Consider the following 57,671-nt stretch of genomic DNA (forward strand, 5'->3'; position numbering starts at 1 on the left):
AATTGCGGTTCAAGGTGTGGGCAATGTGGCGTACCATCTCTGCGGACACCTTCATGCAGAGGGGGCCAAGCTGATTGTAACGGATATCAGCAAGGAAGCTGTCCGCCGTGCTGTAGATGCTTACGGTGCCAAAGCCGTCGATCCTGGTGAAATTATTGGAGTAGATTGTGATATTTATGCGCCGTGTGCGCTTGGTGCAACCATTAATGATGATACTTTACCGATGATCAAGGCTAGAGTGGTGGCTGGCGCAGCCAACAATCAGCTTAAAGAGGCAAGGCACGGGGAAGCTCTCCATAATCGTGGAATTGTATATGCACCAGACTATGTAATTAATGCCGGCGGAGTGATCAATATTGCCGATGAGCTGCAGGGTTATAATAAGGACCGGGCCTATAAGCAGGTCGGCAAAATCTATGACAGCATCACACGTGTACTGGAAATCTCACGCACCAGCGGAATTCCGACTTCCGCAGCCGCAGATCATCTGGCACTGGAGCGGATTGAACTGCTTAAGAATAGCCGAAGCACTTTCCTGCGTGAAGGCCATCATACCCTGAGCAGAAGCCGGGTGCGGGGATAAACCGGTTATAGATAAACTGTACTTAAGGTTTTTCCATTTGGGCGAGGTTGTAACTACGGTGAATGTTTGGGCTTCCGGCCGCTGTTGTCTCCCGATTTCTATAGTTGTGCAAAAAGAAACCGCTACAGCCCAAGGTGTTCCTCCTTGGATTGTAGCGGTTTTCGCTGTCTTGAAAGTCTTGAAACAGGGTAGCTTCTTAGAGTGCCTCTTTTTGCATTCGGCATGGCTTTTCACCGTGAAGAGGAAGACGACGCTTGATGGAAAAGGGCTTGCTGCAGGTTATTGTACCTTCTCCGGTTCAGGATAAGTAATACCAAGGGTGTCTACGGTGACTTTCTTCATTACCGGCGGTTGGAGCGGACGGTCTACGTCGTCGCGTTCCAGATTAACGATCGCCTCAGCAACGTCCAGCCCTTCAGTTACTTTACCGAAAGCGGCGTACAGTCCATCCAGCGAAGGATAGTCGGCAACCATAATGAAGAACTGGGAGCCGGCGGTGTCATTGCCGTCAGGTCTTCTCGCCATCGATAATACACCAGGGGTGTGGAGCAGGTTGTTGGTGAATCCGTTCGCAGTGAATTCACCGGCGATGCTGTAGCCGGGGCCACCTGAACCCACACCATCCGGGTCACCGCCTTGAATCATCATATCCGGAATCACACGGTGGAAGATTACTCCGTCATAGAATCCCTTTTGGATAAGTGAGATGAAATTATTGACCGTATTCGGGGCTACTTCAGGATATAGCTCGGCTTTAATAATGCCCCCGTTGTCCATTTCGATGGTTACAACCGGATGGCTTGCTGTCGCCGAAGGCAGTCCTTCACCAGATGAAGCGGCGTTATCCTGAGGAGCGGGGCTGGCTACGGCATTCCCTGTGTTACCCGCGGTATTGTTGTTCTCTTGCGGCTTATTCCCGCAGCCTGCCGCGATAACTAGCAGCAAACACATCATCATAAAAAGTGTAATACGGATATTTCGTGTAAATTTCACAGGTTCGTTCTCTCCTTTACATTCCTTAATCTCAGATTCCTGATTATCATAACCCGGGATTGGCACATTCTGCAAAGAGGTTTAGAATGATAGTTGCTTCCAGGTGAACAAGCAGAAAGGTCGTGGGGATATGAACTTCTCATGGAAGCGGAACCTGATCATTTTATGGATAGGCGTGTTCTTTTGCAGTATGGCATATTCGATCTCGATTCCGTTCCTGTCTATCTTTCTCAGCGATGAGCTGGGAATTGTCGACCATTTGGAAATATGGTCAGGCATAGCTTTCGGGGTTACCTTTTTGGCGAGTGCGCTGATTTCTCCTTTTTGGGGTTCGCTTGCCGATAAATATGGGCGTAAACCGATGCTGATCCGTTCAGGCTTCAGTCTGGCGGCGCTATATTTAATTAATTATTTTGTCCATGATCCCTATGTATTCCTGATTGTGCGCATCCTTCAGGGATTGCTGGCAGGGTTTGTGCCGGCTGCTATAGCCATGGTGGCGACCAACACGCCGGAGGACAAAACGGGTTATGCTCTAAGTATTATGTCCACGTCAGGTGCGACAGGCAGTATTATTGGTCCATTGATTGGCGGAGTCGTCAGCTATTACTCCAGCAACCGGGTCGCCTTTCTGTTCTCCTCGGCAATTGTGCTCATATCGGCACTGATCGCAACATTTTTTGCCAAAGAACAGAATTTTGACCGCTCTGCACCCAGATCACATGTTAGGGATGATATCCGGGAGGCAAGGGGGAACCGGGCGTTTATCACACTGTTGACCTTAGCCGGAATCAGCACCTTTTCCGTAATGATTCTGGAGCCGCTGCTTCCGATTTATCTGCTTCATATGGGAATTGATAAGAGCCATGCTTCATTAAGATCAGGGATCGTATTCTCCGCGGTTGGTATTGCTACAGTGCTGATGGCGCCCCAGTGGGGCAGGATTGGCAGCCGCAAGGGCTTTGGATGGATTTTGTTCATCGGCCTTGTCGGAGGAGGTATTGGTAATATTCTGCAGTTTTTTGTGACCGGATATGTGCAGTTTGCACTGCTGCGGTTTGCCTATGGCTTGTTTTATGCAGGGGTGCTGCCATCGGTGAATGCCATGATTGTTCAAGTGACCGAGCGGGGCTTTCGGGGGAGGGCCTTCGGCCTGAATCAGTCAGCTTCACAGCTTGCGACAATGGCAGGTCCGATCATTGGAGGGCTTCTGGGCGGATTCATCCCAATCCGTGCGGTGTTTGTCATCAATGGCATGCTGCTTCTGGCTGCGGCTGCACTTGTCAAGCTGAGCAGGCTCGAGGCGAAGGTTTCTGCTGTTAGGGCAGCGGATTAATTCAGTTCATAGTCACAAGAAAAAGGTTATTCCGCTGAATATCAATGGGATAACCTTTTTGGGCTTGCAGATAAACCATTTATGAATAGACGATGCCCATTTTAACGGGAGCCATTCAATAAATCGGTGCCATGCATGATTTCTAGCGGCGGTGAAGCGGGATCAACAGGCGTGTCCGCCTCAATATCATCGGCATCCGGAATATCCTCCAAGGGTTGATCCTCTGCATCGGCATCGGTTTCTTCATCCGCATAATTAATGCTGCTGTCCGTCAGTCCGGCTAAACTAGCAAAATCCGCGGCATCAGAATCAAGTAGCTCATCCCGTTCGGGAGCTGTCCTGCCCAGTATATCTTCTCTGTACTCACGCTCACTTCGCTCTTCGTAGCTTGCTGAATGATCTGTAAATTCCCGCTCATCCCACCCGGCGCTGGCAGTGCTGAGGCCGATATCGGCTGCAAGATGTTTGTCATGTGCCAATACGGGATCCGTGCCATCATAGGGGGTGCCGTCAAAATCAACGGGAGCAGACCCTATCGGTTCATGGCTCACCAGCGCAGATTCGATCGGAGTCTGAGTAGAGACATCGGAGCCATCGCTTATACTCTGGGATGTGATCGTGCCAACGGGGCGCAAATCGTCTAGGGGAATATCTTGCAGCTCAGAGACACCACCCATTTTATGATAACGCTCATACGCAAAATCTGCTTCCGTCTTGTTAAATGAATTACTCATCGTTCTGCACTCTCCTTTGGGGTACTGAGTTATTGTTCAGATGAACCGCCTGCTTCTCCTTCAGGAATCTCATGATTGATTGCATCCCGCTGATTCTCGTTCTCTCTATACTTCTCCTTTACCCTTTTGGACCACGGCGAATCTGCCGGAGTTAGAAAGATATACTCCTTAATATCTACCGGGAAGAAATAAATTAATCACAGAGGAGGAAAATCCGACCTATTTCGCCTCCTTTTGCAAAAGTAAGGGAGGTATATCACGAATTTTGTCGAAACTAAGAATCATACGAACTATTAAATTCTAACTAACGACTCATTGGGGTGTCAGTATGAGGTTGTCATTATATAAGTCAGCAGGAGGCTTGATCATCCCTTTGCTGCTTACTGTAATCGTTTCTTTAGGTGTAACCATGAAATGGGGAGGAGTCGAAACCTCTGTTCTTCCGAACTGGGAGATGACATGGAGCAGTGTCGCAGTTCCTGATATTACCGGTGAATTGAACATTAAAGCCGACTGGCACCGGGTTGCCGGATATGCACATAAGCTTATGGTACCGGAAGGGAGATCGGCTATGTGGGTGCGTCTGTCTTTACCGGAGCATGGTGACCATTACGCGGTGTTGATTGAACAAATATTCGGTCAAGAGTTTAAAGCGTTCCAAGACAATGTCTTAATATACAGTGCACAAGGGACCGATTCAATTCAAGGTAATAAAATCCTGATCCCTCTGATGAAGAGCGGCGCGCATTCAGAGCTTTATATATGGAGCCGTAGTGGCAGCAGGCCGGCCGGTATTGAAGGCAGCATCACAGCAGGTGATTATGACAGCCTTCTTTCGGAATATGTCAGACAGGATTTCATGGATGTCATTCTCGGAGCTTCTTTGATCTTCATGTCTGCTGTGCTTGCGTTATGTGCTGTTATCATGAAAAACAAACTATTCACAACCGGATCTTATCTCGTGCTCATTATTTTGTCCTCCGGTGTGCTGATGTTGACCTCATCTTCGTTCCTTCCGCTTGTTCTGGACGTATCCGGCAGATGGATGGAGAATTTATTTGATGTGGCCCTATTTACGATGCTGCTGTCGTTCACTTTATTTTTTGAAGATATGATCGGCCGGAAAAAAAGCAGCATAGTGTCCAATGTACGAAGAGTTCTGCTGGGATATACTGCTGTGTGCTTCTGCATAGGGGTGCTTAATTTATGCTTGAGCTACCGGCTGGATGGCCTGTACGAATGGATGACCATGGATGCTGCTGAGGTTCTGGTAGTCCTTCTGTTCCTGTTTTTGCTAATTATGGCGCTTCGGCAAGCTGTGCAAGGAAGTGTTAAAGCCTATATTTTTGCTTCCGGCCTGACCGTGTTTAATACCTTATCGCTTTTAGAATTCATTTTATTTCATGGGACGAGATGGAGAAACGAACTGCACTGGTGGAAGTGGGGAATCGTTGTTCTTATCCTTACACTCATCATCATCATGGCCAGGGATTTCGTTAAGAACCATAAGAAGGTCGTGCGATACTCCCAAGAGCTTGAGAAATTTAACAATGATGTACAGCGCTCGGAGAGAATGGGGATTATCAGTGAACTTGCAGCTTCCGTGGCTCACGAAGTTCGAAATCCGCTACAGGTGACCCGGGGATTCCTGCAGATTCTTGGTGAACGTTCCGCTCCAAAGGAGAAGGAGTACTTAAGTATTGCTGTGACGGAGCTCGACCGGGCGTCGACGATTATTACTGACTTTCTCACATTTGCTAAGCCGGAGATGGAGAAGGTGGAACTTGTGAATGTTTCCGATGAACTGCGGCATGTAGCGGGAGTTCTGGTTCCACTGGCTAATCTGCAGAATGCGGAGATTATTCTAAGTCTACAGGACGGGCTTCAAGCACAGGGCAATTCCTCAAAGCTGAAACAAGCTTTTATTAATATTATTAAGAACAGCATTGAATCCTTGAGGGAGAATGGTCTGATCACCATTACACTGTGGAAATCCGGCAGTAATATGCTAATAAGCATTGCGGATAATGGCGAAGGGATGAAGAGCAGTGAATTGGCCCGGTTAGGGGAACCGTATTATTCCAACAAAACCAAGGGGACCGGCCTCGGTCTTATGGTCACCTTCCGGATCATTGAGGCTATGGGCGGAGTCATTCAATTCTACAGCCAGCCGGATGAGGGAACAGAAGTGGTTATCAAGCTGCCTCTTGCAGGTACAGATTCTTTGGGAATATTTATTTAAATTTGTTTCTTGAAGGTAAGGGCAGGCTATAAATCGAAATAATAGAGAATCAGGATGTTGTTCTTAAAATTTCATTTGAGGTGCTGGGATGACTTTAAAGGGTAGAAGTCTTCATATAACGGTTGTGCTATTTCTCCTTCTCATGGCGTGCGGCTCACTTTTTGCTTCGGCGGAATCCGTATTCCCGCACGGCGAGATTAGCCAATGGCAGATGAAGTGGGGTGAGGAAGGCGAATTTGCAGGCAATGAGGTTCCCGCTTATATCCAAAATCAAACCGGGTGGATAGACGTGGATTCAGAATCTGCTCAGGGAACACCAACGCTTCCTATAGGTATTTCTTCGGCTTGGACCCGAATGGTGCTGCCAGAGATGAAATGGTCTTCTCCAGCGATATACATTGATACCTTGTATGCCCTGCATGTTAAGGTTTTTGTAGAGGAAAGGCTTGTTTTTGAAGGTAACCGCGGCTACATCAAAGATAATTACTCACTGTTTGTACCTTTAAGCATAGAGGATGCGGGTAAACCTGTATACATATGGACGGAAACGCTCAGGGATAGAATAGGTATAAAGAATACGGTGCTTATAGGGGAGAATCATTCACTGATCCGGGAGTATATCCAAAACGGTTTAGTGGATATCATCCTTGGGAGTGTCTTTATTTTCGTTGCGCTCACTATTTTTATTTGTGCCTTTTTCCTCAGCAGAGAGCATTTTACGATTTCGACTGGACTTGCTGTAATCATTGCTTCAACCGGTATCTTGTCGATAACCTACTCGCCTTTCATCTACACCTTCTATAGTAGTTTGGGATCGGCCAGTATTGTATTTCTTGATTTGGCACTGCTGTCTTTATTGCCTTCCCTCACCTTTTTGTTCGAAAAAATATTCGGCCCGGGTAAATTTCTGATTATTCTGCGCTTCCGCAGGTTTCAGGTGGCTTATTCGGCATTCTGCATGATCTGTCTGGTAATTAATTTACTCTCCGGTAACCGGTATGTGGAGTTCTATTATTTTGTATCCACCAAAATCGTGGGTTATCTCATGATTCTGCAGTTCATTCTTCTCATTGCCTGTGTCATTATATTTTCGGCCCGGCGTAATAAAGATGCAATTATCTTTGCTATTGGTTTTGGAGCAGCAGCACTTACGGGTGTTTCGGAGTTAATCTGGTATTATATCCAGGACGGTAATTATGACCTTAGCTACTGGAAGTGGTCACTTGTTATCTTTATCATGTCTCTGATTGTTATTCTGGGCCGAAGACTGGCGCAGGATCATCAGCAGGTGGTTGAGTACTCCAAGGAGCTGGAATTGTTCAATAATGAATTGCAGCGTTCCGAGAAAATGGAGATCATCAGCGAGCTGGCAGCCTCCGTAGCTCATGAAGTTCGCAACCCCCTTCAAGTCACCCGGGGATTCCTGCAGCTGTTAAGCGAGAAATCAAGCGGAGAAGAGAAAGAGTATATGATTATGGCTCTGAGTGAACTGGACCGGGCCTCGAATATTATCACGGATTTCCTGACCTTTGCCAAACCTGAATTTGAACAAATATCTACACTGAATATTCTGGATGAATTCACACATATTGAAAGTATCCTTCGTCCGCTCTGCCATATGAATGGCGGCAAAATGATCCTCGATGTAGCAGATGACCTATGGGTTAGAGGCAATTCCTCGAAATTCAAGCAGGCTTTCATTAATATTATCAAGAACAGCATTGAAGCAGTGACCGAGGACGGCATAATTCACATTACCGGATATAAAAAAGAGGAAAAGGTCTATATCCATATCAACGACAATGGAGAGGGAATGGATCCTGAAGTACTCATCCGGCTGGGAGAGCCGTACTTCTCCAATAAGAGCAAAGGAACGGGGCTTGGCTTAATGGTTACTTTTCGCATTATTGAAGTGATGGAGGGAGAGATCAAATTCCGCAGCAAAAAAGGAGCGGGAACTGAATCCATTACCATCCTGCCATTGGCGGAGGTTCCGGACAATTCCCACTCCTTATAAATTTAGGGGTCTTACCAAGAACCTTGGGGGGCGGCGTCTATCTTCAGTACACCTGATGCTGGGCTGGGAGGTATAACCAGGTAGAACTCGTGGCTGCCTTCTTCTACCGCTTTCAATGTTACATTGTCGGGAATGATTACGCCTAATGCTTCCTTGAGGGCTGCTTTCGGATCTGTCAATAGTCTTTGCTTGAAGCTCGGATCCTCCCAGGCTTTTTGAATCACTTGATTTCTAAGAATCGCTTCTGACACAATAATCACCCTTTCCCAAAGTGGTTAAATATTACCATTTGAATATAGCATAGGATTTTTTTGAATTCTATGATTATTTATCTGATTCTGTCATATGTTTGGAGAGCCAATAGGAGAGTCCGCCATTCTGCAGCAGCTGTTTGTCGTATTCGATGGTTTCTGAGATATGTTTCAGATTTGCGACAAGATCATTATGGAAAGCCAGAAGATGAGGGATAGGCAGATCAAGAGCTGGAAGCCGATCCTTGTTGTCCTGGGCGATCCTTAGGTATTGCTTCATACCTCCCGCATTAAATATAAAATGCCTCACTTCTTCCGTTGTTATCCGCACTTTACGATCTGATAATTGGCTTTCTGCAAGAGCCAGCAGACCGTTATAGCTCCCCTGTTCTAAATCTTCCTGCCAATCTTCATAATCATCTAGCATCTGCAACGTTAGCAGAACATGCTCAAGGAGGTTCTCTAGCAATGGCACTAACGAAATTTGGCTGGACAGCAGCAGCGCAGCTGTGCTGGAGAGCTTCAGAGGACTAGCTTTGCGGGCAAGCATATGCTGCTCACTCAGGAAATAATCATGGCTGCTTTCATTGCTGACACTTTCCGCCCATTCAGTTATATACCGGTTAAAATAGGTCCAAAAAGGTGAATCGGCCGGGAAGTAGCCGTGATAAACATTAAGGAACTCAAGGTATAACAGGTTGGCCAGCGGTAATCTGGAGGCAGCGGAGCCTCCGGGATTATCCATGATGTCGTCCTGAATGAAGAAATACAGCATAATAAAGATGTTCCCTTTGGCCATTTGCCGGCATTCTTCGGCAGGGAGTCTGCAGCTTTCCCGCAGCCAGTAAGGCAATAAGTAGCAGATGTAATTTTTGTGACTGGTGGTTTGAAATACATCGAATTGCTGCAGATAGACTGCTCCTTGGGTGCGCAGCGGTTCCGGAAATTGTGAAATTGTGAGCTTACATTCATCGAAGACCTGGCGAAGCTCTGCCTCATAATCATGAAACCAATCCATGACGTCATCTCCAACATGATTTATAGAACGAATTGTTGACCTGAGTATAGCCCGTCACTTCTATATTGACAATGATATCTTACGGAGGGAATACTGATGGAATGGTACACTTTTGGCCAGATGCTAATGAACGTACGGACCGGCCAGAAAGCGTCGACACCGGATGGGCGTACCGTGCTGCGGACCCCTGCAGGAATGTTCTGGAGGGGTGGCACCATGGACGGTAAAATAGTGGAGATCAAGGATTATCTATTCTCGGATTTGTGGCGCATTTATGAGGATGAAGAGAGCCTGAAGGAGAGAGGGAACCGGGGGGAACATGAAAGACGGGAACGGGAAATGCTGGAGAATCAATATGAAGAACTAAGAACAACTTACTTGGAGACGCTGCGGCGGCTTAAGGACGTATCGGACGAAGGGGTGTAAGGATGGATAAAATCGTATTTGGTATACTTGGCGGAGGCTGGAGGGCCGAATTTTATTTGCGCATTGCTTCCCAGCTTCCGGACCGATTTGCTGTAGGAGCTATGTTCATCCGGAATCCTCAGAAAGCGGAGGAATTAAGACGGGTGTGGAACGTGAACGTATATACTACACTTGAAGAATTCATCGAAAAAGGCGGATACGCCTATGCTGTGGTCTGCATGAGCAAGTCAGCCAGTACAGAGTACATTCTTAAACTTGCGGCAGCGGGAATTTATGTGCTCGCAGAAACACCGCCCGCGCCAGATCTCCAAGGTCTGATAGACTTATGGAATCAGGTGGGAAGTTCAGGGAAAGTTCAAATCGCCGAGCAATATTTGTTCCAGCCGATGCATGCCGCCAGAATCTCGCTCGCCCGTTCCGGCAAGCTGGGAGAGATAAGCCAGGCCCAGGTATCCGCAGCACATGGTTATCACGGCATTAGTCTGATTCGTCAGCTGCTTGATCTCAGATTTGAGAACGCTACGATTCGCGGGCAGAGCTTCGGATCTCCAATTATTAATGGCCCTGACCGTAGTGGACCGCCGGCAGCCGAGCAGGAGTCGGTCTCGTCTCAGACGATCGCCACCTTGGATTTTGGCGGCAAGCTGGGTGTGTTTGATTTCACGAGAGAGCAGTATTTCTCCTGGTTCCGAAAGAACCGGATGCTGATACGCGGAAGCCGGGGAGAAATCGTGAATGAGGATGTGGCGTGGCTCGAGTCATTTGACACCCCCCTCTATAGCAGAATGCAGCGAATGGACGCTGGACACGGAGGGAATCTGGAAGGTTTTTATTTAAAAGGTATTATGTGCGGTAGCGAATGGCTCTACCATAATCACTATGCTCCGGCCAGACTCAGCGAGGACGAAATTGCCATCGCCGAAAGTCTTACACGAATGAGTCAGTATGTCCAGGGAGGGCCCTCATTCTACAGTTTAGCTGAAGGAAGCCAGGATCATTATTTAGGCCTGCTCATAGATCAGGCTGCGGCTTCGGGAGAAACGATAACTTCTGAAACCCAAATATGGTCGCCGGATTATTAATTAAGGCTTACCCCACGCAAGTCAATACAACTCGAAGACAAAGGGGCCGTCCTCAGCAGCCATTTTCATGGCTATGGGACGGCCCTTTGCGATCACGTGTCTTGCGCTCTTATTTATTCGCTTCGGTGAGGCACGATGCTAACAGGTCTTTATATTGCTGGCGGAGAGAAAGCAGCTTGGATACACTTTGTTCCAGCCCGCCCATGCGGTTTCTTTCAGTCCATAGCAGGCGGTAATTGTGGAGCAAAATATCCAGATCAGCGATTTGCGCCTGCAGTTCAGCAGTGTCGGCGTTGCCCGGAGTCAATGATAGCTGGCGTTTGATCATCCCGAGCTTGATGGCATGCTTGACGAAATGTATACCACTTTTCAGTTCTCTCAGTACAAGTTCTCCGTCATCACAGTGAAGCGATACCTCCTTAAGCCGAGCCTCAATGTCCGCAATATAGCTTGAGAGCTTTCCGAAATGCTCATCCGTAAGCTTCTCAACAAGTAGAACATTATCGAGACTGCTTCGCAGCAACATGGACATTTCCGTATCATTCGGACGGGATTGGCCGGATTCCAGCTTATAGTAATTGCCAAGATCCAGCAGCAGCTGACCAATGACTTCTGAGGAATCAGAGAACAGGAATTTATTTAAGTAAGCCGGAACATCATCTAAGCGGTCAGCCTGTGCATTCCAGGCCAGCGAAGCTCCATAGACAAAACCTGCGTAGCTTACCGGGAGATGCTGCCAATGCCCGAAGTCTCCCCAGTCGGTAATGAGGTATCCGATAGCTCCGTTATTTTTGCCGTGAACGGCAGCGCTACGCAGATTGGCTATCATATTGTCGCTTCGTCCGGTCAATGAATTCCATGAGCTCGTGCCCGGACAGACATAGAAAGGAATGCCCGCTTCACGGAATTTGAGGGTATCCTGTTCAAACGGATGTTCCGCGCTGTAACCCCATTCCATTGCAATAATGTCCTTGGGAAGCTGGGGAATGAGCTCCGGATATTGGATGATGATATCTCCCCAGAACTGCATAGTTTTGCCGCGCTGCTTGACCAGCCCGTGGATTTTTTGCAGGAAAGACAGGTATAAGCTGCCTTTTCCCAAAGATTCCGCGAGATCCTTGCTTTTACCAAGACCCAGTTCATAAGTTTCGTCGCAGCCGACATTAAATTGCCCCGAGCTGAAATAGGGCAGCAAGTCATCATACATTTGCTCCAGCAGCTTCAGTACTGCCGGATCTTCTGTGTCGAATGTACCGGGACGCATAAATAATCCATCTGGATAAAAGTCGGGGGCGTACATTCCCTCCGGCAGCATAAACCCCTCTGGAATTTCCGCCAGAGCGTTGAACTCGGGCCGGGTGAGCCAGCCCTCCATATGGCCGAAGCTGTTCTGATTAGGCACAAGGTCGATGAAACGTTCCCGACAGTAGGCGTCCAGCAGGAGGATTTCTTCGCCTGTAATTGGTGTTTCTAGCGCCCAAACATCGGGAAAAGATTCATAGGCAAAAGGAACACCTTCTATATATAGCTGCAATTGGTTCATCTTGAGATCGGACATCAGATCTATGACACGGTAGAGCGTCTCTTGCTTCGGAATCTTGTTCCGGCTGATATCCAGCATTAGGCCTCTGGCCCCGAAGTCCGGGCAGTCCCGGATATGCAGACATGGAATATCTCTGCCGCTTTGCGCTAAGATTTGCTTAAGTGTCGCTATGGCATAGAAGGCAGACTCCCCAGAGCCGTAAGTCACAGAAATCTCACGTTCTGTGACGGTAAGCTCATAAGCCTGTGCCGGAAGACCCTGATCGCAGATCATTGTACAGGCTGCTGCAACTTTTTCGCGGAGGCCGATCGATAAGGGTAACGTCAAATTGAGGCTACTGGTCATAGCCTGCTGTAGTTTCCGGGCGGCGGGAATGGCTGCGGAGTCTTCCGGACTTGCCACAATAATGCTTCCGCCGGCTGGAATCCTGAAGAAACCGGGCGAAAGGGACAGCTGCTGAGGATAGGGCACGAGCAGCAGTGGATTTGACTTGGTCATAGCAGGGACACCTCTTATTCATGTAGAATATGATCATCTTCCAATTAAACATATCACTCGCAATGAAGGGAAGGAATGCAAATCATGTCTAAGCTGATGGATTATATGATCAGCCCCTACCCTATTCGGATTATTGATCCCAAGGTAGATGCTTCCAAGCTGAAACTCCGGTCGATCCGGATAGGGCAGGTAGGCCACCTCCCCGGGAGAACGCTGTTCCGTCAGAATGTGCTTTTCGAGCATTGGGCTGTAGTTTTTATTGCATCGGGGTTCGGAATCCTGGCTGAGAATGACGGTGCGGAGCAGCAGGTAACGGCGGGTAGCCTGTTCTTTTTCAGACCCGGCTGCAGATATGACTTCGGACCACCGGCCGGAGGCAGCTGGGATGAATATTATATTAATTTCAGCGGTTCCCGGGTTAATGAATGGCTGGAGTCCGGGCTTATTGCCGGAGGGACTGTATTTCAGGCAGGCTCCCCGGATGAATTCCCCGCCCGTTTTGAAGCGATCATCACACAGATGGAAGGTGGTGCGCCGGCAGATGCGGATAGGGCTGCGTTACTATTAGAAGGACTGCTGCTTGAATGCTCGCTGGATGTCCGGAAGAATAACAGACTGCTTCAGGATGATCCGATGCCCCGAATCCGCGAGGCACTGATATCCTCCGTATATAGCGAAATTGACCTGCAGCAGATTGCGGCTAATCACCATATATCGCTTTCAACTCTTCGCAGACTCGTTCGCCGAAGCAGCGGATTCCCGCTGCATGAATATGTTCACCGGCTCAAAATGGCGGAAGCGAAGAACCTGCTGCTGAATACTAGTCTTCAGGTTAAAGAAATCTCCAGTCTTCTGCACTATAATGACACGTTTTATTTCTCACGCGTGTTTAAGAGAATTATGGGTGTTTCCCCGCAGCACTGCCGGAGTAACATATAATATTCGACATTTAACGTCCTTTCGTAGTGGTATTTGTCGTTATTTGCATTTTTTTGTTGACACTTTTTCGAATCGGGTGATAGAATTTAGGTATTATTTGCAAAAAATAAGCAGGTCTTAAGGATTATGCTGGAGATGATGATATTGAGAGAATTTTACTGCATTAGATGCCGTAGTCTCCATAGTGCGGATTTGAGAAATCAATCCTTGCGAGTTTTGTCCACGGCCTATCACATTGTGAGTGGGCAACGTTATCCTATTTGTATCTGTGATTCTTCATACTCATATACATCGGTTATTTCAGATACCTGCAAAGGAATACATAACGTATCGGAGTAACCTTACACCCGTAAATACCCTGTCCGCTTAGCGGGCAGGGTATTTTTTACGGCGTTTATTACACAAACCTCACATGAAAACATTGTTTTTTTGGAAAAGTGGATCATTTTACAGTAAAACCTGAAAAAAGTACGGTTTTTATGTTATTTATTTGTTATGTAAACGTTCACTTCCAGACAGTCAACTTGTTATTGTGATTTTTCTCATGTATGATGCTGTTAATAAAGAACAACTTAACCTCGCATTTTCCACAAAACTGGAGAATAGGGTGGTAGGATGAAAATTAGATCAACTTCGGAAGACAAGGTGTTCTCTTTTTACAGAATTGTTTCTTTATCCATCACTTCGCTAATGTTTGTCCTGAAAGATACGGAGCCTTCCCTACTCTATAAATCCCTGATTATTATATTGCTGTTTGTCCTCGCTCGAGGATTCGTACTAGCATATCGAAGGCTCTCCAACAACCCACGGATGTTAATGCTTGTCGTGAGTACAGAAATTGCGGGTATTGTTCTTTTAACTTTTCTTACTGGTGGATATGACAGTCCGTTCAAACTTTATGTACTTAACCCCATTCTTCTGGCTGCCGGGTCTTTTTCTTTATATTTCGGATGGAATTTACTCTTTGCATATGTGGGAGTAACGGTTATTTTCACGTATCTTTTTATGGATTCGCCGCACAATTCCTTCGCATCAGCAATATTAAATAACGGCAATCTGTTTCTAGCCCTGGTACTTACGGTTACTATTATGCAAATAGTTGTGCGGATGAAACGCCAGCGCGAAGAAGCCAATGCGCGGACAAATGAAACGATGGAGCATATCAAATCGCTCTACAACATCGTGGAAACATCGAGCCAGCATGATTTCATGAATATTGGGCAAGTCATCACCGACTATGTTGTGAAACTGACTAAGCTGGAGAGAGCCTTGTTCTGGTTCGCCAAAAAAAGCGGAGAGCCTGCACCGGAAAGCCGGCAGACCGGCTGGCAGCAACAGGAGGAAGCATTTCTGTTCGCGGAGCTGGAAAAGCATGAGCATGAATGGAGGCTTCAGCGTGAGCCTGTATTTAAAAGCCTACCGGGACTCGGTGATTTTCTGCTGATGCCTGTCCGGATGAGCACCCGGTTTGTAGGATTGATTGGTGTCAGGCTGGATGCGGCGGAAGGACTCGAAGGCAGGAGATGGTATATCCAGCAGTTGATGTTTCTCTCCGAGCTGAGTGCGATTATCCTTGAACGGCATGAGCTAGGGGTAATCGAGAACCGGCTGATCATCACTAACGAGCAGAACCGGATCGCAGATGAAATGCATGACAGTGTATCACAGAGTCTCTTTGGTATTGTGTATGCCACACATTCACTGAAACAGACCTGGAAGAAGATGACGGAGTCCCAGCTGGAAGAGCAAATTGAACTTATCCATGATTCAGCAACCAAGGTCGCCAAAGAGCTGCGGATTACGATTTACAGCCTGAGCTCGAAGAAGAGCGGAGGGCCGACATGGCTTGGTATGGTCAGATCACATCTGAAGAGCCTGTCGAGACTTAACGATGTGGAAATCGAACTTAAAATAACGGGGGATGATTTCAGCCTTCCCTATCCTTATCACAAAGCCCTTTTCCGGATTATATCGGAGGCTACAGGCAATGCCATTCGTCATGGCGCTGCCAGGAGGATAGAAGTGGAGCTGTCTCTGAAGCCGAAATGGATAAAGCTCTCGGTCAGCGATGACGGCAAAGGTTTTGATACCAGCCTGCTGTGGATAGAGTCAGAGGACAATACGGGTGGCCTTGGTATGAAGAACATGCAGTATTTAAGCCAGTCTCTGGGCGGCGATTTCCAGCTAACCAGCAATGAGGCTGCGGGTACAAGAATTATGATTACGATACCTGTCGGTGTGGCCGAATTAAAGAACGCATAATCTAGAAGCATATGCTTACGAAACGAGTTTTGCATCGCAAAACTTTTAGGAGGTCGTTCAATGAAAATCGTCATTGTAGATGATCACCCCTTGGTGAGAAGAGGACTGGCTGCAGTCATCTCTATGCAACCCAATGTGGAGTTTGCCGGCGAAGCAACGAATGGCCCCGAAGCGCTACGTGTATTGAAGGATACACAACCGGATCTTGTATTGATTGATCTGAAACTAGCTGATGAATCCGGACTTGATGTCATCAAGATGGCTCGCATCAGCGGTATTACAAGTAAATTCATTCTGCTCACATCTTCTGCAAGCCGTGAGGATTTCCTGAAAGCGGAGGAGGTTCTGGTTGATGGCTATGTCCTGAAGGAAGCCTTGCCGGAAGAACTTCTGTTTGCGATCCAACTGGTCCACAAGGGGCGTAAATATTATGATCCCGGACTCATGGAGGATAAAATGCGGATGAATGTAAGCAATCCGACGGATGAATTGACGCCAAAGGAAAAAGAAGTACTGATCGAGCTTGGACAGGGAGCATGCAACCGGGAGATTGCCTCCCGCCTATACATCAGCGAATTTACGGTGAAGAAGCATGTCAGCCAGATCTTGGCTAAGCTGCAGGTTGCTGATCGTACACAAGCTGCACTGTATGCCAATGCGGTAGGTCTTACTAAATATGAGATGTCTTACGAATAAGCTTTAACGGTGATGCCTCAGCGATTTCGCAGAGGCTTTTATTTATCTTAAGACGGCTGTTGCCCCAGGGCGGCAGTCGTCTTTTTTATGTGTTTTGATCTGATTTTACATGGGTACGCTTTCATATTTTCATATGGTACTAATGTATACCATGGACTATCCGTAAGGAGTAGAAGGCCTTACTCCAAAGTGAAAAGGAAAGTGATGCTATGAGCCATGTGGGACAAGTCCGTCATTGATAGAATAAAAGCAAGATAACTGAAACTTTCATGATTGTTTTCAGAACAGAACTTTACGGAAGGAGGGTTACAGTGGAGAAGACGATTCTGGATTACATTAATCTGATTAAAAAGAAGCTGTGGCTTATCACCATCTTTGTTTTAATCTCCTGTGCAACAACCTACTACGTCAGCAAAAACTTCGTTGTGCCGGTCTACTCCGCTTCTGGTCAGTTGCTAGTCAACAATGTTGCGGGCGTGCCTGACGGTAATGATCTTAACAATCTGAACTTCAGTCTCAATCTGATCGAGAGCTACAAGGAAATCCTCACCTCACCGACGATTATGAAAAATGTAGTGGCGGCCCACCCAGAATTTGGCTTAACGGAGGAGCAGATCAGACAAAAACTGAGTATCCGTTCTTCTGAGAAAAGCCAGGTCATTAATATCAGCGTAGAGGACGAGAATTACGCACAGGCAGCAGGGATCGTAAATGCCGTTTCGCAGACATTCATCCGGAGCTTGCCTTCGCTGATGAAGCTGGACAATGTAACGTTCCTGACGCCGGCCGATCCGGCTGATCAGCCTAGCCCGTCCAACAGCAGTTTCACAATGAATCTCATTATCAGCTTTGTGGTAGCGTTGATGGCGGCACTGGGAATCATTTTGCTAATGGAAACTCTTAATAATACACTGCGCACCGAGAGGGAAGCTGAGCATGACCTGGGCCTTCCGGTAATCGCCACAATTCCTGTGATCCGCAAACGAGACATGGGCAAATCGGCCAAATCAAGGGTAAAGGAGGGCGCTTATGTTACGGCTGAATAACAGTCTGATCACAGACAGCAGTCCCTCGTCGTATATTTCTGAATCGTTCCGGTCCCTTCGGACCTACATCCGGCACCTTGGACTTCTAAGCAGCGGAAGAGGGACTGTACTCCTCTTCACTTCAGCGGAGACGGGTGAAGGGAAGACAACCTTACTCGCCAATCTGGCAGTATCCTTTGTCCAGGACGGCAAGAAGGTCGCCGTCATTGATTGCAACCTCAGAAATCCTGGTCTACATGCCATATTCGGAGTAGAAGGCAGTGAAGGTCTTGTGGCCTACCTGAACGGAATGGAGTCATCGGATGATATTGCGGCTTACGGAAGCCTTGCCAACCTGAGTGTAATTCCCGCCGGAATAACCAAAGTAAGTCCTCCGGATCTGCTGGGCAATGAGAAGATGGCAGCATTGCTGGAAGAACTGAGAGCAAGCCATGAACTCATCCTTATCGACACACCGTCCGCCGTAGAATACAGCGATGCCCGGATACTTGCACCATATAGTGACGGTGTGATCCTTGTCGCCCGATACGGCAAATCCAAGCGGGAAGCCCTCCGCAAGGCCAAGGCGCTGCTGGAACAGGCCGGCTCCAAAATTCTCGGCATCGCCATGAATCAGGCGAAGTGAGTTCTTGCCCAATGAAGTCTATGCTATCAAAACTTTGGCTTATGCTTCCGAAGCGAGTTTTACGAAGTATCCCAATGAAGCTTATGCTATCAAAACTTTGGTTTATGCTTCCGATGCGAGTTTTGCGAAGTATCCCAATGAAGCTTATGCTATCAAAACTTTTAGGAGGTAAAGTGCGATGAAAAAGGTCAAAAAGGTTATTATCCCCGCAGCCGGGCTAGGAACGCGCTTTCTTCCCGCAACTAAAGCAATGCCTAAGGAAATGCTGCCGATTATCAATAAGCCTACGATTCAATACATCGTGGAAGAAGCGATTGCTTCCGGTATCGAGGACATCATTATTGTTACCGGTAAAGGAAAACGGGCGATTGAGGATCATTTCGATAATGCCTTTGAACTGGAATCGCGCCTCTTGGAGGATGGGAAGCTGGAGCTGCTGAAAGAAGTGCAGCGTTCATCCAAGGTCGAGATTCATTACATCCGGCAAAAGGAACCGAAAGGACTGGGCCACGCGGTTTGGTGCGCCAGACGATTTATCGGGGATGAACCCTTTGGCGTAATGCTTGGTGATGATATTGTAACCGGCAATACCCCTTGCCTGAAGCAGTTAATTGAGCAGTATGAGGAAACTCAGAATTCGGTTATCGGTGTTCAGGAAGTTCCCGACGAACTTACCAACCGCTACGGGATTATCGAGCCTGACCTGCAGGACGGCCGGCTGTACCGGGTTAATAATTTTGTCGAGAAACCACCGCTTGGCACGGCTCCTTCCAATCTGGCGATCATGGGACGGTATGTATTCACACCAAAAATCTTCAAGTATCTGGACCTGCAGGAGAAGGGTGCCGGAGGCGAGATTCAACTGACTGACGCGATTCAGAAGCTCAATCAGAGTGAGCGGGTATACGCCTACAACTTCGATGGAACGAGGTACGATGTGGGTGAGCGGCTGGGATATATTTTGACCACGCTTGAATTTGCCTTACAGAGCAAGGATTTAAGATTTCCGGTGATGGACGCGATGGCGGAATACCTGAAGAAGGCGGAGCAACCAATAACGGGTTGAACCAGATTCACTTAATTTTAAGGAGGAATGAGGGGAAATGAGCATGCAAAAACTGCCGGAAGATTATGAGTACGTCCTGCCGAAACTTTACATGCTGCATGCCGAGGAAGGTTCAAAACAAGCGGATGCGTACCTGATGCTGAAACGGATCATTGATGTTGTGTTGTCCGCACTTGGACTCTTCGTGCTGCTGCCCTTATTCGTAGTAATCGCTATTCTGATCAAGCTGGAAGATCCCAAAGGTAAAGTGTTCTTCCGGCAGAACCGTGTGGGCAAGAATGAGAAGATGTTCCCGATGTATAAATTCAGATCGATGGTATCGAATGCCGAAGAGCTGAAGAAAAACCTGCTGGCCCAGAACGAAGTCAGCGGTGCGATGTTTAAGATCAAGAATGACCCCCGGATTACACGGACCGGTAAATTCCTGCGCAAGACAAGCATTGATGAACTGCCTCAGCTATGGAATGTGCTGGTGGGTCATATGAGTCTGGTAGGACCACGACCGCCGCTCCCGGAAGAGGTGGCACAATACACCGAATACGATAAGCAGCGTCTCACGGTAACCCCAGGCTGTACCGGATACTGGCAGGTCAATGCGAGAAATAGTGTCGGGTTCGAGGAAATGGTGCAGCTAGATTTAACCTACATTCAAATCCGCAGCACGATGCTGGATTTGAAGATAATCGCCAAAACAGGCTGGATGCTCCTTGGATCGAAGGACGCTTATTAATTTTATGGGAATTAGGTGAATGCCGATGCGTGAATACGGAGTCGTTCCCAAGCTTTCCATTATCATCTGTACTTACAATCGGGCCGGCTTGCTTAACCAAACGCTGCAGTCCCTGGTGCCGCTGGAGAATCTCGGATTATCCGAAATCATTATCGTGGATAACCGTTCCACGGACCACACGGAAGCTGTGGTCAGAGAATTTATTGCAAGTCATGTAGATGATATCGACGTTCGCTACATTATGGAGCCGGTTCAGGGACTGTCCGCCGCACGGAACACCGGAATTTTGGCCTCCAAGTCACAGCTTATCGCTTTTCTTGATGATGATGCCATCCCTTGCCAAACTTGGATAACCACAATAGTGGATACCTTTACGCAGAGGGAGGAAGTCATGGCAATGGGCGGGAAAATATTCCCGATCTTTGAGAGCAAACGGCCGGAATGGCTGATCAAGCCATTCGAGCTCCCCTACACCATTGTCGATCTGGGCAACAGGATCAAGGAATATCCCGGACGCCTGCATCCCTGCGGAGCCAACATGGCGATGCGTAAAATTGTATTCGACATTAGCCTGTTTCCTCTGGAGCTGGGACGTAAAGGCGAATCCCTGATATCGGGCGAGGAGGCCTGGCTGTTCGGGGAATTACAGAGGCAGGGACACAAGATCTTATATCATCCGCTGATGGCGGTTGACCATTTCGTACCGGCGAGCCGGTTGACGGAAGACTGGATTATGAAACGGTATTACAGCCAAGGGATCTCCAATGCCATGAAACAGGGGGGCCTGAAAGGGAATCTGCTGCTGCTTGCCAAAACAGCTGCCAAGATCATCTATATCCTGGGGGATTCTATTCTCTCGAGAAGCCAGGGGCGCAAGCTTCTGAACCGATGCCGGCTTGAGAGCATCCGTGGAACGCTTTATATGATTTGGAACCGGAAGAGGGAATCCGCAGCGGGGTGAGGAAAAGACATGACTAATTTTCAGTGGGCCTCCAAAATGAACGCTCTGCCGTACGGGATGCTCTTGATTCTGTCCCCTCTGCTTCTAGGAACGGCAGTCATATTTGAGCCTCTGCTTACCGTACTCGCAGTATCCATGGTTATCCTTCTGGCCGTTGCGATTTCACGCCCCGAGCTGATCAGCTACTTCGCACTGCTGACGACGGCGATTTCAATCAATTTTCTCTATCCCGGTAGTTTATTCGGAGTTGAAATCCTGTCACTTTACAAGCTTGTGATCGTAGCGCTCCTGGTTCCATGCATTCTGGTAAGCGGACTGCGGTTCCGGCTTAGCCATCCACTATGGGTAATGGTGGCCTTGGTATTCATTACCTTTGTATTCTCGATATGGCTGCCGCAGATGACTTCGGCCATTGCCATCAAAGCGTTTATCGGGTTGTCGCTGCCTTTTGTTTTTCTCCTGATCAATTGGAAAAAGGAAGTCGCAGAAGTTCATATCCGCTTGATCTGCCTGCTTCCGGCAGTGAGCGTACTGGCTGGGATCCTTCTGCAGGCTGCGCATCTGCACAATCTGCTGGATGTGGAATTTACGGGGGCCGTACGGATACAAGGTGCGAATATTCCGGCTCATCTGGCGATGCTCGCTTTTATCGGGGTCGCAGTATCTTTTATCGAAATCAAGCGAAATCCGCAGTCCCAACGTTTTTATTACATGATGCTGGCCTTGAATTTCCTGATCCTGATCGGAACGGGTACGCGGGGACCGATCTTGGCCCTTGTGCTGATGCTGCTCTACTACTTTTTCGATATCCTCCGCCAATACCTCAAAGGCAAAACGTATTTCCTGATTCCGCTCATCTGCTCGGTTCTGGTTATTTCAGCCGCAGTGTTTATGCAGATGGACAATTTGAAGAAACGTTCCTTTGAACGATCAACGGAGACGGGCATTGATTTGTCGGGACGGGCGGAAGCCTGGGAGTTTTTTCTGAATAAAGCCTCGGGTTCTCCCTGGACAGGAAGAGGGCTCGGCGCAGTAACGGTAGCGAATGACGGAACGCTGTATAAAGGGTTTGTCGTTCCTCATAACGAGTACATCCGCTTTTATTTCGATGGGGGATACATCGGTGCCATACTACTGCTGCTGTCCCTGCTGGCTGTGTTTATTCTGATTTACAGAGCTTTGGCGCCGCCGGTCAAACCCTATTACGTTCTCTTTATTGCAGCCTTTCTAATCTACTCTTTTTCTGATAATACGCTGTCGACGGTCCAATTCATAATTCCGTTCTGTTGGTACCTGAACTGTCTGTACCGATCTTCACAGCAGGCCGATTCCCCACAAAAAGAAGTGATACGATGAACCAAGTAAATATGTTCGATGTCAATTTCGATAACTATGATTTCATGGATCTGCTTGATTACATTGACCGGGCGATTCAGGAAAGAAATCAAACCTATATTCTGACCTGCAATGTCGATCATGTCATCAAGCTCAGGAAAGACAAGGAATTCCAAACCATTTATTCAGAAGCTGGAGCAGTGGTCGCGGATGGGATGCCGCTGATCTGGGCTTCAAGGATGCTTGGCAAACCACTGAAGCAGAAAGTATCCGGTGCTGACTTGTTCAGCCGTCTGGGCAATGCCTTCGAGCAGAGAAAATACCGGCTGTTCTTTCTGGGTTCAGCAGAGGGTGTACCGGAGAAAGCGACGATGAACCTGAAGGCGGCCTATCCTCAGATCAATGTCGTAGGCTGCTACTCACCATCCTATGGCTTTGAGAACAATGAGGAAGAGAATAAACGGATCATCGAAATGCTTACCGAAAGCCAACCGGATATTGTATTCGTCGGCGTTGGAGCACCCAAACAGGAGAAATGGATCTACCGTCATTACACGTCCTATCAGGCTCCCATATCTATTGGTGTAGGCGCGACGTTTGATTTTCTCTCAGGTTCGGTCAAGCGGGCGCCGGATTTCATGCAGAGAACCGGACTGGAATGGTTTTGGAGGCTTAGCCAGGAACCGGGCCGGCTATGGAAGAGATATCTGGTCGATGATGCCCAGTTCCTGGTTCTGCTGCTCAAGGAGCTGCGCAAGCGGAGGAGGGTATGAACATGCTGAGCCGGGACGGCGAAACACTAACATCCAGGGCAACCCTTAAAACGGCGGGAATTATGGGCATAGGAGTTGCAATCAGCATCCTGCTTCCGCTTATGATCGGGTTCGCCAGTGCAAAGCTCAGTGCTTCGATCAGCCTGCAAGGTGTAGTTTTATCCGGAATTCTGTTTCCCGCCTTCCTGCTCGCATTGCTTAAACCGCGGCTGCTCGTCTCCTACACCCTGCTGGTCTGGGCCATTGCCCCAGAGCTTCGCCGGATTTCCGACTGGACGGAAGGTGTGTATCATTCGGTATCCTTGCTCAGTCTCGCGCCACTGTTGACTGGAGCTACGCTGGCCATACCGGTTCTGCGGGAGATTCACCGGATTAAACGCTCCTGGAGCCGAATTATCCTGCTGTTTGCGGCTGCGTTGGCCTACGGAACCCTGATTGGTCTGGCTAAGAACGGAATGGGCTCGGTATACGATCTGGCCAACTATATCGTTCCGCTGCTGCTTATCCCGTACTTTGCAGTAACGCAATATTCCGCAAAAGATATTGACCGTCTGCTGTATTCATACGCGAACATCGCAGTGCTTGTATCCATATACGGAATTGTTCAATATTTAACGGTTCCGCCATGGGATGCTTTCTGGATGAATCATGCGGATATGATGTCCATTGGAACTCCGTATCCGCTGGAGATCAGAGTGTTCTCCACACTGAATTCACCGGGACCTGCCGCAACCTTCCTGGTCTTCGCGTTAGTGCCTATGATCCTGGAGAAGAAGTGGCAGGGCACGCTGCGCTGGATAGGTGTACTGCTCGTCGTGGTTTGTCTTCTCACCACGCTGGTGCGTTCGGCTTGGCTGGTGCTGCTGGTTATGCTGCTGGTCTACATCGGTTCATCTCCATCTAAAGGTAAATGGAAGACACTGCTCCAAGTTGCATTTGTCGGGTGTGCGCTCTTCTGGATCGTACCTAAACTTCCGGGAGCCGAGGGACTTGTGGCCCGGATGGAGACGCTGACCTCTGTGCAGGAGGATCACTCCTACAATGAACGGCTGGGTTTATGGCAGAACATGCTGCCGATGGTCGCTGCAAACCCCGTAGGTCAAGGGATCGGCAGTGTAGGGCAAGGGACAAAGATTGGTAACGGCGGGGAGCTTGGCGAATACGGAGTCATGGATAACGGCTTCATCGCCCTGCTGCTAACCTTCGGTGTTGCCGGAGCGGTCCTGTTCTTCAGCGGACTGGGTGCAGTCGTTAAACAGATATTTGTCAGAGTGACACGCAAAGACAGCCATCAGCCGTATGCCCGGCTGGCGCTGGCAACCTGGACCGGGGCGATCGCAAGTCTCATTTCAGATAATGGATTTCCCGGACTAAAAGGATACTTAATCTGGATGCTGATAGGCCTTGGCCTCAGCGCCAAAGAGGTTATCGACAGCAGAAAGAAGGGAACCAAACATGCAGCAATTGAACGCAAAATCATTTCCCATTAACTCGGTCTGGTCTTCTCTCCGGCATTTCACCAGAAGCAAGGGCAACAGCTCAGCAGCCGTTAAGACCATGTTCGTCAGCATATTGATTCTTCTGATCAACATGTTGACCGGTGTGCTGACCGCCCGCTATCTTGGTCCGTCAGGCAGGGGCGAGCAGACAGCTATGGCGAACTGGTCACAATTTCTGGCGTTCAGCCTTAGTTTTGGGATTCCTTCGGCGCTGATCTACAATGCCAAGAAGAACCCGGAGGATGCAGGCATCCTCTACCGGATGGCCCTGCTGATTGGATTAGGCTTTGGTGTACTTGCAATGATCATTGGTATTGTGGTTCTGCCTTACTGGCTGAAGTCCTTCAGCCCGGAGGTTGTGCTATTCGCCCAATGGTCGATGATCTTGTGTCCCCTGATCGTTGTGTCGCAGGTCAACAATGCTGCCTTTCAGTTCAGGGGGGATTACAAGAAATTCAACTTTCTCCGGTATTTGATCCCTCTTCTGACACTGGCATTCATCGGGATATTGATCCTGACCGGAACCATTAACCCTTTTACAACCGCACTTGCCTATCTTGTACCTTCGGTGCCGCTCTTTATATGGATGACGATCCTGTTGCTCCGCACCTACAAAGGCAAGATGCACAGTAAATACGTGCAGTTCAAGAAACTCTTTACCTACGGACTTGGTTCCTACGGCAATGATCTTCTCGGCCAGTTCTCCTATTATATCGATCAGATCGTAATTGCCGGGCTCCTGAGACCCGCTGACCTGGGGCTATATGCCGTAGCAGTAAGCCTGTCGCGGATGGTCAATTTTTTCTCAAATTCAATCATCGTGGTACTGTTCCCCAAGGCTTCCGAGCTGTCCAAAGAGGAAGCAATCAGTCTTACGTTCAGAGCTTTTAGGATCAGCACCACCTTCACCCTTCTGGGTTCGCTAGTACTGATGCTCGTTGCACCTTTTGTTATTCCACTGCTGTACGGCAAGGATTTCAATACTGCACTTACTGTCTTCCGGCTTCTGTTGTTAGAAGTAACGATCAGCGGCGGGACCATCATTCTGGCTCAGGCATTCATGGCGCTGGGTAAACCAAAGTTTGTCTCAATTCTTCAAGGAGTTGGCTTGATTCTGGTTATACCGCTGCTGTTCCTGCTGGTTCCGAAGTTTGGTCTTATGGGAGCGGGTATTGCGATGCTGAGCTCATCGGTATTACGGTTCGGATTTATCATTCTGAACATCAGATTTAACCTGAAGGTGAAGATCCCCCGCCTGCTGATTAACAGTCAGGATATAGGATGGATGAAGACGACAATGAATTCCTACATCCGCAAAAAGCCCATGGATGAAAGCCTGTAAGAAATCTGCACAGCCAAAGGAGGGAACATCATGGATTCAGAAACAAGCGTGCTTGGCGGCTCCGGCAGTTACCCGATATCAGTGGTCATCATAGCGCAGGATGACGAGATTCGGATAGCGAATGCGATTCAGTCCTGCAGAGCTTTTGCCGATGAGATTGTGGTTATTGACGGGGGAAGTACAGACGGGACAGTGCAGCTCGCCAAAAGTCTGAATTGCCGGGTATTCGTCAACCCGTGGCCCGGATACGCAAAGCAAAGGGAATACGGGGTGGAACGCGCCGTCCATGACTGGGTCTTTCTGATTGATACTGACGAAGTGGTCAGTGACGAACTGGCTGCGGACCTTCTTGAGCGCAAGCGTGGATTAACGGATATAACGGTTGCCTATTCCCTCTACCGGATTGGTGATTTCCTTGGCAGATGGCTGGACCGCGGTGAATATCTGGTTCGGCTATACAACCGGAGACAATACGGTATCCGCAACAGTCTGGTACATGAAATGCCTGAAGTGGAAGAGGACCGGACGGTACAACTGAAGGGTGTGCTTTGGCATCAGGGCTTCCGCAGCATCAATGATCATGTGGCCCGCTTCAACAAGTACACCGATCTTGAGGCAGAAACCGCTTATGCGAGCGGCAAGCCGTTTCGGATTTCTCATCTGCTGCTCCGGCCGCCTGCGCGTTTTCTGCAGAAATACTTTCTGCATGGCTTATTCAAAAAAGGGTTATCCGGCTTCGCAGTATCTGTCTTCTGGGTGATGTATGAATTCATGGTCGGCTTCAAGCATTATGAGCTTACAAGCAAGAATAGGTTGGCCTCGCATAATGCGGCGGGGCAGGCCAAGAAGGAGAAAGAGGGGGAGAGAAGCTATGCCGTACAGTGACGGAATGAACATTATGACGACTGGGCTAAGCTGGCCGTCCCTCCAGCCAGGCGGACTGAATACGTATTTCAAATCCGTCTGTGAGCAGCTCTCCTTACACAATCGGGTGCACGCGCTGATCTGCAGCCAAGAGACACCATCCACCCCAAAGGAACTGATCATTCACAACGCAGGTGATCCTAAAGACGGAATCTGGAAGCGTAAGGATGCTTTCCAGCGCAAGGCGGCGGATCTGATGGGAGAAGGCAGCGGACGGATTGATATCCTGTATACCCACTTTGCACCCTACGGTATCGGCCCGGCCATGGAAGCCAAGAAACGGGGAATTCCTGTCGTAATGACCTTCCATGGACCCTGGAATGAAGAGATGAAGATCGAAGGCCAAGGCATTAAGCACAGGGTCAAGACAACGATAGCGAAATCGATTGAGCGAAGAGCCTACAAACTGGCGGATAAGTTCATCGTACTCAGTGAAACGTTCCGGGATATTCTGCATGAATTGCATGGAGTACCGCTTCATAAAATTATCGTCATCCCGGGAGCGGCCAACGTGGACAGATTTGTTCCGGCAACCAACCGGCTTGCGATCCGCAGAACGCTGAACCTTCCGGAAGGAGCGACCACCGTACTGACCGTGCGAAGACTGGTCAACCGGATGGGACTACTGCAACTTCTGGAAGCTTGGAAGCAGGTAGCAGAGCGCTTCCCCCATGCGATCCTCCTGATCGGCGGCAAAGGTCCGCTGCGGGGAGAGCTGGAGGAGAAAATCGCTGATTACGGCCTCAGCAATAAAGTGAGACTGCTCGGTTATATTCCGGATCATGAGTTGACAGCGTACTACCAGGCGGCTGACCTCTTCGTGGTTCCGTCGCAGGCGCTTGAAGGATTTGGTCTCATCACCGTTGAGGCTCTCTCCAGTGGACTTCCGGTCATGGCCACACCGGTCGGGGGGAACAAGGAGATCCTGCAAAGCTTTCGTCCGGAGCTTCTGTTCAAGGGTTCTACCAGCGAGGACATCGCTGATGGAGTTATCCATATGCTGAGCAACCGTAAGCTGCTTCCCAGCCGGGAGGAATGCCGGAACCATGTGCTTGAGAGATATACATGGGAGCATGTGGCAGACGGAGTAGAGGCTGTGTTCCGGGAAGCACTCGGAAAGGAGGTGGCGGCAGGATGCTGAGGGTAGCTTATATTGACCACACCGCCAGATGGAGTGGCGGCGAAGTCGCCTTGTTTAACCTATTGACCAACATTGGTGATGAGATTCATCCGCTGGTCATTCTTGCGGAAGAAGGCGTACTGGCGGAACGCTTGCGGGAGAAAGGCATTGATGTCCGCATTATTCCTCTCGATGAAAGTGTACGCTCGCGCGGCCGCAATACCGTTAACCTGGGAGCTCCCGGTGCGGCACTTAAATTGCTCTCTTACGGCCGAAGGCTTGCTCCGCTGCTGAAGGAAGAGCAAGTGGACTGCGTGCACACCAACTCATTAAAGTCTGCGCTATACGGAGCCATTGCCGCAAAAAAAGCGGGAATACCACTCATCTGGCATATCCGTGACCATATCGGAGCTCCTTATTTAAAACCGGTAGTAGCCAAAGCCATCCGGCTCCTATCGCGGCTGTTGCCGAACGGAGTCATTGCCAATTCCCGCTCCACGCTAAATGCACTGGAACTGCCCCGAACCAAAAAAACGCTTGTGGTCTACTCCGCATTCGCTAAAGCCATTGGCGGAGGAATCGGCAGACGGGATCAGCCTGAATTCAATGTATTGCTGGTCGGCAGGCTGGCGCAGTGGAAGGGCCAGCATGTTCTGCTTGAAGCCGCGAAGGAATTCCGGCATGATCCGCGCGTGAAATTCTGGCTGGCCGGGGATGCGCTGTTCGGTGAAGACGAGTACAAGAAAGAACTGATTCAGACGATCGAGAACAATGAATTATCGAATGTGAGCCTTCTGGGACACGTGGATGATATACAAGGACTCATGAACAAAGCTGATTTGCTGATCCACACCTCGATAACACCTGAACCGTTTGGTCAGGTTATTGTTGAAGGCATGGCAGCCGGGCTTCCGGTCATTGCTTCGAATGAGGGTGGACCAGTCGAAATTGTGGTGCCGGGTGAGACGGGATTGCTGATTCAGCCGGGTGACCCCGGGCTGCTCGCAGAATCCATACGCTGGATGCTGGATCACCCTGAGGAGAGAAGAAGGATGGCCGACAATGGTGTGAAGCGGGTGAAGGAGCATTTTGTAATAGAGAATACGGTCAGGGACATCGTCGATTACTACAAGGGCTTGCTGGCTGGTATCTGACTATTTCGGTCACTGGCAAGAGCTTCCCTATTCCGTTTGAATAACGATGCTGCTGCTCCATAAAACTTTGAGGATGATTCACATGAAAATTGCGATAGCGCACGATTACTTAATCCAAATGGGCGGAGCGGAAAGAGTGGTGGAGGTCTTCCACCATATGTACCCGGAAGCTCCAATCTTCACAACCGTTTTTAACGGCAGCGGCCTGACTGATAATCTCAAAGATGCGGATATCCGGACCTCCTGGCTGCAAAAGGTACCGGGCGTGAAGACCAATTTCAAAGGGATGCTGCCGCTTTATCCGATGGCTATCCGTGACTTGGACTTTCGAGGTTATGACATCGTGTTGAGCTCCAGCAGTGCTTTTATGAAAAGCATCCAAGTTCCTGAGTCTACCTTTCACCTCTGCTACTGCCACACTCCAATGAGGTTCGCATGGGACTATGACACCTACATGGAACGGCAGTCCAACTCGGGGTTGTTCAAAAGACTGCTGAAAATCTATATGCAGCAGCTTAAGAACTGGGATCAGCGGACTTCCAAGAATGTGAACCAGTTCGTGGCCAATTCCTCCGTGGTGAAGACAAGGATCCGGAATTATTATCACCGGGACGCCGATATTATTTTTCCGCCGATCAACACGGCACGATTTACCAGTTCAGCCTCCATTGGTGATTACTACCTGATCGTCTCCAGGCTCGTTTCTTACAAAAGAATTGACCTGGCAGTAGAAGCCTTTAACCGCAACGGTCTGAAGCTCTACATTGTCGGTGATGGTCCGGACCGCAAGCGCCTGGAAGGTATGGCTAAAGGGAATGTGTCCTTCCTGGGCAGGCTGGAGGATGAACAGGTTACTGGGCTTATGGCACAGTGCCGGGCCCTTATTTTCCCCGGTGAAGAGGATTTCGGCATCACTCCACTGGAGGCGAATGCGGCGGGAAGACCAGTCATCGCTTATCAGGCCGGCGGAGCGTTAGATACCATTATTCCTTACGTCAACGGTGTTTTTTTTGAACATCAGGAGGTTGACGATCTACTGGAAGCCATCAAGCGAGTGGAGTCTTACTCGTGGGACATTGGCCAAATTACACGTCATGCGCAAAAATTCGATGAGCAGTCGTTCATGATCAATTTCAAGCAATATGTCGAACAGGCATACGTTAACTTTCTAAAAGGAGGATGAGGGTATGAAGCTTGCAGTCATCGGTACCGGTTATGTCGGTCTAGTCTCTGGCGTGTGCTTTACGCTTAATGGAAATCATGTCATTTGTGTTGATAAAGATGAGGAAAAGATCAACAAGCTGAAGGCGATGGAATCCCCCATCTATGAACCGGGCATTGAGGCACTTATTGAAGCCAATCTGCGCGAGGGGCGCTTATCCTTCTCCTCCAACCTTAAAGAATCGGTACGGCGTTCGGACATCATTATTCTTGCGGTAGGGACGCCTTCCCTGCCAAACGGTGAAGCCAACCTTCAGTATATTGAGGGAGCGGCAGCTGAAATCGGCCAGGCGATGGACGGCTATAAAATTATCATGACAAAGTCCACCGTTCCGGTTGGCACGAATGAGAAGATCCGTAAAATGATAGCTTCCCATACGGAGCACTCATTTGACATCGTATCCGCACCGGAATTCCTCCGGGAAGGTTCGGCGATCAGCGATACACTGCATCCGGACAGAATCGTAATCGGGATAGACAATCCCAGCCTGGAGCCGGTAATGAGGAAGCTGCATCAAGGGTTCACCGAGAATGTATTCGTGACCGATATCCGCAGCGCGGAGATGATCAAATACGCATCGAATGCGTTTCTGGCAACCAAAATTTCGTTCATTAACGAGATTGCTAATATTTGCGAAAAAGTGGGAGCTGATGTAACCGAGGTCGCGCAAGGGATGGGAATGGACCGCAGAATCGGCTCATCCTTTCTCCAGGCTGGCATTGGTTACGGCGGCTCCTGTTTCCCGAAAGATACCAATGCGCTGATCCAGATCGCCGGTAACGTCGATTATGAGTTCAAGCTTTTGGAATCCGTAGTCGAGGTCAATAAAGGCCAACGTTTCATGATTATCTCCAAGCTGCATGAGTCCTTAGGAAGCCTGCGCGGTGCAGTTATCGGCATTTGGGGCCTCGCCTTCAAGCCGAACACGGATGATGTGCGCGAAGCTCCAGCCCGGGAAATCGTAGAGGCACTAGTAGCTGAAGGTGCTATCGTCAAGCTCTATGATCCCATTGCCGCCGACAACTTCCGGAAGCAATATGATCATCCGCAGCTCCGCTGGTGCACCTTGGCAGAGGAAGCCGCGGAAGGCAGTGACGCATTGTGCCTGCTGACAGACTGGAGTTTGTTCAAGGACATCGACCTGCACCGTCTGGCCAGAAAGATGCGCAAGCCGGTTCTGATCGACGGCCGCAACCTATACTCCAAAGCACAAATCGAGGGAACCGGCCTTGAGTACCACTCTGTCGGCCGCCCGCAGATGGGCGGGCTCAGCGGCTACTCGCCGAGCGTTGCCGGCGCGGTCTAACCCGCGCCTGCAAGGCGGGCGACGCTGACCTTTTTGTTATAGTCCATTCCGCCGGAGTTGCATCGAAATAAACGGCATAAGTGCCGTTCATCTAGCCAAATGCCCCGGAGATGCAGAAATAAAGTGTAAAAGTACACTTCATTTGACTGAGAACCTTGCGGAAGGCGTGAAAGATGATGCGCCGGCGGAATCATCCGATCGAAGTAACTTCCACGCCGGGTCACCCGCTTCGGCGCAGCAGCCCGAAGCGAATCTCTTGCCTTACCCCAGCGAGCGAAGTGATGCGATGCTTTTCAAATCCCCTGTTATGGGGAGGACGGAGAGGAATTTTGGAACTGTAGAAGCGCAGCGTTCGCCTTTGTCCTCAGATTTCAACCGCGAGGCGGTTCAAATCAGGAAATCTGAGGACAACAGCGATCGAAAGTCCAAACATTCATCGCAGTCCACTTTCATAACAGTCTTTTTTTCAAAAGTCGAATTACTACACGCTCACGCTTCACACATTCATTTGAGGAGGGTTCACTTATGAAACTGGTACTATTGTCAGGCGGTTCAGGAAAACGGTTGTGGCCTTTGTCCAATGATTCGCGTTCGAAGCAATTTCTTCGTGTACTGGAAAGCCCGCAGGGCGAGCCGGAATCCATGGTTCAGCGGGTCTGGAGACAGCTTGAAGAAACCGGTCTTGCAGACTCCTCGTACCTTGCAACTGGGCGCGGACAGGTGGAGATGATTCAAAGCCAGCTGGGAGGCGACGTGCCGATCATTGTTGAGCCGGAGCGACGCGACACTTTTCCGGCCATTGCGCTTACCGCTGCGTATTTATATTCGGTAGCAGGCGTGCTGCCTTCGGAGATTGTGGCGATCCTGCCGGTTGATCCTTATGTAGAAGCCTCCTTTTTTGACCATGTTGCCAAGCTGGAACAGACGATGGAGGAGAGCGGAGCCAATCTGGCGCTGATGGGGGTTATTCCGGAGCACGCCTCCGAGAAATACGGATATATTATCCCGACAACGGAAACTGCAGGGGAGAATGGATTCCTCAGAGTAAGTCATTTCCAGGAGAAACCGGAACGCAAGCAGGCGGAAGAACTTATCAAGCGCAGCGCGCTTTGGAACTGTGGCGTATTCGCTTTCCGTCTGGGATATCTGCTGGACATTTTACAGCGCAAGGGACTTCCACTCGGCTACGAGGAAATGCAGAAGCAGTATAAACTGCTGGCAAGCATCAGCTTTGATTATGAAGTGGTGGAAAAAGAAGATAACATCGTGGTTCAGCCGTATGACGGATTCTGGAAGGACCTGGGGACATGGAATACGCTGACGGAAGAAATGGCCAGCAACCATGTGGGGAAAGGGTTTGTAACAGCCGATTCGGAAGGCACTTCGCTGATTAACGAGCTGGATATTCCGATTACGGTGATTGGAGCCAAAGATTTAATTATAGCAGCAAGTCCTGATGGAATTCTGGTTACCCATAAATCTGAAAGCCCGCGAATCAAGGAGGTGTTAAAGTCCTTTGAACAACGGCCGATGTATGAGGAACGCCGCTGGGGTCATTACCGGGTCATTGATTACATCAAATATGACGAGGGCAATGAAGTGCTCACGAAACGGATTTTTATCAACGAAGGCAAAAACATCAGCTACCAGCTCCACCACAAGCGCAGTGAGATCTGGACGATTATCAGTGGAGAAGCGAGCATCGTACTGAATGAGAAGATGCATAATGTGCGTGCGGGTGATGTCGTACGCATTCCTGAAGGCACCAAACATGCCATTCTTGCGCTAACCGATGTTGAATTTATTGAAGTGCAGACCGGCTCAGAGCTGGTGGAAGAAGACAATATCCGTATTACTTTGGAGTGGGAAGACATAGAACTTCAACAGTTTATTTCATAGCACAAACTAACTATTTACCCCAGATTTAGGGGGCTAGAAACAGGTCTTAAGACTTATTTATCAAATTATTTTTATTAATGCCCTAAACTAAAATTAAATAGCGACGATAGTACGGTAAGGGGGATCATTCCTTCCAATACGACAAAGGCAAACCTGCCGAAAGACAGGGACGCAAAGCTATAGGGCCTTTCGCAAGAATGGCAGCCTGGCTACCGAAAGGGAGATGTATTTTGAAAGCTTACCGTACGTATCGTTTGCTGTGTGCACTGTTGTCTGCAATTTTGCTTGTGACGGCCATTCCATTTAGTCTTGGTTTCTCGTCATTGACTGTAAGTGCTGCCTCATCTGCAGGTACTCCGGTTAATCCAGGTGCTTCTGCCGGAGCTGCCAAGCTGCTGAAATATCTGTCCGATATTTCTGGAAAGGGGATCATTACAGGCCAGCACGACTATCTGGAGAGTCCGGATGAATTCAGCAACAAGCTACTGGCAACAAGCGGTAAATATGCGGCACTGCATGGATATGAACTGGGTGCAATTAGCGGCCAATCGGCAAGCACAGTTGCTTCGCAACGCCAGAATGTGGTGAACAGTGCGATCAACTGGTATAAGAACGGCGGAATCGTGGCAATGACGTTCCATGAGAATCTGCCGGGAACAACGTATGATTGGTCCAATGTCTCCATGAGCCTGAGTCAGGCCGATTTCAATAAATATGTAACTCCAGGAACAGCCGAGTACAACAGCCTGATTGCAGAGCTGGATAAAGTGGCAGTATCCTTGAAAAGCCTGCGCGATGCAGGAGTACCAGTCCTGTGGAGACCGTATCATGAAATGAACGGCGGCTGGTTCTGGTGGGGGAAAAAGACAAATTTCTCCGCGCTCTGGAACATTATGTACGACCGTTTCGTGAACGTTCATCAGCTTAATAACCTGCTGTGGGTTTGGAGCCCGAATGCACCGAATGCCTGGGCTGACCCGTACGCACTGACTTATCCGGGTGCCGATAAAGTGGATATCCTGGCTGCAGACATCTACGATAATGATTTCAAGCAAACGTATTACGACAGTCTGCTCAGTCTTGCCGCAGGTAAACCGATCGCAATCGGGGAGAATGGTGAAATGCCTAGTACCACGACCGTTCTCAAAACGCAGAGCAAATGGTCCTTCATGATGAACTGGGGTAAGCTGCTATACGAGAAGAATACCACCGACACGATTAAGAACTTTATGAATAATGACTTTACCCTCACAAGAGATGAATATATTACCGGAGCAATACCAACAGCTTCACCAACACCAACGCCGACACCTACAACAACGCCAACACCGGTAAGCGGCCTTATGATGCCGGTCAAAAATGGCCTGCAAGGCCAATATTTTTCGAATATGAATCTTTCGGGCACACCTGCCCTGATCCGGGACGATACAAACATTAATTTTAACTGGCGTCTCACTGCACCGGACAGTAAACTTGGCATCAATTATTTCTCTGTACGCTGGAGCGGTAAGATCAAGCCTCTGTACAGTGAAACTTATAATATTTACACCAATTCGGATGACGGCATCCGGGTATGGGTTGACGGCAAGCTTGTGATTGACAGCTGGATTAAACAAAGCGGAACCGAACGTATGGGAAGTATTAATCTGGTTGCCGGACAGCTGTATGATATCAAAATTGAGTACTACGAAAATGAAGGCGATGCGCGTGTGCTTCTGATGTGGGAAAGCCCAAGCCAACTGAAAGGGACGGTTCCCTCCAGTGCACTATTTTTAGCTTCTACAGCAGTTGTATTGGCAACACCAACACCAACACCAACACCAACACCAACACCAACACCAACACCAACACCAACACCAACACCAACACCAACACCAACACCAACACCAACACCAACACCAACACCAACACCAACACCAACACCAACACCGACGCCAACGCCAACGCCAACGCCAACGCCTGTGTTTAATCAGGATGTAGTAAGTGTAATACCGGTAACGGGAAATGGTCTGCGTGGAGAGTATTTCGGCAATATGCAGCTTTCGGGTACACCGGTATTGATCCGTGATGACGCTGCATTGGATATGAACTGGCGCCTGACATCACCGGATGCCAAAATCGGAGTTGATTTCTTCTCCGTCCGTTGGAGTGGCAAGATCAAACCGTTATTTAGCGAAACTTACAACATATATACTAATTCAGACGACGGTATCCGAGTCTGGATTGATGGTAAGGCTGTGATAGACAGCTGGGTGAAGCAGAGCGGAACGGAGCGCATGGGGACAATTACCTTAAAAGCCGGACAGCTGTACGATATCAAGGTGGAGTACTACGAGAACCAGGGAGATGCCAGAGTGCGTTTGATGTGGGAGAGCCCAAGCCAACTAAAAGGAACGGTTCCTGCAAGTGCGCTTTTTCTACCCGGTGTTTAGCGGGTAACGAACCTTAATCAATGAACTAAATGAATCATCGACAGCCTTCTCCCCGGATCTTGGTATGGGGTAAGAATTCTTTACAGTCGAGCTTAGTTAGCCCTGCTCATGAGCAGGGCTACTGAGCTATAGTCCTCATGTGGCAAAGAATGGCCTTCCCGCCATGCGAATTTGTTATCTACAGAACCGGGAAGGTACTTGGCTACCGAAAGGAAGATTACATTGAACACTTACCGCAAGGCCGGACTCTATATTGTAATTTTGCCGCTGATTTTGATTCTTTCCATAGGTCCCAGAGGAGAAGCGCGTAGCCTTCCGATTGTCATGATTGATAATAGACCCGTCAACCCTTCGGCATCGCCGGAAGCCCGGGAACTGCTTGATGAGCTGGTTGAACTTAGCGGCAAAGGTATGATTGCCGGACAACATGATTATTTGGAGACGCCTGACGAGTATATCGACCAAATAAAGAAGACCAGCGGCCAATATCCCGGATTGCACGGTTATGAGTTGGGTGCGATTAATAACCAGAACGCCAAGACCATTGCAGTACAGCGCCAGGAAGTGGTCGACAGCGCTATAGAGTGGCATAAAGAAGGCGGCATTGTGGCCATCACCTTTCATCAGAATATACCGGGAACCGCCTCATCCTGGTCTAACGTATCGAGGGAGCTTAGCCAGCAGGATTTTAACCAAATCGTCACTCCAGGGACGAAGCAATACAAGCAGCTCATAGAGGATCTGGATGAAGTGGCGTCATATCTTAAGCAACTCCGGGATGCAGGGGTGCCGGTAATCTGGAGACCTTACCATGAGATGAATGGCGGCTGGTTCTGGTGGGGGAAGAAGAGTAACTTCACCGCTCTGTGGAACATCATGTACGACCGTTTTGTGAATACGCATCATCTGAACAATCTATTATGGTCGTGGAACCCAAACGCACCTAATGAATGGGCCGACCCTTATCTGCCGTATTATCCGGGAGCAGATAAAGTGGATATTCTCGCTGCTGATATTTACAACAATGATTATAAACAGAGCCATTATGACAGTCTGTTAGCACTGGCGGATGGCAAGCCGATTGGTATTGGAGAGAGCGGTGAGCTTCCCGATCCTGCAATAATGTCCCAAAGTCAGAATAAATGGGTATATATAATGACATGGGGGAAGATGCTCACAGAAAATAACAGTTCTTCCGCCATTAAGAGCTTTATGAGCAGCAGCTATATCATGTCTCGTGAAGAGTATATAAGCAAGACAGGTACAAAGACGGGCGGGGAGAATACAGCATCCCGTTTCAGTCTCAAAGCGGAGTATTTCAACAATACAAACTTGGCGGGAGAGCCTGTACTGGTCCGCAATGAGAGCAAGCTGGCCTTCAATTGGCATGGAGATGCCCCTGTTACTGGCCTTGGCAAGGATTCCTTCTCGATAAGATTTAAAGGTAAGATCAAACCGTTATACAGTGAAAAATATACTTTTTATGCTTCTTCGGATGATGGTGTCCGTGTCTGGGTTGGTAATGAGCTGATCATTAACAGCTGGAAGAAGCAAAGCGGCGTGACCCAGAAAGGCAGTATTACTCTCACCGCCGGAACTCTATATGATATAAAAGTGGAGTATTACGAGAACCACGGCGATGCAAGCCTCACCCTGATGTGGGAGAGTCCGCGCCAGAAGAAGGCCGTTCCTCAGAATGTTATATTCGTGCCTTGATCACAAGCCTAACTCCGGGTTATTCCTGAAGAAAGCGAGGCAACGAAATGAGAGATATGAAGAAGAACAAATATATCCTATTTATATTGAAAATGACTGCATTAGCCCTCTTGTTTCTGCTTTATACCTCCGTTTTTGGATCAGACGAAGTCAAAGAAACGGAAGTACAGGTAGATATGGCCCGGATGTCCGCTCCCCAGACCGTGAGAACGGTGATACCGGCAGGTAAGATGATCTGGCAGCTTGGAAGGCATGACGGTTCTTCTGCGGAGTTCGCAGCACCTAAATCCTCCAAGGCTAAAGACGCTATCACCGCAGGAACGGGATCAGCCGCAGCAGGCAGTGTTCCCTCCGGACTGAACGGGGCAGAGAAACCGGAGCTTCGTATTTCATATTCACTCGATAAAATACCGGCTAACGGGGTGATGTTCAGCGTTAGCATCCTTGATGCCTACAAATCCGTCCCCCAGATGAGCGTGTTCTCCAATCGGCAGCTGTCGGGGATCATCCAAATTGCCGGAGTTGCGGGAACGAATAATGATTACATTTTCCGCAAAACTTATGAGCTCTATATCCCTAAAGAACAGTTGAAGACTGGAATCAATGAGCTGAAGCTTCAGACAGCTAAATGCTTGTATTGTTCCTCCGCGGAAGAGCAATTCTTATGGTGGACATGGGATGATCTTAGTCTGGTTGCTTTAAATGTTCCGGCTGAGGAGCCTATACATGGCTCCTATACCTTAACCGGTACCGCGCTCAATAATAAGCAGTTTTATTTTGATGAGGGTGCAGTAACCCATCTACCGTATATCCTCAAATGGCTGGGTATCGCTTACAGCGGAAATATCATGCGCACCAGTTGTGCCAGTGATGTCGGAAGATCATGCTCTAATATGAAGGAATACTACGAGGTGCTTAAAGAGTACAACACGCAGGCGGTTGCCCTATATTTATATACGGGAGATATTAAGCTGAATAGTGACGGTTCTCTACCGGCAGATGCCGTGAAGAAGCTGACCGATTATTTCCGCACCTATAGCCCCTATTTCCAGTATTATGAAGTCGACAATGAGCCGGGGCTCTTTAACCGCTCCAAAGCAGTGAATTTGGCTATTGCGAAATGGCTGAATACAGAGGGGAAGAAGATTGCTCCCCATCTGAAGACTGTCGCTCCCGGCTGGGCCTACTGGCCGGAATTCAAGGAGCATTCCTGCGGTAATCAAAAGGGAAGCGTACGCCAATGCGGAGATCCAGACGGATGGGAGCGGGATCCGGAGCAGCGGCTGGAGTTGGAGAAGGTAACGGATCTGACCAATGGGCATTCCTATGGGGAATCCTATACGTTCACCAACGGCGGAAGTTTTACGGAGAATTTGAAGACATTTGGCGGAGCAGCGGATGGGCTTGAGAAACAAATGCTTACCACCGAGTTTGGTACCTCCGATAGCCATACAGACGCACCGCAGTACGGGGCAACCGAAAGGAAGGCGGCAGTCTTTGACCGGATTATGCGGGCACATATCGGTTATGCGGATATGTTTGTGCAGCATGCCGCTTTCTTTAAGGACTTCAGTTTGTTTAAATACAATTTCAATCTGGAGGATCATGATCCGGCTAAAACGGAGATTTATTATACCTCCGGCAAGGAAGATTCACGTGTCAGCATTATGAGACGGCTATCTTTGGCTTATGCAACACACGGAGCCCCCCTAACCTATCAGGTTACGAACAAGGCGGCTTTGGCTGATAAGCTTGTATATGTGAGAGCGGTGGATACTTCGACTTTAGCTCCGCTGGCGGGTACCGGAGCCACCTCAAACAAAATACTGGTCAATTTCGTCAATTTCGAAGATACGCAGCAGACTGTCAGCGTAAATATCATCATGCCGAAAAAAACACTGTATGAAGGTGAACGCTTTGGCAATGGAGATACTTATGAAGATGCGAGAACGTATGTTACCGGAAAAAACGCCAAACCAAGTCTGTCGTTTACCGAAACATTGGCGCCTGGTGAAGCCGTTCAATATATTCTGCAGCCTTCATCTGAATTGAAGCCGTCTGCTCCTCTGAACCTGCAGGCTTCTGCAGCCAAGGGACCGTCCGTCCGCCTGAACTGGCTGGAAGCACCGGGTGTGAGCTATGAAGTACTCCGGGACAATGGCTCCGGGGGATCATTGAATGTGATCGCATCGAACGTACATGACACGCAATACACGGATGGGAATCTGGAGGAGGGTAAAGTATTTACCTATGCTGTGCGGGTAACAGGTTCTACTCTGTTATCGGATACGGTAAAGATTACGGCGACCGGTCTAGTTCCGCTTGACCGGACAGAGTGGAAAGCCTCCTCCAGCGTGAACATTGAGAATTCGAATCCGGATAACGCAATCGATGGTGACCGGCGTACGAGATGGGATACCGGCAAACATCAGGCCTCAGGTGAAACGTTTCAAATAGATCTCGGCAACGCACATAATATAGAAGCCATTAATTTGGACTATTCTCTCTCATCCTATGACTATCCCCGCGGTTATGAAGTGTATGTCTCGGATGATGCCTCAAGCTGGAGGCGGGTTGCTACCGGCAAGGGACAGCTGACGAAGACTTTCATCACATTCCCACAAGTGAAAGCCAGATACGTGAGGATCGTACAGACCGGCTCTGGAGGGAACTATTGGTCTATCCAGGAGATGCAGATCTACTCAAGAGAATAACTTTTCTGAGACTCCCCGTGCGCTAGAAGCGAACGGGGAGTTGTGCTGCTTATAGATGTTATCCGCTGAAGTAGAGCTGGATTTTCCGCAGAGTCTCGTATATTCCGCTGACGCATTGACATACTATTTTGGGTAATAACAGGAATTGAAGCCTGTGAAGGGGGATGCGAATGACCCATTTTGCGGATAATGTTATATTACTGTTGGCTGTGCTGATGCTGATTGGAGTATTATCCACGAAGTTTTCCTCGCGGTTCGGTATGCCTGCCCTTGTGCTTTTTATCGCAGCAGGGATGATTCTCAGCCATTTTGTCTATTTCAATGATGCTTCGCTGACCCAGCTGGCCGGCATTTTCGCGCTCATTGTTATTTTATTCGAGGGCGGCATGCAGACGAGTTTTAAAGAAATCCGTCCGGTTATGGCGCCGGCCTTATCCTTAGCCACAATAGGGGTTCTCCTGACTACTGTTATTGTAGGTCTCTTCGCCAGATTGATCCTGGATGTTCCCTGGGCAGAAAGTCTGTTGTTCGGTGCCATCGTCGGTTCGACAGATGCTGCGGCCGTATTCTCCGTACTCGGCGGCAAAAATATTGATAAACGCCTGACATCCACTCTGGAGGCGGAGTCCGGGAGCAATGACCCGATGGCGGTATTCTTGACGGTATCGCTTATCACGTGGATTCAGCAGCCGGATACGGCGATAGGTTCTCTTGTCATTTCCTTTGTCTGGGAGATGGGAATGGGTCTGTTGCTGGGGTTTGTAGCAGGGAAGCTGGCAGTAGCACTTACGAATCGGATTAATCTGGATTCTTCGGGTCTATATCCCGTGATGGCCATCGGCTGTGCCGTTCTGACATACGGATTATCCGCACAAATACACAGCAGTGGACTGCTGGCTGTCTATGTTCTGGGTCTAGTCATGGGCAACTCGGAGATGGTGTATCACCGGACGATTATGAATTTCAACCATGCCTTTGCCTGGATGATGCAGATTGCTATGTTTATCTTACTCGGTCTGCTTGTTTTTCCGCAGGAGCTGGTGGACATCGCATGGCAGGGGGTGCTGCTGTCTGTCATACTAATGCTGGTTGCTCGGCCAATTGGGGTCTACGTCAGCCTGCTGTTTGCCAAATTCTCCTTCCGCGAAAAGACACTGATATCCTGGGCCGGTCTGCGCGGAGCGGTTCCCATCGTTCTTGCTACCTATCCGCTGCTGGCGGAACTGCCCGAGGGAAGGCTCTTTTTTAATGTAGTATTTTTTGTGGTACTAACTTCGGCGGTGATTCAGGGGACTACGATTTCTCCACTGGCGTCCCGGCTGAAGCTCGTTAGTACAGGAGTTGCGCAAATGTCACTCATGGAGCTGGTAGCCCTCGGTCAGACCGATTCAGAATTCAATCATATTCGCATAGAGAAATATATGCCGGTCACCGGTATGCAGATTTCAAATCTGGAGCTACCGAATGATATTTTGTTCACCGCGATTATCCGCAAGAATGAGATTGTAACACCGCACGGAAATACAGTGATAGAACCAGGAGACGTCGTGTATATACTAAGTCCAAAAAGTAAGCGTGAGGAGATGAGAGCTCTGTTTCATAATGATCCGGGTAAGGCGGCGCATTCCCCTCCGCTCGGTTAGAAGTGTGATGCACATAACAAGCATATTATGGAAAGCTGTGCTAATATCTACGCAACACTCAACAGAATCGTTTGCATTATCGTCTAAATTGTGTTAAATTATATATAGATTTAGAATGAGTCTAAATACAATAACGGTACACTATTCCAATAGGAGGGTTTATAATGACTACACAATTGAAAAGCGGAACTGAACTGCACGCGGCGCTGAACCGCCAGACAGCGAACTGGACTGTACTTGGAGTCAAACTGCATCACTATCACTGGTATGTGGGCGGAACCCACTTCTTCACTCTCCACACTAAATTTGAAGAACTATACAATGAAGCTGCAGGTTATGTAGATGAGTTGGCAGAACGGCTTTTGGCCATTGGTGGACGTCCGGCTTCCACGATGAAAGAATATTTGGCACTTTCCGAAATACAGGAAGGACGCGGCGGGGAAGATGCTAAGGAAATGGTCGGTCAATTGGTGAAGGATTTCGCTCTTGTTGCTGAAGAATTGAAGGCAGCAATCGCGCAAGCTGAAGAACTTAGTGACCAGCCTACCGCTGACCTGCTGATTGGAATCCGCAGCAGTGTAGAGAAACACTCCTGGATGCTGAACGCATACTTGGCTTAAATTAAAAGGGGCTCTGCCATAAGTCGATAACAGACTTATGGCAGAGCCCTGATTTATGTTCATACTTATTATTTAATGAATACCCCGCCAAAAGGAAGGACCTCTCGCAGAAACCGTTTGATAATTCCGTCATCATCGCTCATGTCCCGCTCAAAACGTCTGTTCTGCCGCCCTGCTTGAAAAAGAACAGGTCCATGGCCCGTCATTTTCCAGTGATAGCTCATATGCTGGCTTGCCAGATGGTTGCCGTACACGGTGAGCTCCAGGTTCGCATTCTCGGGATAGGCAATGACGCTGCCCGCATCCACATAGATTGGATCCATGGGGTGCAGCTCCGCTTCACAGACGGTTCCTTCCGTAAGGATTCCGATGCTGCCTCTGCCGGAGAACTTCACTTTTATAACATCACGGGTGACCACCATGTTCTTCATGCTAAGAACCCGGGTCTGCATTGTAATTCCTTTGCTGTAATAGAATAAATGCTTGAAATCATACAGCAGGTCGCTTTTACCGTCAAACTGAAAGGTTTTGATTCTGTATCCCGGTGGCAGCGCAGCTACAAAACGGCAGGGACCGGTCATATCCGCCCGGATGAGCTTCCGCTTGCGGTACATTCCTTTCACATCCATAAATCTGTCGGCACGCCCTGAAGAAGGGCCCTGATAAGCAATAATCTGCTGCGGATGCAGTACATGCACCTCTTCACGATCACCAATGGTAAAAGCCACTGCTTGCCCGCTTCCGCTTTCGCCCTCATCCTGGACATCGACGTTCATTTGTATCCCCCCTTGTCATATGCCATGTTTGGCTGCCGGTATCCGTATTATCTTAGATGGTCTCCTCTTCTGGAACGGTGCCGCATACCGAAACGGATGAGACGAATGAGGACAAAATAGCCCAGAACTAAGCCAAGCCCTGTGAAAATGGTAATTTTAATCCGATGCAGATAATTCTCTCTGGCTTCACGGTCATCTCTGAGCTGGTCGACTACCTGTGTTAGTTGCCGGTTCTGCTCCATGAGTGCAGCGTTTTGGGCCCTGTAGGTCTCCATCTCATCCAGCGTCTGGCCCAATTGATCTTTAGCGACATCAAGCTCATCTATCGTCTGGCCGAGCTCGTCCTTCGTTTTCTCCAGTTCTTCAGTCGTCTGACGGTAGCTCTCCTGGAGTTGGTTAACCTCACCGGGAAGCTCTGAGAATTCCTGAAGACCATTATATATATCGGTGAAATAATTAGCTTGGGCGGAAGGGGAGGACAGTGCTGCCGAAAGTCCAAACAGCAGGATAACCGAGTACAGAAGCCGGGTATAAATATGTTGTTGTTTCATCTATATTCACCGCCTAGTATGTGCTAGTATTTCTTCTATTTTATCATAGCCTGACAGCGTCCGACAGCAGGCCGCAAAAGTTCCTAAGGCGGTAAGGATTCTTTGAGAAGATACATGATTGTGACGCTTGGAATATTCATCTGGAACTATTAGAGGAAATATTTGTAGTCGAAACTGACAGAAGATTGGGGAGAGAAGTCGGGAATTTTTACTTTGTGGACTAACTTTCAGGGGCGGCACGCTTTTCTTTTGCGGATGGGCTCTTTTTTTGTCGATTTTATCAAACCGAACATATATTCCATGACATGGAGTTGTCGACCATTATTGGTACATTAAATAATAGAAGACCAAATGAAGAAAGAGGTGGGAATATGCAAGCAAGTTTACAACCGCTCTGTACATGGAGTCAAGATCATATATTTGCAGGTGGAGCGCAAAATATCGTTTTGCTGGTCGAATGGCGCGGTGCTGCTTCCCTGGAGACGGAATCGAGAACTCATAAAGTAGCTGCGTGCGATATTGAGTTGAGAATTTGGCTTGAGCCACACATGCAACTGACAGGATTGCACGGTTGCCGTAAGTGGTATGGAGGTGACCGGTCTCTACTTCTGCCTCTGGGCAAAATCTATGCAGGACAACGGAAAGATGTTGCGCTTGAATTCTCGATCCAATCGGCTCCTGTAGGCATACATGAAGCCGTGTGGTTGCAGTGGGCATACAAGCAGCCCTCGTCTCAGCGTATGCGTGAGCTTCCGATGCAGAAATGCAGTCTTCAATCCGTCCGCCACACCGGATTTCTGCAGGAATCCTGCTGTTTTTATGTAGAGAAACATCTTGAACTGCTCAAGATTGAAGAGGTCTATGAAAGCGCAGAATTACTCCGGAGCCAAGGAAAGTCTGGTGAAGCACAGGTGATTATAAGGCGTCAGGCGGACAAGCTTCTGCTCCTAGCCGTCAGGTCAGGGGATGCACAGCTGCTTAAGGAAGCAGAAAGCATGTATAGAATGATTGAAGCTGAGGTATTTCCTCTGTACAAATCTTACACCAACCTAAGTTACCATGACTGCGCTGTGAAGTAGACCATCTATACATATGTGTGACTTTTATCCTACTTATTATTCGGAAATATGACAAAGTGCGTTACGTATTAGCTGTAAATATAGTAAAATAGTTCGGTTATCTAGTTCTATATCACTGAAAATATAAGCCTATTTTACTAAGTCAAGGGGAACTGAACATGACAGACCGGTTAATTAGGCTGATGCGCATGATCACGCTAATTCAAGCCAAACCAGGGATTCTGGCCCGTGAGCTGGCGGAACGCTGCGGCACCAGCGAGAGAACGATATACAGGGATATGGAAGCTCTCAGCGCTATGCATATACCAATTACCCATTTGGGACATGGTAAAGGGTACACCTTTATCGGTAATTTTGCCCTTCACCCCTTGGATTGGTCAGATGAGGAAGCAGCAGCTTTCTCGCACATCGGAAGTATTATGGAAGATATTAAGCATCTACTGCCGGAGAACTTTGAGGACGCTTATGAAAAAGTGATGGCAGCAGGATATAAGACGAAAGCCGACAAGGAAGAAAAGATGGAGACCGCCAATAAGGAAGCAGGTTTCGGATGGAGCGATAAATCCGGCTATCAGCAGGAGCAGCCGCCATTTCTGACTGAAATTTTGGAAGCTGTTCTAAAACAGCATAGTATACGGGTGGACTATAATAAAAATGCTTATGAAGAATACGGGACATTAATTGACCCTTATTATCTCGTACCGTTAGAGAACCAGTTCCATCTGATCGGCTATTGCCATCGTTTTGGTCTGATTCGAACCTTTCATTTAAATGGATTCTCAAACTTGAAACCCCAAAGCCGGGGCTTTACCAAAGAGCATTTCGATCTACAGGCTTTTTTGAAGAAAAAGTGGTCACTGGATCTGGATAGCCTGCAGGTTGAATTTAAAGTCAAATTCTCCAAGTCTACACTGGATAACATTTCAAATGAAGAAATGGCTATTCAGCCGGTTAAAATTGATCGTCAGGGCCGCTTTCTTCATTTTGAAGTTAGACCTGAAGAGGATAGGCAATTTATTCGCTGGATTACCTGCTTTGCGGATGAAGCCGAAATTATGGAGCCGGTATATTACAGGGAATTTATGCGTTACCGTATGGAGAAATGGCTGTCGCTGTATAAATAGCGCAGTCTTTTTTTAATAATAAAACCAACTATATTTATATGTTTTATGCGTATATGGATAAATTTTTCTTGTCGGAGGCGGCATTATATAGTAATGTAATTAAAAATAACTTCTTTGCCCGTTTAAAGCGTTATTTCTTTCATGTGATGTCAGATTAATGTTTTCATGTGATGTCAGATTAATGTGGCTCTCCAATCCAGAGCCTTTTTCTTTCCAGGCATTTGACCTTTGTTCAAATATCAAATTTGAATAGGTTAAACAGAAGATTTTTAACAGAAGAGAGGTAATACCTTGATCCAGCCCATTCTGAAAATTGAGGATCTGCATACCCATTTTTTTACCGACCGCGGTGAGGTGCCTGCTGTTGACGGTGTTGATCTTTACGTAAATCCCGGAGAAGTGCTGGGAATCGTAGGAGAATCAGGCTGCGGTAAAAGTGTAACTTCCTTGTCAATTCTTAAGCTTGTTCCGAATCCACCCGGTAAAATCGTAGGCGGACATATCTACTTCAAAGGCAAGGATATCGTGCCTATGAAAGAGAAGGAAATGCGCCAGATTCGCGGCGATGCCGTATCAATGATTTTTCAGGAACCCATGACTTCACTAAATCCGCTGTTTACCGTTGGACAGCAAATCATAGAAACGGTACGCCTGCATCGGGGCCTTAACAAGAAGGAAGCGAGAGAACACGCGATCGATATGCTCCGGAAAGTCGGCATTCCAAGACCGGAAGCTATTATTGATGAATACCCCCACCAGTTATCAGGGGGCATGCGGCAAAGGGTTATGATTGCCATGTCGATCTCTTGCAGCCCTGAACTGCTGATAGCCGATGAACCAACCACTGCTTTGGATGTAACCATTCAAGCGCAGATCCTGGATTTGATCCGGAGGCTGAATGAAGATCAAGGAACAGCGGTAATGCTGATCACCCATGACCTTGGCGTAGTCGCAGAGATGTGTCACCGGGTGGCAGTTATGTATGCCGGAAAGGTAGTAGAGGAAGGCAGTGTATATGACATCTTCAACAACCCGCTGCATCCGTACACCCGGGGATTGATTGAATCGGTACCAAGAATGGATGAGACCCGTGAACGGCTGCATTCCATTCCAGGTAATGTGCCTATTCTCAGCAATGATATGAAGGGCTGCCGTTTTGCTCCGCGTTGCGAGCATGCGATGGATATTTGCCGGCAGTCGATTCCGCAGCTGACTATTCAGGAAGACAGTCACAGCTGCAGATGCTGGCTGCATGAAAGTCAACAGGAGGATGCAGTATGAGTGAGAATCTGCTAGAGGTCAAAAACCTCAAAAAATATTATCCGATTAACAAAGGTTTCTTCAATAAAGCTCAAGGTGCCGTTAAAGCAGTGGATGATATTTCCTTCTCCGTTGGTAAAGGGGAAACCTTTGGTCTGGTGGGAGAAAGCGGCTGCGGTAAATCAACAACCGGCCGGGCGCTCCTGCGACTGATTGAACCCACAGCAGGTGAAATATGGTTCGAAGGACAGGACATCACCAAGCTGTCCGCAGAAGAAATGCGTAAGCGGCGGAGAGAAATGCAAATTGTGTTCCAGGACCCGTTCTCATCCCTTGATCCGCGTAATACGGTCCAGCGTATTCTGGAAGAACCGATGATTGTACATGGTGTAGGCGATGCCAAAGAGCGCCGTGCAGCAGTGGAAAGGCTGGCGGATGTGGTTGGTTTGTCCAAGGCCCATCTGCAGCGGTACCCGCACCAGTTCTCGGGTGGCCAAAGACAACGTATCGGAATTGCCCGAGCGTTGGCGCTTCAGCCCAAGCTAATTATCGCTGATGAACCGGTGTCTGCGCTTGACGTCTCCATCCAGTCACAGGTCATCAATTTAATGCAGGATTTACAGCGCGAGTTCGGTCTGACTTACATATTTATTGCCCATGACCTTAGTGTCGTGAAACATATTTGCGACAGGGTTGCTGTAATGTACCTGGGAAGAATCGTGGAGATTACAGATAAGCACAAGCTCTACTCACAGCCTCAGCACCCATATACACAGGCGTTGCTATCCGCTGTTCCTGAACCCAATCCAAATATCCGCAAGGAACGCATCATTCTCCAAGGAGAAGTGCCGAGTCCAGCGAATGCACCGATTGGATGCGCCTTTAATACACGCTGCCCTAAGGTAATGGATGTGTGCAGGAATGCCCGTCCACCACTCTTGGAGACAGAATCCGGCCATTTGACGGCTTGTCATCTGTATGCCACAGAAACACATAGTATTCTGGTATAGCCGGATTTGCTACTGAACAACAATCTGGTGCCAGACAATAATTACTTAATCTTGGTTTATGGCTGCGCTTTGACGCAGCTGCATATAAACGCGTTTATACTTTCTATTGGGAGAAGGGAGTTTTCTAGAGATGAAGAAGTGGAGTAGTCTGGCATTGGTATTAATGCTGAGCGCAGCATTTGCGCTGAGCGGTTGCGGAGGAAACAATAACGCGGCCACAGAAGGAAACACAGGGGGAAATGCAGCGGCTACTACCGCGCCGGAAAGCTCACCGGATGCTGCGGCAACTACCCAAGATACACTTATTGTGGGCCGTGGCGGAGACTCCGCATCGCTTGATCCGGCAATTGTTACCGATGGTGAATCTTTGAAGATTGCCCATCAGGTGTTCGATTCCCTGCTGGAGTACAAACCGGGAACTTCTGAAGTTCAAGCATCCCTGGCGGACAGCTGGGAAGTATCGGCTGACGGCTTGACTTACACGTTCAAGCTGCACCCGGGCGTTAAGTTCCATGATGGAACTGATTTCAACGCTGACGCTGTAGTATTCAACTTCACCCGCTGGAGCGATCCGGCCAGTGAGTTCAAATTTGAAGGAGATTCCTTCGATTATTTCGATTCGATGTTCGGCCCGGATGGTAGCCGCGTCATCAAAGAAGTGAAGGCTGTGGATGCCACAACCGTTCAATTCGTGCTGAATCAGCCACAATCTCCATTCCTGCAAAATATTGCAATGACTTCATTCGGTATCGCAAGCCCGACAGCCATTCAAGAAAAGAAAGAGAACTTCAAGAATGAGCCAGTCGGAACAGGTCCTTTCGTCTTCAAAGAGTGGAAGCACAATGATTCCATTACCCTGGAGAAGAATGCTAGTTACTGGAAAGAAGGACTTCCTAAGCTGAACAAAGTTATCGTGCGTTCTATTCCTGACAACTCTGCACGCTTCAATGCTCTGCAAAGCGGCGAAATTGACTTGATGGAAGATTTGAGCCCTGATGATCTGTCCACCCTGGAAGGCAACTCTGATCTGCAAAAAATCGAACGTCCTCCGTTCAACGTAGCATACCTGGGCTTCAACTTTAAGAAGAAACCTTTTGATAATGTCCTAGTAAGACAAGCGTTGAACCATGCTGTGAACAAACAAGCAATTATTGATGCATTCTTCGCAGGTCAAGCAACAGCAGCAGTGAACCCGATGCCTCCTTCACTATGGGGCTACAACGACAGCGTTCAGGATTACGAATACGATCTGGACAAAGCCAAAGCATTGCTTGCTGAAGCTGGATATCCAAACGGTCTGCCTGAAACTGTAACCTTGTATGCAATGCCAGTATCCCGTCCATATATGCCTGATGGCAAGAAGGTAGCTGAAGCTATTCAAGCGGATTGGGAGAAGATCGGCGTGAAGACTGTAATCGAATCTCCGGAATGGGCAACTTACCTGGATGACACCAAAGCGGGCGAGAAGGATGATATCTTCATGCTTGGCTGGACAGGTGACAACGGAGACCCTGATAACTTCATCTACACCTTGCTAGATAAAGATGCAATTCCTGGTAACAACCGCGCTTTCTATGCGAACGAAGAACTGCACACCATTCTGGTAGATGCACAGAAAGAGACGGATCAAACGAAACGTTCCGACCTGTATAAAAAAGCACAAGAAATTATCAAAGCCGATGCACCTTGGATTCCGCTCGTGCACACTACACCGCTGCTCGCTGCGAAATCAAATCTCAAAGGATATGTTCCAGGACCAACAGGTACAGAGTACTATAGTGAAGTTTACTTCGAATAGTATTCAGGTAATGTAATAGGAACACCGCTTGCCGCCGCGAATAGCGGCGGTAAGTTATGTTCTACTATAAGATAGTTATGTTTTCCAATACACCTTTGGAAGGTGAGCCGATTTGAACTCCTACTTATTAAAACGTATCATGGTGCTTATTCCTGTTCTCATCGGAATGACGATTATCGTGTTCTCCATTATTCATGCGATTCCCGGAGACCCGGCAGAGACCATTCTCGGGCAGAAGGCGACAGAGCAATCCAAACAGGCACTAAGAGAGCAACTGGGCCTCGATCAACCTTGGCTGCAGCAGTATTTTAACTATATGGGTGATTTGCTCCAGGGAGATCTGGGCACTTCGATCCGGACTAAAACACCGATTGCCAAAGAAATTCTGCCTTATTTGGCGGCTACGCTGGAGCTTACGGCAGCCAGTATGCTTTTCGCTACCTTTATTGGCGTAAATGCAGGGATCTTAAGTGCATGGAGGCAAAATTCCTGGTTTGATTATACGGCAATGATAATCGCGCTAGTCGGGGTGTCTATGCCAATCTTCTGGCTGGGGCTCATGGAACAATTGATTTTCTCCTTAAAACTGCATTGGCTTCCTTCAATAGGAAGGATGGATCAGCGAAATCCGGTAGAAAGCATCACTAATTTATATGTTATTGATACCATACTGGCGGGACAATGGAGTCAGCTGTGGACCGTCATCAAGCATCTTATTCTGCCAAGTGTAGCGCTCGGGACGATTCCGATGGCGATTATTGCCCGGATGACCCGCTCCAGCATGCTGGAGGTTATGAATTCCGACTATATCCGTACAGCAAAGGCAAAAGGATTGTCGCAATTTCTCGTTGTGTATAAACATGCTCTGAAAAATGCGCTGATTCCCGTGCTGACCGTTATTGGCCTGCAGACGGGTGCGCTGCTCGGAGGCGCTGTACTGACGGAGACGATTTTTGCCTGGCCTGGCGTAGGACGGTATATATTTGAAGCAATCAGTTCCCGTGACTATCCGGTGATCCAGACGGGGATTCTGGTGATCGCATTTATCTTTGTGTTTATAAATCTGCTTGTGGATCTGCTGTATGCCGCTGTTGATCCGCGCATCAATTACAAGTGAGGGGTGAACCTATGGCACAGGCATCAATTAATGTTACTCCCCCGAACGTACCTGTAGAGAAGGTGTCCGGTCCTTGGCGCGATGCGTGGAAGGCTTTCCGCAAGAATAAGACGGCCATGGCGGGGCTATGTATTATTGTATTCTTTATTCTAATCGCTCTCCTGGCGCCGTTTATCGCACCGTATGATTTTAAAGAACAGGAGCTTATCAACCGGCTTAAGCCGCCTTCATCGGACCACTGGTTCGGGACGGATGATCTTGGCCGCGACCTGTTTACACGGGTAATTTACGGAGCACGTATCTCTCTGTGGGTGGGTTTCTTCTCCGTTATCGGTTCCATAGTCGTAGGTACTCTGCTAGGGGTACTCGCCGGATTCTATGGCAAATGGGTAGATATGGTGATTTCCCGCATGTTCGATATTTTGCTGGCGTTCCCGAGCATCCTGCTCGCAATCGCGATTGTCGCTATTCTCGGACCTTCTCTGCAAAATGCGCTTTATGCCATTGCCATCGTCAACATTCCGACCTATGGACGTTTGGTCCGTTCCAAAGTGCTGAGCCTGAAATCCGAGGAATATGTCACAGCCGCCAGAGCGATCGGAATGAAAAACAGCCGTATCCTGATCAGCCACATTCTGCCGAACAGTCTGACGCCGATTATCGTGCAGGGAACACTGGGAATTGCAACTGCAATTATTGAAGCAGCCGCACTCGGGTTTCTTGGACTGGGCGCGCAGCCGCCTGATCCGGAATGGGGTAAAATGCTTTCGGACTCCCGGCAGTTCATTCAGAAAGCACCTTGGACGGTATTGTTCCCGGGCTTATCGATTATGCTTACGGTACTAGGTTTCAACCTGATGGGTGACGGCCTGCGTGACATTCTCGATCCGCGGATGAAGAACTAAACCCAATTACTAGCAGCCCTTCAAGCGGGATAACCGTCTGAGGGGCTTTTTAGCTCTTTTTTGTAATAACAAGGCCATTTCCCGAAAAATGGAAACCTGAATCCGAAATTCTGCTCCTACTCAACCCCTTAGGCCCGTACTATACTCATTTATGTAATCGCAATCATTTGCAGATATGAGCAATTAATCCTTTATGAGGTGGTGATGCCCAGTCAAATCATAACTCATGTTGTCCGTTGCCCAGCCGATAATTACAAGTAGTAATTATTATTATTGGAGGAAAATGCGATGAGAAAACAATGGAAAATGTCCATGCTCGCGCTTTTGCTGCTGATTTCATGTATCCCCTTATTTGGTACCAAAGCCCATGCAGCCGATTACACCCAGGGAGTTGAACTGTCAGGCACCACAGCTACCATCTGGTTCAAATCAGGTGTCAGCACCAGTTGGGTTGATGTACATTACAAAATAAACTCTGGTACGCAGCTGAATTACCGCATGACTTACAACAGCAGTAAGGCCCGTTATGAACAGGCAGTTACCGGCGTAGCCAGTGGTACAGCCATCAGTTACTTCTTTACTTACAATAATGGCACACCGGCTTATGACACAGGCTGGTTCACTTATACAGCGGGTACTACCCCGACACCTACGCCTACACCGCCGCCATCCGGGGGATCTATCTATTCCATAGCTGCATCTTCGATTCCGACGGCTCCAAGCGGTTCGCTCTCCCTGAAGGTGATGAATGGAACGGGCGGAGCATACTCCGACAGCCAGGTATATTGGGGAGTTCTTGGTATTAATCCAGCCAACGGCAAGTGGAGTTATCTGGATCTGAATGGCAATCTAGTTGCCATCTCGAACGCACTGAACGATGCTTCCGGACACTTGACTAAGAACGGCGTTAACTACGCGAATATTTATCATACCGTCAATCAGGCTTCCTGGGTGAACCTGCCCAAGATTACTTCAGGCCGGATGTTTCTCAGCGTAGGCACACCGCTATACATTAAGACCTATGACACTGGGTTTGCGGGACCGGATATTAATAATGCGACCGATCCAAACCGTAATATTTATTTTGACTTCGTAGAATTTACGGTTGATGCTACCGGCTACCATGGCAACACCACACGCGTCGATGGCTTCGGGTTCCCGATCCAGCATCGTCTGGTGAATCGTGCGGGCAACTTTGATAAGACTGTAGGTGAACTGGAATCTGAAACCCGTGCGGGTATCTTCACTAAATATCAGAATGAAGTGCCTACGGCCTTCAAATCACTTGCTACTGTGCAAGCGCCATACCGGATTGTAGCCCCAATCTACGGTTCCTTTGCCCCAGGCGGTGCGAACGCGAATTATTTTGCCGGATATTCGAGCTACAACACTCAGGATATTCTCCGCTGCGATGGAGCATTAACAGATGCGGCAACGGCAGCTGCCATTAACCGGCATGTTCTCACCGACAGCAACTGGAATATCGTATCTAACTATTACAAAGCGGCTCCAGCCAACTATTATGCGAAATTCTGGCATGACCACAGCATCAGCGGATTAGCTTACGGATTCCCTTATGATGACGTTAACGGGCAAGCAGCCTATCTCGAAATTGGTGACCCTAAAGGCGTAATCGTTCGTGTAGGCTGGTAATAAGAACTGACTCCATAAGAATATATATGATTAACAAATGGACCAGGAGGGTTTCCCTTGCCTGGTCTGTTTGTTTATGATAAACATATCTATTTATAACTAATTATAAACAAACATAACAAAACATATAGTAAACTGGAGATGGATGTGCTAAAATCTCACCAAAATATATATAAATACATACTTGGGAGGTATGGAGCATGCTGAAAAAGGTTCTGTATGGTACGCTTGCGATCGCTGTTGTGTTGGTGCTGATTACACGATTTCCTTCCCTGGGGAGCGTAAAAGAAGTTCAAGCTGCAACCAAGAAAACAGAGATCATTGTATCCGCAGCGGCAAGTCTGCAGGACAGTCTGGATAGAATAGCCGTTCTGTATGAGAAGCAGCATCCGGATATCGACCTGATATTTAACTATGGCGCTTCAGGTACACTTCAAAAGCAGATTGAACAAGGAGCTCCAGCAGACCTGTTCTTCTCGGCAGGGGATAAACAAATGGATGCTCTCGTTGCCGGCGGATTCATTACCTACCACAAAATGTTGCTGAAGAATCAGCTTGTTCTTGTAGTTCCATCCGACTCCCAATCGAAGATTACTACCATCACGCAGTTGACCGACTCAACCTTCAAAAAAATCGCTATAGGCCAGCCAGAATCGGTGCCGGCGGGTCAATACGCGCAGCAAGCCTTGACCGCCAAGAAGGTCTGGGAAGCACTGCAGGGCAAGCTGGTCTTTGCCAAAGATGTTCGTCAGGTATTATCTTATGTGGAGACCGGAAACGTCGATGCGGGATTTGTCTATAAGACGGATGCCTTAACCTCAAAGCAGGTGCGGATAGGACTTACTGTAGGTGCGCATGTGCATAAGCCGATCAACTATCCGGCAGGCGTCATCAAAGATTCTAAGCACCAGAATGAGGCGAAGGCATTCTATTCTTATCTTCAAACCAAAGAAGTGCAGGATATTTTTACAAGCTACGGATTTCTTCTTCCTTAAACACAAATTGAACTAAGCGGGTTGAATGGGATGGACATAAATTGGAATGATTTTCTGGCCCCGGTGTGGCTTTCGCTCAAAATCTCCATAGTGACCAGCGTTATTGTCTTCATTCTAGCTGCTGCTGCGGCAAAGGCGATGGCGCACCGGAGGTTTCCCGGCAGGAGCCTGGTGGAGACTGTACTGCTGCTACCGCTTGTGCTGCCGCCAACTGTCGTCGGCTTCGTGCTCTTGGTTATTCTGGGCCGGCGCAGCTGGATCGGAAGGTTATATGAGCAGTGGAGTGATCAGACCATACTGTTCACTTGGGGCGCCGCGGTAATTGCCTCAGTTGTTGTAGCGTTTCCGTTGGTCTACCGTACCGTAAAAGCGGGCTTTGAAGAGGTGGAGCGGGATTTGGAGGATGCTGCCCGTGCCCAGGGCGCCAGCGAGCTGCAGGTGCTGCGTTATGTATCGCTGCCCCTCGCAAGACGCTCTTTGGCAGCGGGATACATCTTGGGTTTCGCCCGGGGGCTGGGTGAGTTCGGAGCGACTATTATGGTCGCCGGGAATATTCCCGGACGGACACAAACCGTGCCGACTGCCATCTATGTCGCGGTGGACGGAGGGAATATGACCCTTGCTTGGATGTGGGTCTGCTCCATAATCGCTATTTCCGCCATCATGCTGATGTTCGTCAATCGCCGTACATGGTGACAGCCAAGACCTAGCGGGTCAGTTCATAGCAGCGTTAAACACAAGTCGCATTCTGGCAGATCTCATGCCGGATTGCGGCTTGTTTGCGTCTGAAATACTCGTGGTTACAGGGAGCAGCACCAGAGGGATTTATTTTATAAGTACGATGTGGAACAGCGGTCCGTTTACGGAGTCTCCACCCATGAGGTAACAATGATCCCCCCCAAAAAAAGAAGCCATCCCAAGTAGCCATTTCATGGCATATGGGACAGCCCCTTCTAAGTTTCATATAACACATTTCCTGAAGCGCTGAGATCGTACCCGTAAATCGATCCCAGCTCACTGCGGAAGTCCGATGAATGCAGGATATCAATCACGGATTGAATCCACCCCATATTCTCAGGATTCTTCAGCATGACCAGATCATAGCTCTCCTGAATGAGCGGGATGAATTCAATCCCATCCACAATTTTGGCGGCCTTTTCAATCCCGATGCCGACATCGGCTTCGCCCCGGGCTACCTTGCCCGCAACGGCCAGATGGCTGTTCTCAACATTCCCATAACCCTGTATGTTACCAGGTGAAATTCCTTGCAGGCGAAGCTGCTCATCCAGCAGTACCCTTGCGCCCGAACCGCGTTCCCGGTTAACAAGGGTAAGTCCTTCCTGCCGTAAATCTGCCCAGCCTGCGAGTTCTTTAGGATTCCCCTGCTTCACATAAAACCCCGCGCTGCGGGTCAGCATGTGTACCACAATATAAGGAAACCCGACCAGCAGTCTGCGGATATAGGGGAGATTGTATTCACCTGTATCCCCATCCAGCAGGTGTGTACTGACGATATCAGATTCCCCGTTATACATAGCAATCAGGCTGTCCAGACTACCTGCATACGAGCGGAGTGGCCGGTCGGAAGGGAGACTGCGTTCCAGATACGTAGCCAGTATATCAAGGGACATATCCTGGCCGGTTATGACGATATTACGGGCTTGTTTGCCAGGCTGCTGGGACTCTGCCGGCCGTGAAGCTGCCGGAGACAGCCCGGATAAAGACGATATAGGTACATTGGAAGCAGGTGAAGCACCAGTGTTTTTGCCCGCAGCATTCCCGTTTCGTGAATGCTGCTTATAGGCCTCCAGATCCGAGGCATCGACCCGCATCTGCTTGCCTACCCGGTACGAGGGCAGCTCACCCTTTTTGATCAGATCATATACCTTCAATTTAGAAATTTTCAGTAGTCCGGCAATCTCTTCTGTGGTATAGGATGTTTCTTGAGACATAACGTTCCTCCTGGGGTAACGATATTAATCTGCGCATATAGCTTATAAGCCAAACACTACCTTAATTGATCCCGCTGTGCAATGAGAAACGGTATTTTTGAATTAACGTGAAACTTTTTATGAAAATGACTTATAATGAATAACAAAATACTGATTGATAGAGATAGGGTGACGGATATGACATTGATTGAGAAAAGAGAACACCGGCAGTATCCGGAGATTACCCGCCTAGAAACTTCACGTGCCGCCTATGAACGCGATTATTCGCGACTGATTCATTCGCCGACCTTCCGCCGTCTGCAGGGTAAATCACAGGTTTTTGGTGCGGGGACGGGTGATTATTACCGTACGCGTCTGACCCACTCACTGGAGGTGGCGCAGATTGCCCGTGAGGCAGCCAAAAGTCTGCTGCGGTCTTATCCCGAAATAGAGACGGGACAGGCAGAGAACCCGGGCCTGGTGATAGATCCGGAGGTCGTAGAGTGTGCGGCTATCGCACATGACTTCGGGCATCCGCCTTTTGGACATAAAGGGGAAGAGGTGCTTGATCATATCCTCGATAATCTGATTGAAGCGAAGACGCAGGAGACCACGCTCCTGACAGGCGCCGAGCCCGTGCAGCAGCGGGTGATCCATGAGAACATGCGCCGGAAATACGAGCATTTCGAAGGCAACGCCCACAACTTCCGTCTGATCATGTTCCT

General features: G+C 48.6%; 48 protein-coding genes and 1 riboswitch (2 of these 49 running past the window's edge). Of the genes, 40 read left to right on the top strand and 8 right to left on the bottom strand.

Annotated features, from left to right (window positions below; translation table 11 throughout):
* A protein-coding gene (locus ACAN55_RS11310; RefSeq protein WP_379132231.1) for a Glu/Leu/Phe/Val family dehydrogenase crosses the window boundary here: on the top strand, positions 1-583 show its 3' portion. Its footprint begins 524 nt before the window's first position; the window shows 583 of its 1,107 coding nt (coding positions 525-1,107); the start codon falls outside the window, past its left edge; its stop codon occupies positions 581-583.
* Between the two features lie 279 nt (positions 584-862).
* Here ACAN55_RS11310 and ACAN55_RS11315 read toward each other — a convergent pair whose 3' ends face one another.
* Entirely contained in the window at positions 863-1,576 is a 714-nt protein-coding gene (locus ACAN55_RS11315) for a peptidylprolyl isomerase (protein WP_379132234.1), read from the bottom strand.
* 130 nt (positions 1,577-1,706) lie between these two features.
* Here ACAN55_RS11315 and ACAN55_RS11320 point away from each other — a divergent pair, with 130 nt between their 5' ends.
* On the top strand, positions 1,707-2,912 hold the full coding sequence (locus ACAN55_RS11320) for an MFS transporter (RefSeq protein WP_379132418.1): 1,206 nt from the start codon (positions 1,707-1,709) through the stop codon (positions 2,910-2,912).
* Between the two features lie 101 nt (positions 2,913-3,013).
* On the opposite strand, the gene ACAN55_RS11325 is transcribed toward ACAN55_RS11320, so the two are convergent.
* A complete protein-coding gene (locus ACAN55_RS11325; protein ID WP_379132236.1) occupies positions 3,014-3,646 on the bottom strand; it encodes a hypothetical protein in 633 nt (210 codons plus the stop codon).
* 328 nt (positions 3,647-3,974) lie between these two features.
* Here ACAN55_RS11325 and ACAN55_RS11330 point away from each other — a divergent pair, with 328 nt between their 5' ends.
* Both ACAN55_RS11330 and ACAN55_RS11335 read left to right on the top strand, forming a co-directional pair.
* Positions 3,975-5,888: an ATP-binding protein gene (locus tag ACAN55_RS11330; RefSeq protein WP_379132239.1), complete on the top strand. Its 1,914-nt coding sequence runs from the start codon at positions 3,975-3,977 to the stop codon at positions 5,886-5,888.
* Between the two features lie 88 nt (positions 5,889-5,976).
* Complete coding sequence (locus ACAN55_RS11335; RefSeq protein WP_379132241.1) at positions 5,977-7,905, top strand: ATP-binding protein; 1,929 nt, start codon at positions 5,977-5,979, stop codon at positions 7,903-7,905.
* Between the two features lie 11 nt (positions 7,906-7,916).
* Here ACAN55_RS11335 and ACAN55_RS11340 read toward each other — a convergent pair whose 3' ends face one another.
* Entirely contained in the window at positions 7,917-8,159 is a 243-nt protein-coding gene (locus tag ACAN55_RS11340) for an NHLP leader peptide family RiPP precursor (RefSeq protein ID WP_379132421.1), read from the bottom strand.
* Positions 8,160-8,229: 70 nt separating this feature from the next.
* Positions 8,230-9,174, bottom strand: coding sequence for a hypothetical protein (locus ACAN55_RS11345; RefSeq protein WP_379132244.1), 945 nt, complete (start codon positions 9,172-9,174; stop codon positions 8,230-8,232).
* A gap of 96 nt (positions 9,175-9,270) precedes the next feature.
* On the opposite strand from ACAN55_RS11345, the gene ACAN55_RS11350 reads away from it, so the two are divergent.
* Together ACAN55_RS11350 and ACAN55_RS11355 are read left to right on the top strand one after the other, a co-directional pair.
* A complete protein-coding gene (locus tag ACAN55_RS11350) occupies positions 9,271-9,600 on the top strand; it encodes a hypothetical protein (RefSeq protein ID WP_379132246.1) in 330 nt (109 codons plus the stop codon).
* A 2-nt stretch (positions 9,601-9,602) separates the two neighbouring features.
* Complete coding sequence (locus tag ACAN55_RS11355) at positions 9,603-10,682, top strand: Gfo/Idh/MocA family protein (RefSeq protein ID WP_379132249.1); 1,080 nt, start codon at positions 9,603-9,605, stop codon at positions 10,680-10,682.
* A gap of 109 nt (positions 10,683-10,791) precedes the next feature.
* Here the strand turns inward: ACAN55_RS11355 and ACAN55_RS11360 are convergent, their stop codons facing one another.
* A complete protein-coding gene (locus tag ACAN55_RS11360; protein WP_379132252.1) occupies positions 10,792-12,723 on the bottom strand; it encodes a beta-N-acetylhexosaminidase in 1,932 nt (643 codons plus the stop codon).
* A gap of 84 nt (positions 12,724-12,807) precedes the next feature.
* Here ACAN55_RS11360 and ACAN55_RS11365 point away from each other — a divergent pair, with 84 nt between their 5' ends.
* The 23 genes from ACAN55_RS11365 (at position 12,808) to ACAN55_RS11475 (ending at position 42,747) form a co-directional block, all read left to right on the top strand.
* Complete coding sequence (locus ACAN55_RS11365; protein WP_379132254.1) at positions 12,808-13,662, top strand: helix-turn-helix transcriptional regulator; 855 nt, start codon at positions 12,808-12,810, stop codon at positions 13,660-13,662.
* 615 nt (positions 13,663-14,277) lie between these two features.
* Positions 14,278-15,924, top strand: coding sequence for a sensor histidine kinase (locus tag ACAN55_RS11370; RefSeq protein ID WP_379132257.1), 1,647 nt, complete (start codon positions 14,278-14,280; stop codon positions 15,922-15,924).
* Positions 15,925-15,984: 60 nt separating this feature from the next.
* The gene (locus ACAN55_RS11375) at positions 15,985-16,620 is read left to right on the top strand and encodes a response regulator (RefSeq protein WP_379132260.1); all 636 of its coding nucleotides are present in this window, start codon (positions 15,985-15,987) and stop codon (positions 16,618-16,620) included.
* A gap of 311 nt (positions 16,621-16,931) precedes the next feature.
* Positions 16,932-17,666, top strand: coding sequence for a YveK family protein (locus ACAN55_RS11380; RefSeq protein ID WP_379132263.1), 735 nt, complete (start codon positions 16,932-16,934; stop codon positions 17,664-17,666).
* The gene (locus ACAN55_RS11385) at positions 17,650-18,291 is read left to right on the top strand and encodes a CpsD/CapB family tyrosine-protein kinase (RefSeq protein WP_379132265.1); all 642 of its coding nucleotides are present in this window, start codon (positions 17,650-17,652) and stop codon (positions 18,289-18,291) included. Before ACAN55_RS11380 ends, ACAN55_RS11385 begins: the two co-directional genes overlap by 17 nt.
* Positions 18,292-18,469: 178 nt before the next feature.
* Positions 18,470-19,357: a UTP--glucose-1-phosphate uridylyltransferase GalU gene (galU, locus tag ACAN55_RS11390; protein WP_379132268.1), complete on the top strand. Its 888-nt coding sequence runs from the start codon at positions 18,470-18,472 to the stop codon at positions 19,355-19,357.
* Between the two features lie 91 nt (positions 19,358-19,448).
* The gene (locus tag ACAN55_RS11395) at positions 19,449-20,087 is read left to right on the top strand and encodes a sugar transferase (RefSeq protein ID WP_379132424.1); all 639 of its coding nucleotides are present in this window, start codon (positions 19,449-19,451) and stop codon (positions 20,085-20,087) included.
* Positions 20,088-20,106: 19 nt separating this feature from the next.
* Positions 20,107-21,048 (top strand): glycosyltransferase, encoded by a 942-nt coding sequence (locus ACAN55_RS11400; protein WP_379132270.1) that lies wholly within the window; start codon positions 20,107-20,109, stop codon positions 21,046-21,048.
* Between the two features lie 9 nt (positions 21,049-21,057).
* Complete coding sequence (locus ACAN55_RS11405) at positions 21,058-22,404, top strand: O-antigen ligase family protein (RefSeq protein ID WP_379132273.1); 1,347 nt, start codon at positions 21,058-21,060, stop codon at positions 22,402-22,404.
* Positions 22,401-23,156: a WecB/TagA/CpsF family glycosyltransferase gene (locus ACAN55_RS11410; RefSeq protein ID WP_379132276.1), complete on the top strand. Its 756-nt coding sequence runs from the start codon at positions 22,401-22,403 to the stop codon at positions 23,154-23,156. Before ACAN55_RS11405 ends, ACAN55_RS11410 begins: the two co-directional genes overlap by 4 nt.
* A 2-nt stretch (positions 23,157-23,158) precedes the next feature.
* Positions 23,159-24,646, top strand: coding sequence for an O-antigen ligase family protein (locus ACAN55_RS11415; protein WP_379132279.1), 1,488 nt, complete (start codon positions 23,159-23,161; stop codon positions 24,644-24,646).
* Positions 24,612-25,997, top strand: a complete 1,386-nt coding sequence (locus ACAN55_RS11420; protein WP_379132282.1) for a lipopolysaccharide biosynthesis protein — start codon at positions 24,612-24,614, stop codon at positions 25,995-25,997. The genes ACAN55_RS11415 and ACAN55_RS11420 overlap by 35 nt, the downstream gene beginning before the upstream one ends.
* A gap of 30 nt (positions 25,998-26,027) precedes the next feature.
* Entirely contained in the window at positions 26,028-26,882 is an 855-nt protein-coding gene (locus ACAN55_RS11425; protein WP_379132285.1) for a glycosyltransferase family 2 protein, read from the top strand.
* Positions 26,869-28,062 (top strand): glycosyltransferase family 4 protein, encoded by a 1,194-nt coding sequence (locus ACAN55_RS11430; protein WP_379132287.1) that lies wholly within the window; start codon positions 26,869-26,871, stop codon positions 28,060-28,062. The genes ACAN55_RS11425 and ACAN55_RS11430 overlap by 14 nt, the downstream gene beginning before the upstream one ends.
* On the top strand, positions 28,056-29,195 hold the full coding sequence (locus ACAN55_RS11435) for a glycosyltransferase family 4 protein (RefSeq protein WP_379132290.1): 1,140 nt from the start codon (positions 28,056-28,058) through the stop codon (positions 29,193-29,195). The genes ACAN55_RS11430 and ACAN55_RS11435 overlap by 7 nt, the downstream gene beginning before the upstream one ends.
* Before the next feature lie 82 nt (positions 29,196-29,277).
* Positions 29,278-30,378, top strand: coding sequence for a glycosyltransferase (locus tag ACAN55_RS11440; protein ID WP_379132292.1), 1,101 nt, complete (start codon positions 29,278-29,280; stop codon positions 30,376-30,378).
* A gap of 4 nt (positions 30,379-30,382) precedes the next feature.
* Positions 30,383-31,723, top strand: coding sequence for a UDP-glucose dehydrogenase family protein (locus ACAN55_RS11445; RefSeq protein WP_379132295.1), 1,341 nt, complete (start codon positions 30,383-30,385; stop codon positions 31,721-31,723).
* A gap of 525 nt (positions 31,724-32,248) precedes the next feature.
* A complete protein-coding gene (locus ACAN55_RS11450) occupies positions 32,249-33,622 on the top strand; it encodes a sugar phosphate nucleotidyltransferase (RefSeq protein ID WP_379132298.1) in 1,374 nt (457 codons plus the stop codon).
* A gap of 136 nt (positions 33,623-33,758) precedes the next feature.
* A riboswitch (cyclic di-GMP riboswitch) is annotated at positions 33,759-33,839 on the top strand.
* A complete protein-coding gene (locus ACAN55_RS11455) occupies positions 33,820-36,054 on the top strand; it encodes a glycosyl hydrolase (RefSeq protein WP_379132300.1) in 2,235 nt (744 codons plus the stop codon). Its footprint overlaps the riboswitch before it by 20 nt.
* Before the next feature lie 222 nt (positions 36,055-36,276).
* Positions 36,277-37,770 (top strand): glycosyl hydrolase, encoded by a 1,494-nt coding sequence (locus ACAN55_RS11460; RefSeq protein WP_379132303.1) that lies wholly within the window; start codon positions 36,277-36,279, stop codon positions 37,768-37,770.
* Between the two features lie 56 nt (positions 37,771-37,826).
* Positions 37,827-40,484, top strand: coding sequence for a discoidin domain-containing protein (locus ACAN55_RS11465; protein WP_379132306.1), 2,658 nt, complete (start codon positions 37,827-37,829; stop codon positions 40,482-40,484).
* 164 nt (positions 40,485-40,648) lie between these two features.
* Positions 40,649-42,127 carry a potassium/proton antiporter gene (locus ACAN55_RS11470; RefSeq protein WP_379132309.1) on the top strand — a complete coding sequence of 493 codons (1,479 nt, stop codon included), beginning with the start codon at positions 40,649-40,651 and terminating at the stop codon, positions 42,125-42,127.
* Between the two features lie 164 nt (positions 42,128-42,291).
* Positions 42,292-42,747, top strand: coding sequence for a Dps family protein (locus tag ACAN55_RS11475; protein ID WP_379132312.1), 456 nt, complete (start codon positions 42,292-42,294; stop codon positions 42,745-42,747).
* A 68-nt stretch (positions 42,748-42,815) separates the two neighbouring features.
* Here the strand turns inward: ACAN55_RS11475 and ACAN55_RS11480 are convergent, their stop codons facing one another.
* The gene (locus ACAN55_RS11480; RefSeq protein ID WP_379132314.1) at positions 42,816-43,523 is read right to left on the bottom strand and encodes an AIM24 family protein; all 708 of its coding nucleotides are present in this window, start codon (positions 43,521-43,523) and stop codon (positions 42,816-42,818) included.
* A 47-nt stretch (positions 43,524-43,570) separates the two neighbouring features.
* Positions 43,571-44,074 carry a coiled-coil domain-containing protein gene (locus ACAN55_RS11485; protein WP_379132316.1) on the bottom strand — a complete coding sequence of 168 codons (504 nt, stop codon included), beginning with the start codon at positions 44,072-44,074 and terminating at the stop codon, positions 43,571-43,573.
* 371 nt (positions 44,075-44,445) lie between these two features.
* Here ACAN55_RS11485 and ACAN55_RS11490 point away from each other — a divergent pair, with 371 nt between their 5' ends.
* The 10 genes from ACAN55_RS11490 (at position 44,446) to modB (ending at position 55,711) form a co-directional block, all read left to right on the top strand.
* Positions 44,446-45,153 (top strand): hypothetical protein, encoded by a 708-nt coding sequence (locus ACAN55_RS11490; protein ID WP_379132319.1) that lies wholly within the window; start codon positions 44,446-44,448, stop codon positions 45,151-45,153.
* Between the two features lie 158 nt (positions 45,154-45,311).
* Positions 45,312-46,277 (top strand): helix-turn-helix transcriptional regulator, encoded by a 966-nt coding sequence (locus tag ACAN55_RS11495; protein WP_379132322.1) that lies wholly within the window; start codon positions 45,312-45,314, stop codon positions 46,275-46,277.
* Between the two features lie 291 nt (positions 46,278-46,568).
* Positions 46,569-47,558 (top strand): ABC transporter ATP-binding protein, encoded by a 990-nt coding sequence (locus tag ACAN55_RS11500; RefSeq protein WP_379132325.1) that lies wholly within the window; start codon positions 46,569-46,571, stop codon positions 47,556-47,558.
* The gene (locus ACAN55_RS11505) at positions 47,555-48,547 is read left to right on the top strand and encodes an ABC transporter ATP-binding protein (RefSeq protein WP_379132328.1); all 993 of its coding nucleotides are present in this window, start codon (positions 47,555-47,557) and stop codon (positions 48,545-48,547) included. The genes ACAN55_RS11500 and ACAN55_RS11505 overlap by 4 nt, the downstream gene beginning before the upstream one ends.
* Before the next feature lie 130 nt (positions 48,548-48,677).
* The gene (locus ACAN55_RS11510) at positions 48,678-50,345 is read left to right on the top strand and encodes an ABC transporter substrate-binding protein (RefSeq protein ID WP_379132332.1); all 1,668 of its coding nucleotides are present in this window, start codon (positions 48,678-48,680) and stop codon (positions 50,343-50,345) included.
* Positions 50,346-50,457: 112 nt separating this feature from the next.
* Positions 50,458-51,462: an ABC transporter permease gene (locus tag ACAN55_RS11515; RefSeq protein WP_379132334.1), complete on the top strand. Its 1,005-nt coding sequence runs from the start codon at positions 50,458-50,460 to the stop codon at positions 51,460-51,462.
* Positions 51,463-51,473: 11 nt separating this feature from the next.
* On the top strand, positions 51,474-52,367 hold the full coding sequence (nikC, locus tag ACAN55_RS11520) for a nickel transporter permease (protein WP_379132336.1): 894 nt from the start codon (positions 51,474-51,476) through the stop codon (positions 52,365-52,367).
* Positions 52,368-52,655: 288 nt separating this feature from the next.
* The gene (locus ACAN55_RS11525; protein ID WP_379132339.1) at positions 52,656-54,020 is read left to right on the top strand and encodes a glycoside hydrolase family 64 protein; all 1,365 of its coding nucleotides are present in this window, start codon (positions 52,656-52,658) and stop codon (positions 54,018-54,020) included.
* Positions 54,021-54,220: 200 nt separating this feature from the next.
* Positions 54,221-55,015 (top strand): molybdate ABC transporter substrate-binding protein, encoded by a 795-nt coding sequence (modA, locus tag ACAN55_RS11530; RefSeq protein ID WP_379132342.1) that lies wholly within the window; start codon positions 54,221-54,223, stop codon positions 55,013-55,015.
* Positions 55,016-55,045: 30 nt separating this feature from the next.
* Positions 55,046-55,711, top strand: a complete 666-nt coding sequence (gene modB / locus ACAN55_RS11535; RefSeq protein WP_379132345.1) for a molybdate ABC transporter permease subunit — start codon at positions 55,046-55,048, stop codon at positions 55,709-55,711.
* Between the two features lie 257 nt (positions 55,712-55,968).
* On the opposite strand, the gene ACAN55_RS11540 is transcribed toward modB, so the two are convergent.
* The gene (locus ACAN55_RS11540) at positions 55,969-56,967 is read right to left on the bottom strand and encodes a helix-turn-helix transcriptional regulator (RefSeq protein WP_379132348.1); all 999 of its coding nucleotides are present in this window, start codon (positions 56,965-56,967) and stop codon (positions 55,969-55,971) included.
* Between the two features lie 177 nt (positions 56,968-57,144).
* On the opposite strand from ACAN55_RS11540, the gene ACAN55_RS11545 reads away from it, so the two are divergent.
* Positions 57,145-57,671, top strand: partial view of a deoxyguanosinetriphosphate triphosphohydrolase family protein gene (locus ACAN55_RS11545; RefSeq protein ID WP_379132352.1) — the 5' end (the start) only. 883 nt of this gene lie beyond the right edge of the window; only the first 527 of its 1,410 coding nucleotides appear in the window; its start codon is at positions 57,145-57,147; the stop codon falls past the right edge of the window.

Source organism: Paenibacillus oryziterrae (assembly GCF_042610485.1).
Classification (GTDB): Bacteria; Bacillota; Bacilli; order Paenibacillales; family Paenibacillaceae; genus Paenibacillus_AQ.

Bases quoted from the DNA above. Each gene is read 5' to 3' on its own strand.
- ACAN55_RS11320 (WP_379132418.1), top strand. From the start codon at position 1,707: ATGAACTTCTCATGGAAGCGGAACCTGATCATTTTATGGATAGGCGTG.
- ACAN55_RS11325 (WP_379132236.1), bottom strand. From the start codon at position 3,646: ATGAGTAATTCATTTAACAAGACGGAAGCAGATTTTGCGTATGAGCGT.
- ACAN55_RS11330 (WP_379132239.1), top strand. From the start codon at position 3,975: ATGAGGTTGTCATTATATAAGTCAGCAGGAGGCTTGATCATCCCTTTG.
- ACAN55_RS11335 (WP_379132241.1), top strand. From the start codon at position 5,977: ATGACTTTAAAGGGTAGAAGTCTTCATATAACGGTTGTGCTATTTCTC.
- ACAN55_RS11345 (WP_379132244.1), bottom strand. From the start codon at position 9,174: ATGGATTGGTTTCATGATTATGAGGCAGAGCTTCGCCAGGTCTTCGAT.
- ACAN55_RS11350 (WP_379132246.1), top strand. From the start codon at position 9,271: ATGGAATGGTACACTTTTGGCCAGATGCTAATGAACGTACGGACCGGC.
- ACAN55_RS11355 (WP_379132249.1), top strand. From the start codon at position 9,603: ATGGATAAAATCGTATTTGGTATACTTGGCGGAGGCTGGAGGGCCGAA.
- ACAN55_RS11360 (WP_379132252.1), bottom strand. From the start codon at position 12,723: ATGACCAAGTCAAATCCACTGCTGCTCGTGCCCTATCCTCAGCAGCTG.
- ACAN55_RS11365 (WP_379132254.1), top strand. From the start codon at position 12,808: ATGTCTAAGCTGATGGATTATATGATCAGCCCCTACCCTATTCGGATT.
- ACAN55_RS11370 (WP_379132257.1), top strand. From the start codon at position 14,278: ATGAAAATTAGATCAACTTCGGAAGACAAGGTGTTCTCTTTTTACAGA.
- ACAN55_RS11375 (WP_379132260.1), top strand. From the start codon at position 15,985: ATGAAAATCGTCATTGTAGATGATCACCCCTTGGTGAGAAGAGGACTG.
- ACAN55_RS11385 (WP_379132265.1), top strand. From the start codon at position 17,650: ATGTTACGGCTGAATAACAGTCTGATCACAGACAGCAGTCCCTCGTCG.
- galU (WP_379132268.1), top strand. From the start codon at position 18,470: ATGAAAAAGGTCAAAAAGGTTATTATCCCCGCAGCCGGGCTAGGAACG.
- ACAN55_RS11395 (WP_379132424.1), top strand. From the start codon at position 19,449: ATGCTGCATGCCGAGGAAGGTTCAAAACAAGCGGATGCGTACCTGATG.
- ACAN55_RS11400 (WP_379132270.1), top strand. From the start codon at position 20,107: ATGCCGATGCGTGAATACGGAGTCGTTCCCAAGCTTTCCATTATCATC.
- ACAN55_RS11405 (WP_379132273.1), top strand. From the start codon at position 21,058: ATGACTAATTTTCAGTGGGCCTCCAAAATGAACGCTCTGCCGTACGGG.
- ACAN55_RS11410 (WP_379132276.1), top strand. From the start codon at position 22,401: ATGAACCAAGTAAATATGTTCGATGTCAATTTCGATAACTATGATTTC.
- ACAN55_RS11415 (WP_379132279.1), top strand. From the start codon at position 23,159: ATGCTGAGCCGGGACGGCGAAACACTAACATCCAGGGCAACCCTTAAA.
- ACAN55_RS11420 (WP_379132282.1), top strand. From the start codon at position 24,612: ATGCAGCAATTGAACGCAAAATCATTTCCCATTAACTCGGTCTGGTCT.
- ACAN55_RS11425 (WP_379132285.1), top strand. From the start codon at position 26,028: ATGGATTCAGAAACAAGCGTGCTTGGCGGCTCCGGCAGTTACCCGATA.
- ACAN55_RS11430 (WP_379132287.1), top strand. From the start codon at position 26,869: ATGCCGTACAGTGACGGAATGAACATTATGACGACTGGGCTAAGCTGG.
- ACAN55_RS11435 (WP_379132290.1), top strand. From the start codon at position 28,056: ATGCTGAGGGTAGCTTATATTGACCACACCGCCAGATGGAGTGGCGGC.
- ACAN55_RS11440 (WP_379132292.1), top strand. From the start codon at position 29,278: ATGAAAATTGCGATAGCGCACGATTACTTAATCCAAATGGGCGGAGCG.
- ACAN55_RS11445 (WP_379132295.1), top strand. From the start codon at position 30,383: ATGAAGCTTGCAGTCATCGGTACCGGTTATGTCGGTCTAGTCTCTGGC.
- ACAN55_RS11450 (WP_379132298.1), top strand. From the start codon at position 32,249: ATGAAACTGGTACTATTGTCAGGCGGTTCAGGAAAACGGTTGTGGCCT.
- ACAN55_RS11455 (WP_379132300.1), top strand. From the start codon at position 33,820: ATGGCAGCCTGGCTACCGAAAGGGAGATGTATTTTGAAAGCTTACCGT.
- ACAN55_RS11465 (WP_379132306.1), top strand. From the start codon at position 37,827: ATGAAGAAGAACAAATATATCCTATTTATATTGAAAATGACTGCATTA.
- ACAN55_RS11470 (WP_379132309.1), top strand. From the start codon at position 40,649: ATGCGAATGACCCATTTTGCGGATAATGTTATATTACTGTTGGCTGTG.
- ACAN55_RS11475 (WP_379132312.1), top strand. From the start codon at position 42,292: ATGACTACACAATTGAAAAGCGGAACTGAACTGCACGCGGCGCTGAAC.
- ACAN55_RS11480 (WP_379132314.1), bottom strand. From the start codon at position 43,523: ATGAACGTCGATGTCCAGGATGAGGGCGAAAGCGGAAGCGGGCAAGCA.
- ACAN55_RS11485 (WP_379132316.1), bottom strand. From the start codon at position 44,074: ATGAAACAACAACATATTTATACCCGGCTTCTGTACTCGGTTATCCTG.
- ACAN55_RS11490 (WP_379132319.1), top strand. From the start codon at position 44,446: ATGCAAGCAAGTTTACAACCGCTCTGTACATGGAGTCAAGATCATATA.
- ACAN55_RS11495 (WP_379132322.1), top strand. From the start codon at position 45,312: ATGACAGACCGGTTAATTAGGCTGATGCGCATGATCACGCTAATTCAA.
- ACAN55_RS11505 (WP_379132328.1), top strand. From the start codon at position 47,555: ATGAGTGAGAATCTGCTAGAGGTCAAAAACCTCAAAAAATATTATCCG.
- ACAN55_RS11510 (WP_379132332.1), top strand. From the start codon at position 48,678: ATGAAGAAGTGGAGTAGTCTGGCATTGGTATTAATGCTGAGCGCAGCA.
- nikC (WP_379132336.1), top strand. From the start codon at position 51,474: ATGGCACAGGCATCAATTAATGTTACTCCCCCGAACGTACCTGTAGAG.
- ACAN55_RS11525 (WP_379132339.1), top strand. From the start codon at position 52,656: ATGAGAAAACAATGGAAAATGTCCATGCTCGCGCTTTTGCTGCTGATT.
- modA (WP_379132342.1), top strand. From the start codon at position 54,221: ATGCTGAAAAAGGTTCTGTATGGTACGCTTGCGATCGCTGTTGTGTTG.
- modB (WP_379132345.1), top strand. From the start codon at position 55,046: ATGGACATAAATTGGAATGATTTTCTGGCCCCGGTGTGGCTTTCGCTC.
- ACAN55_RS11540 (WP_379132348.1), bottom strand. From the start codon at position 56,967: ATGTCTCAAGAAACATCCTATACCACAGAAGAGATTGCCGGACTACTG.